The organism is Leptolyngbya sp. BC1307 (assembly GCF_002286735.1).
Classification (GTDB): Bacteria; Cyanobacteriota; Cyanobacteriia; order Phormidesmidales; family Phormidesmidaceae; genus Phormidesmis.
This window is the reverse complement of record NZ_NRTA01000011.1, coordinates 1-57,188: the sequence shown is the minus strand read 5'-3', so window position 1 is coordinate 57,188 and position 57,188 is coordinate 1. Positions and strand designations below refer to the sequence as shown.

At 52.1% G+C, this 57,188-nt stretch carries 52 protein-coding genes, 1 tRNA gene and 1 riboswitch (1 of these 54 running past the window's edge); of the genes, 27 read left to right on the top strand and 26 right to left on the bottom strand.

What is annotated here, in order from left to right; genetic code table 11:
• Nucleotides 1-202: the beginning of a signal peptidase II gene (gene lspA, locus CKL79_RS08700; protein ID WP_121969246.1), read on the bottom strand. Its footprint begins 338 nt before the window's first position; the window shows 202 of its 540 coding nt (coding positions 1-202); its start codon is at nt 200-202; its stop codon lies off the left edge, out of view.
• Between the two features lie 46 nt (nt 203-248).
• Complete coding sequence (locus CKL79_RS08695; RefSeq protein WP_170944009.1) at nt 249-854, bottom strand: biotin transporter BioY; 606 nt, start codon at nt 852-854, stop codon at nt 249-251.
• Nucleotides 855-1,153: 299 nt separating this feature from the next.
• On the opposite strand from CKL79_RS08695, the gene hemB reads away from it, so the two are divergent.
• Complete coding sequence (gene hemB / locus CKL79_RS08690) at nt 1,154-2,140, top strand: porphobilinogen synthase (RefSeq protein WP_121969192.1); 987 nt, start codon at nt 1,154-1,156, stop codon at nt 2,138-2,140.
• A gap of 29 nt (nt 2,141-2,169) precedes the next feature.
• On the opposite strand, the gene CKL79_RS08685 is transcribed toward hemB, so the two are convergent.
• Nucleotides 2,170-2,784, bottom strand: coding sequence for a sugar transferase (locus CKL79_RS08685; protein ID WP_121969191.1), 615 nt, complete (start codon nt 2,782-2,784; stop codon nt 2,170-2,172).
• A 472-nt stretch (nt 2,785-3,256) separates the two neighbouring features.
• On the opposite strand from CKL79_RS08685, the gene CKL79_RS08680 reads away from it, so the two are divergent.
• Entirely contained in the window at nt 3,257-4,483 is a 1,227-nt protein-coding gene (locus CKL79_RS08680) for a HetZ-related protein 2 (protein WP_170944008.1), read from the top strand.
• Between the two features lie 27 nt (nt 4,484-4,510).
• Here CKL79_RS08680 and CKL79_RS08675 read toward each other — a convergent pair whose 3' ends face one another.
• Nucleotides 4,511-5,068: a PAM68 family protein gene (locus tag CKL79_RS08675; RefSeq protein WP_121969190.1), complete on the bottom strand. Its 558-nt coding sequence runs from the start codon at nt 5,066-5,068 to the stop codon at nt 4,511-4,513.
• A gap of 57 nt (nt 5,069-5,125) precedes the next feature.
• On the bottom strand, nt 5,126-5,395 hold the full coding sequence (rpsO, locus tag CKL79_RS08670; protein ID WP_121969189.1) for a 30S ribosomal protein S15: 270 nt from the start codon (nt 5,393-5,395) through the stop codon (nt 5,126-5,128).
• 418 nt (nt 5,396-5,813) lie between these two features.
• On the opposite strand from rpsO, the gene CKL79_RS08665 reads away from it, so the two are divergent.
• Both CKL79_RS08665 and CKL79_RS08660 read left to right on the top strand, forming a co-directional pair.
• Nucleotides 5,814-7,832 carry a family 10 glycosylhydrolase gene (locus CKL79_RS08665; protein ID WP_121969188.1) on the top strand — a complete coding sequence of 673 codons (2,019 nt, stop codon included), beginning with the start codon at nt 5,814-5,816 and terminating at the stop codon, nt 7,830-7,832.
• 54 nt (nt 7,833-7,886) lie between these two features.
• Nucleotides 7,887-9,299, top strand: a complete 1,413-nt coding sequence (locus tag CKL79_RS08660) for a flippase (RefSeq protein ID WP_141242180.1) — start codon at nt 7,887-7,889, stop codon at nt 9,297-9,299.
• Between the two features lie 42 nt (nt 9,300-9,341).
• On the opposite strand, the gene CKL79_RS08655 is transcribed toward CKL79_RS08660, so the two are convergent.
• On the bottom strand, nt 9,342-10,169 hold the full coding sequence (locus tag CKL79_RS08655) for an FkbM family methyltransferase (RefSeq protein WP_240518752.1): 828 nt from the start codon (nt 10,167-10,169) through the stop codon (nt 9,342-9,344).
• A 120-nt stretch (nt 10,170-10,289) separates the two neighbouring features.
• Here CKL79_RS08655 and CKL79_RS08650 point away from each other — a divergent pair, with 120 nt between their 5' ends.
• The 10 genes from CKL79_RS08650 to CKL79_RS08605 all read left to right on the top strand — a co-directional run bounded on the left by CKL79_RS08650 (nt 10,290) and on the right by CKL79_RS08605 (nt 22,754).
• Entirely contained in the window at nt 10,290-11,234 is a 945-nt protein-coding gene (locus tag CKL79_RS08650; protein ID WP_240518751.1) for a glycosyltransferase family 2 protein, read from the top strand.
• Nucleotides 11,235-11,267: 33 nt separating this feature from the next.
• Nucleotides 11,268-12,143, top strand: a complete 876-nt coding sequence (locus tag CKL79_RS08645; RefSeq protein WP_240518750.1) for a methyltransferase domain-containing protein — start codon at nt 11,268-11,270, stop codon at nt 12,141-12,143.
• A 28-nt stretch (nt 12,144-12,171) separates the two neighbouring features.
• Complete coding sequence (locus CKL79_RS08640; protein ID WP_121969184.1) at nt 12,172-13,380, top strand: glycosyltransferase family 4 protein; 1,209 nt, start codon at nt 12,172-12,174, stop codon at nt 13,378-13,380.
• Between the two features lie 189 nt (nt 13,381-13,569).
• Entirely contained in the window at nt 13,570-14,358 is a 789-nt protein-coding gene (locus CKL79_RS08635) for a WecB/TagA/CpsF family glycosyltransferase (RefSeq protein WP_121969183.1), read from the top strand.
• A gap of 18 nt (nt 14,359-14,376) precedes the next feature.
• Entirely contained in the window at nt 14,377-15,822 is a 1,446-nt protein-coding gene (locus tag CKL79_RS08630) for a sugar transferase (protein WP_121969182.1), read from the top strand.
• Nucleotides 15,823-15,850: 28 nt separating this feature from the next.
• Nucleotides 15,851-18,454 (top strand): O-antigen ligase family protein, encoded by a 2,604-nt coding sequence (locus CKL79_RS08625; protein ID WP_121969181.1) that lies wholly within the window; start codon nt 15,851-15,853, stop codon nt 18,452-18,454.
• Nucleotides 18,455-18,590: 136 nt separating this feature from the next.
• Nucleotides 18,591-21,020, top strand: coding sequence for an O-antigen ligase family protein (locus tag CKL79_RS08620; protein WP_170944007.1), 2,430 nt, complete (start codon nt 18,591-18,593; stop codon nt 21,018-21,020).
• Nucleotides 21,021-21,033: 13 nt separating this feature from the next.
• The gene (locus CKL79_RS08615) at nt 21,034-21,381 is read left to right on the top strand and encodes a hypothetical protein (protein WP_121969179.1); all 348 of its coding nucleotides are present in this window, start codon (nt 21,034-21,036) and stop codon (nt 21,379-21,381) included.
• A complete protein-coding gene (locus CKL79_RS08610) occupies nt 21,378-21,893 on the top strand; it encodes a hypothetical protein (RefSeq protein WP_141242179.1) in 516 nt (171 codons plus the stop codon). Before CKL79_RS08615 ends, CKL79_RS08610 begins: the two co-directional genes overlap by 4 nt.
• Nucleotides 21,894-21,944: 51 nt before the next feature.
• Nucleotides 21,945-22,754 (top strand): hypothetical protein, encoded by an 810-nt coding sequence (locus tag CKL79_RS08605; protein WP_121969177.1) that lies wholly within the window; start codon nt 21,945-21,947, stop codon nt 22,752-22,754.
• 743 nt (nt 22,755-23,497) lie between these two features.
• Here CKL79_RS08605 and CKL79_RS08595 read toward each other — a convergent pair.
• From CKL79_RS08595 to CKL79_RS08565, 8 genes are all read right to left on the bottom strand, one after another.
• Nucleotides 23,498-24,397 carry a metallophosphoesterase gene (locus tag CKL79_RS08595; RefSeq protein WP_121969175.1) on the bottom strand — a complete coding sequence of 300 codons (900 nt, stop codon included), beginning with the start codon at nt 24,395-24,397 and terminating at the stop codon, nt 23,498-23,500.
• A 168-nt stretch (nt 24,398-24,565) separates the two neighbouring features.
• Nucleotides 24,566-24,712, bottom strand: coding sequence for a hypothetical protein (locus tag CKL79_RS23140; RefSeq protein ID WP_170944005.1), 147 nt, complete (start codon nt 24,710-24,712; stop codon nt 24,566-24,568).
• A 192-nt stretch (nt 24,713-24,904) separates the two neighbouring features.
• Nucleotides 24,905-25,138, bottom strand: coding sequence for a hypothetical protein (locus CKL79_RS08590; RefSeq protein ID WP_121969174.1), 234 nt, complete (start codon nt 25,136-25,138; stop codon nt 24,905-24,907).
• 28 nt (nt 25,139-25,166) lie between these two features.
• A complete protein-coding gene (locus tag CKL79_RS08585) occupies nt 25,167-25,505 on the bottom strand; it encodes a hypothetical protein (RefSeq protein WP_121969173.1) in 339 nt (112 codons plus the stop codon).
• The gene (locus CKL79_RS08580; RefSeq protein WP_121969172.1) at nt 25,505-27,124 is read right to left on the bottom strand and encodes a B12-binding domain-containing radical SAM protein; all 1,620 of its coding nucleotides are present in this window, start codon (nt 27,122-27,124) and stop codon (nt 25,505-25,507) included. Before CKL79_RS08580 ends, CKL79_RS08585 begins: the two co-directional genes overlap by 1 nt.
• Before the next feature lie 340 nt (nt 27,125-27,464).
• Complete coding sequence (locus CKL79_RS08575; protein ID WP_121969171.1) at nt 27,465-27,761, bottom strand: DUF3288 family protein; 297 nt, start codon at nt 27,759-27,761, stop codon at nt 27,465-27,467.
• A 73-nt stretch (nt 27,762-27,834) separates the two neighbouring features.
• Complete coding sequence (fghA, locus tag CKL79_RS08570) at nt 27,835-28,674, bottom strand: S-formylglutathione hydrolase (RefSeq protein ID WP_121969170.1); 840 nt, start codon at nt 28,672-28,674, stop codon at nt 27,835-27,837.
• A 12-nt stretch (nt 28,675-28,686) separates the two neighbouring features.
• Nucleotides 28,687-29,799: an S-(hydroxymethyl)glutathione dehydrogenase/class III alcohol dehydrogenase gene (locus CKL79_RS08565; RefSeq protein WP_121969169.1), complete on the bottom strand. Its 1,113-nt coding sequence runs from the start codon at nt 29,797-29,799 to the stop codon at nt 28,687-28,689.
• Nucleotides 29,800-30,014: 215 nt separating this feature from the next.
• On the opposite strand from CKL79_RS08565, the gene dacB reads away from it, so the two are divergent.
• Together dacB and CKL79_RS08555 are read left to right on the top strand one after the other, a co-directional pair.
• Nucleotides 30,015-31,493, top strand: a complete 1,479-nt coding sequence (dacB, locus tag CKL79_RS08560) for a D-alanyl-D-alanine carboxypeptidase/D-alanyl-D-alanine-endopeptidase (protein WP_121969168.1) — start codon at nt 30,015-30,017, stop codon at nt 31,491-31,493.
• Between the two features lie 66 nt (nt 31,494-31,559).
• Nucleotides 31,560-32,123, top strand: a complete 564-nt coding sequence (locus tag CKL79_RS08555; RefSeq protein ID WP_121969167.1) for a Uma2 family endonuclease — start codon at nt 31,560-31,562, stop codon at nt 32,121-32,123.
• A 53-nt stretch (nt 32,124-32,176) separates the two neighbouring features.
• Here the strand turns inward: CKL79_RS08555 and CKL79_RS08550 are convergent, their stop codons facing one another.
• The gene (locus CKL79_RS08550) at nt 32,177-32,908 is read right to left on the bottom strand and encodes a superoxide dismutase (RefSeq protein ID WP_121969166.1); all 732 of its coding nucleotides are present in this window, start codon (nt 32,906-32,908) and stop codon (nt 32,177-32,179) included.
• A gap of 100 nt (nt 32,909-33,008) precedes the next feature.
• Between CKL79_RS08550 and CKL79_RS08545 the strand changes: the two genes are divergently transcribed.
• Nucleotides 33,009-34,388: a HAMP domain-containing sensor histidine kinase gene (locus tag CKL79_RS08545; RefSeq protein WP_121969165.1), complete on the top strand. Its 1,380-nt coding sequence runs from the start codon at nt 33,009-33,011 to the stop codon at nt 34,386-34,388.
• 21 nt (nt 34,389-34,409) lie between these two features.
• Here CKL79_RS08545 and CKL79_RS08540 read toward each other — a convergent pair whose 3' ends face one another.
• The 5 genes from CKL79_RS08540 to recJ form a co-directional block, all read right to left on the bottom strand.
• Entirely contained in the window at nt 34,410-35,213 is an 804-nt protein-coding gene (locus CKL79_RS08540) for a RodZ domain-containing protein (protein WP_121969164.1), read from the bottom strand.
• A 74-nt stretch (nt 35,214-35,287) separates the two neighbouring features.
• Nucleotides 35,288-36,049, bottom strand: coding sequence for a pseudouridine synthase (locus CKL79_RS08535; protein WP_121969242.1), 762 nt, complete (start codon nt 36,047-36,049; stop codon nt 35,288-35,290).
• A 290-nt stretch (nt 36,050-36,339) separates the two neighbouring features.
• On the bottom strand, nt 36,340-37,665 hold the full coding sequence (locus tag CKL79_RS08530; RefSeq protein ID WP_240518749.1) for an ATP-binding protein: 1,326 nt from the start codon (nt 37,663-37,665) through the stop codon (nt 36,340-36,342).
• Between the two features lie 132 nt (nt 37,666-37,797).
• On the bottom strand, nt 37,798-37,974 hold the full coding sequence (locus CKL79_RS08525; protein WP_121969162.1) for a DUF4278 domain-containing protein: 177 nt from the start codon (nt 37,972-37,974) through the stop codon (nt 37,798-37,800).
• A gap of 35 nt (nt 37,975-38,009) precedes the next feature.
• Nucleotides 38,010-38,144, bottom strand: a riboswitch (Glutamine riboswitch).
• An 81-nt stretch (nt 38,145-38,225) separates the two neighbouring features.
• On the bottom strand, nt 38,226-40,646 hold the full coding sequence (recJ, locus tag CKL79_RS08520) for a single-stranded-DNA-specific exonuclease RecJ (RefSeq protein ID WP_121969161.1): 2,421 nt from the start codon (nt 40,644-40,646) through the stop codon (nt 38,226-38,228).
• A gap of 105 nt (nt 40,647-40,751) precedes the next feature.
• Between recJ and CKL79_RS08515 the strand changes: the two genes are divergently transcribed.
• The 4 genes from CKL79_RS08515 to CKL79_RS08500 all read left to right on the top strand — a co-directional run bounded on the left by CKL79_RS08515 (nt 40,752) and on the right by CKL79_RS08500 (nt 44,324).
• Nucleotides 40,752-41,918 carry an AI-2E family transporter gene (locus tag CKL79_RS08515; protein WP_121969160.1) on the top strand — a complete coding sequence of 389 codons (1,167 nt, stop codon included), beginning with the start codon at nt 40,752-40,754 and terminating at the stop codon, nt 41,916-41,918.
• Between the two features lie 109 nt (nt 41,919-42,027).
• Nucleotides 42,028-42,885 (top strand): EamA family transporter, encoded by an 858-nt coding sequence (locus CKL79_RS08510; protein WP_121969159.1) that lies wholly within the window; start codon nt 42,028-42,030, stop codon nt 42,883-42,885.
• Between the two features lie 146 nt (nt 42,886-43,031).
• Nucleotides 43,032-43,715 carry a Crp/Fnr family transcriptional regulator gene (locus CKL79_RS08505; RefSeq protein WP_121969241.1) on the top strand — a complete coding sequence of 228 codons (684 nt, stop codon included), beginning with the start codon at nt 43,032-43,034 and terminating at the stop codon, nt 43,713-43,715.
• Nucleotides 43,716-43,844: 129 nt separating this feature from the next.
• Nucleotides 43,845-44,324, top strand: coding sequence for a TerB family tellurite resistance protein (locus CKL79_RS08500; RefSeq protein ID WP_121969158.1), 480 nt, complete (start codon nt 43,845-43,847; stop codon nt 44,322-44,324).
• Nucleotides 44,325-44,357: 33 nt separating this feature from the next.
• Here the strand turns inward: CKL79_RS08500 and nadA are convergent, their stop codons facing one another.
• A complete protein-coding gene (gene nadA, locus CKL79_RS08495; protein ID WP_121969157.1) occupies nt 44,358-45,326 on the bottom strand; it encodes a quinolinate synthase NadA in 969 nt (322 codons plus the stop codon).
• 85 nt (nt 45,327-45,411) lie between these two features.
• Nucleotides 45,412-46,191, bottom strand: a complete 780-nt coding sequence (locus CKL79_RS08490) for a haloacid dehalogenase (protein ID WP_121969156.1) — start codon at nt 46,189-46,191, stop codon at nt 45,412-45,414.
• A gap of 133 nt (nt 46,192-46,324) precedes the next feature.
• On the opposite strand from CKL79_RS08490, the gene CKL79_RS08485 reads away from it, so the two are divergent.
• The 3 genes from CKL79_RS08485 (at nt 46,325) to CKL79_RS08475 (ending at nt 48,301) form a co-directional block, all read left to right on the top strand.
• On the top strand, nt 46,325-47,248 hold the full coding sequence (locus CKL79_RS08485) for a TIGR04168 family protein (RefSeq protein ID WP_205879040.1): 924 nt from the start codon (nt 46,325-46,327) through the stop codon (nt 47,246-47,248).
• 72 nt (nt 47,249-47,320) lie between these two features.
• Nucleotides 47,321-47,405, top strand: a tRNA-Ser gene (locus tag CKL79_RS08480).
• 161 nt (nt 47,406-47,566) lie between these two features.
• Nucleotides 47,567-48,301 (top strand): 2-phosphosulfolactate phosphatase family protein, encoded by a 735-nt coding sequence (locus tag CKL79_RS08475; RefSeq protein WP_121969155.1) that lies wholly within the window; start codon nt 47,567-47,569, stop codon nt 48,299-48,301.
• A gap of 19 nt (nt 48,302-48,320) precedes the next feature.
• On the opposite strand, the gene CKL79_RS08470 is transcribed toward CKL79_RS08475, so the two are convergent.
• Nucleotides 48,321-49,295, bottom strand: a complete 975-nt coding sequence (locus CKL79_RS08470) for a Gfo/Idh/MocA family oxidoreductase (RefSeq protein ID WP_170944004.1) — start codon at nt 49,293-49,295, stop codon at nt 48,321-48,323.
• Between the two features lie 537 nt (nt 49,296-49,832).
• On the opposite strand from CKL79_RS08470, the gene CKL79_RS08465 reads away from it, so the two are divergent.
• Nucleotides 49,833-50,132 (top strand): ferredoxin, encoded by a 300-nt coding sequence (locus CKL79_RS08465; RefSeq protein ID WP_121969153.1) that lies wholly within the window; start codon nt 49,833-49,835, stop codon nt 50,130-50,132.
• A gap of 405 nt (nt 50,133-50,537) precedes the next feature.
• Entirely contained in the window at nt 50,538-51,716 is a 1,179-nt protein-coding gene (locus CKL79_RS08460; RefSeq protein ID WP_121969152.1) for an NDP-sugar synthase, read from the top strand.
• An 89-nt stretch (nt 51,717-51,805) separates the two neighbouring features.
• Here CKL79_RS08460 and CKL79_RS08455 read toward each other — a convergent pair whose 3' ends face one another.
• From CKL79_RS08455 to CKL79_RS08445, 3 genes are all read right to left on the bottom strand, one after another.
• Nucleotides 51,806-52,156, bottom strand: a complete 351-nt coding sequence (locus CKL79_RS08455; protein WP_121969151.1) for a DUF1257 domain-containing protein — start codon at nt 52,154-52,156, stop codon at nt 51,806-51,808.
• Nucleotides 52,157-52,301: 145 nt separating this feature from the next.
• A complete protein-coding gene (locus tag CKL79_RS08450; RefSeq protein WP_121969150.1) occupies nt 52,302-53,813 on the bottom strand; it encodes an AAA family ATPase in 1,512 nt (503 codons plus the stop codon).
• Nucleotides 53,814-53,973: 160 nt separating this feature from the next.
• Nucleotides 53,974-54,345: a hypothetical protein gene (locus CKL79_RS08445; RefSeq protein ID WP_121969149.1), complete on the bottom strand. Its 372-nt coding sequence runs from the start codon at nt 54,343-54,345 to the stop codon at nt 53,974-53,976.
• A gap of 412 nt (nt 54,346-54,757) precedes the next feature.
• Here CKL79_RS08445 and recQ point away from each other — a divergent pair, with 412 nt between their 5' ends.
• Entirely contained in the window at nt 54,758-57,001 is a 2,244-nt protein-coding gene (gene recQ / locus CKL79_RS08440; RefSeq protein ID WP_121969148.1) for a DNA helicase RecQ, read from the top strand.
• Nucleotides 57,002-57,188 lie beyond the last annotated feature (187 nt).

The window sequence follows — 57,188 nt, the reverse complement described above, 5'->3', positions numbered from 1 at the left end:
GCCACCGCAGCCACTCGCCGTTTTCACTAAATAGGCTCCAGGCCGCTCCCGGATTGGTCACGTAGGTAAAGTTCAGCACCCCCGGAATAATCGTCACGCTCTCGCCGAGGTCAAAGGTTTGCACGACCCAATACTTCGTGAGCTGGTCGAGGATGACCCCGACGATCGCAATCAGCCAGAAGAGCGCATTCTTAGGTTTCATCTGAGGGTTCATCTGGGGGTTCACCTGTCATTGTCAAATCGCAGTACTAATAAAACAGCGCCCGGCGCATGGCATAGGCCAGCAGAGCGATCGCACAGGCCACCATCACCTGCCCCGGTATCTGCACCACCGAATAGTCCATCATCGCCGTTAGCAAAGAGGGCTCCGCCTTCACCCAACGAAATAAATGGCCCAAAGTCAGATAGGTCAGGCCGCACAGATGCACCACCGCCAACCCACTGAGCGCCGCAAACGCCAATCGCTCCAGCGTCGGCTTCGCCCGAAACGCCAGCGCCCCGCACAGCCACCCCGCCGGAATAAACCCCAGCAAATAGCCAAAGCTAGGCTCCCTCAGGTAGCCCACCCCTGCCCCCTGCGTAAAGACCTCAAAGCCGAACCGCTCAAATAGCGCAATTCCTAGCGTTACATAGGCAATTTGAGAAAGCGCCGCCGCATTTCTACCGCCCATGCAGCCCGTAAATAGCGCCGCTCCCACCTGAAAAGTTACGCCTAAAGAGTAAAACTCAATATCGCCGCCATAGCCTTTCCAAACGGACATCGGCACCGCAAACACAAACGCCTCTAGCCAGGTGCTGCCAATCGTCAACATCAGGCCAATCAGCGCCCACAGTAGCTCAGAGGGAGCAAACACAGTTACTCTTGCCTGCTTAAAAGTTATTCATCTCTTACGCATTTTAGGCCAATACCACGACAGAACCGAGCCAAAGCCGATTTGGAACAGACCGCGAAGCCCTCTGTCGCCCCTCTGTTGCCCCTCTGCCGCTACCGATAGACAAGCCCTTATTTTACAGAACGTAACCTTTTAGACGACTCTGCTCAATTCATCCAGGCCCAAGCTTTACACTTAATCTCTACTGGCTTAAGAACTGTCTTAAGACCGGCTTAAGTTTTACTGGCTTAGATACTTTTAGATACGCTGAGAAAGTCCCTATGTTTCCGACCCATCGCCCCCGTCGTTTGAGATCGCACGAAAATCTCCGCCGCATGGTGAGAGAAAACATCGTCACGACTAGCGATCTGATCTACCCGCTGTTTGCCGTCCCTGGTGACGCCTTCTCGCAGGAGGTCAAATCAATGCCAGGGGTCTATCAGCTCTCAGTCGATAAAATTGTCGAAGAAGCCAAAGAAGTCTACGGCTTGGGCATTCCGGCGGTCATTTTGTTCGGCATTCCCACCGAAAAAGACACCGAAGCAACCGGCGCATGGCACGACCACGGCATTGTGCAAAAAGCGACCGAAGCGATTAAAAAAGCCGTGCCAGACCTGCTGGTGATTGTCGATACTTGCCTGTGCGAATACACGAGCCACGGCCACTGCGGCTACTTAGAAGTCGGCGATCTCTCAGGCCGCGTGCTGAATGATCCCACCCTAGAGCTGCTGAAAAAAACCGCTGTTTCTCAGGCCAATGCCGGGGCCGATATCATTGCGCCTTCGGGGATGATGGATGGCTTTGTCAAGGCAATTCGCAGCGGGCTAGATGACGGTGGGTTTGAAGACATTCCGGTACTCTCTTACGCAGCTAAGTATTCATCGGCTTACTACGGACCGTTTCGCGATGCGGCTGACTCAGCGCCTCAGTTTGGCGATCGCCGCACCTACCAAATGGACCCAGCCAACGGCACCGAAGCCCTTAAAGAAATTGAGCTAGACATTGCCGAAGGCGCAGACATGCTGATGGTGAAGCCTGCCCTAGCCTATATGGATATCATCTGGCGAGTCAAAGCCGCCACGCATCTGCCGGTCGCTGCTTACAACGTCTCTGGCGAATATTCCATGGTCAAAGCCGCTGCCCTCAATGGCTGGATCGACGAAGAAAAAGTGGTGATGGAAACCATGATGGGCTTTAAGCGCTCAGGCGCAGATCTGATCTTGACCTACCACGCCAAAGATGTCGCTCGCTGGTTGGGTCACTCGTAGCGACGACATAACGAATGCTCAGCCCACGTTCAGTAAGCGCCCGACCGCTTAGAGAGCAGCGCGATGACGGTTAAGATCAGCAGCTTAACATCGTAAATTGGGCTCCAGTGCTGCTGATAGTGCAGATCTAGCGTGACGATTTCTTCAAAGTCTTTGATGGCAGAGCGACCGCTTACCTGCCATTGGCCGGTAAGACCAGGGCGCACCTCTAAGCGCTGCCAGTGACGTTCGCTGTAGTGCTGCACCTCATCGCCAGTGGGCGGGCGGGTGCCGACTAGGCTCATGTCTCCCTTCAGCACATTCCAAAACTGAGGAAATTCGTCCAGGCTGGTCTTTCGCAGAAACCGCCCAACGCGGGTGACTCGGGGATCTTCAGCATTTTTAAAGATCAGGCCCTCTGCTTCGTTAGCGACGCTGGCCTTCAGCTCATCGGCGTTGGTGACCATAGAGCGAAATTTCCAAATGCGAAAAGGGTGACCCTGCAGGCCAAATCGCTCTTGGGAGTAAAAGATAGGCCCTGCCGAATCGAGGCGAATGGCGATCGCCACTGGCACGAGTAAAACCCCTAAAATAGCCAGTCCAATCAGGGCTCCGAAAATATCGAGAGTACGCTTAAAAAGTGAGCGGGTAGATACATGGGGCATATGAGAAAAGTTAAAGCTGGTAAGGACTACCCTGAGCGGGTTTATATAAAGTTACAGTAGCCGCAGAAGACCCGGCGCGATGTGACATCGGTGCTCTCAAACACTGAAATACTCTGAAAATATTCGCAACCTATTTGGAAAAGGGCAAATCTAGTTAGGAACATACACTTATCTAGACTGTGTAGAACTACGGTAGGTGCCCCAGTTTTCTATGCATATAGACATAACTCTACGAGATATTTTTGTTTGGGCAGTCCCTGTAGTGCCGTATTCGTACCGTATCCATCCCGTGTTTATGAAGGGATGATGAAGTACGACTAAGGCGAGCCGCCCATAGCTAGCCCTCATAGCTAGCCCTCATAGCTAGCCCTCATAGCTAGCCCTCATAGCTAGCCCTTGCAGGAGAGGGTCTTCGGAGGCTCCACCGATGGGTTAAAGTAGGCGTGATCTTGGCGCTAAATTTGCAGCGACTATGAGCGATTCTTTAGAACGCCTCTCAATCGTAGAGGACATCGCCGACCCTCCCCTTGAAGAGACTTCAGCAGCGCCAGGGCAAACATCGGCGATATCAACAGACGACATAGTGGCCATGTGGCAAAAGCAGCTACAGAAGGCTCTGCCCCATCAGCCACAGGCGACCCATACGGCGATCATTCGCTGGCTGGTGGGCGACCAGTGCTTTGCCGCCATGAGTGCTGCTGAGGTTAAGCTAGCTCAGCAGGCGATGGACTATCGCTACCGCATTTTTATTTCGCGCTACTGGGGGCTCTCGCCGGAGCGGGCCTACAAAAAGCTGCTGCAAAAGCTGGGGGGCCTGTTTCTCATTCGCAGTAAAGTTCGCACCTGGATTGCGCTCAGCCGCGATCGCCAGCGGGCCGTTAAGGATGTGCTGCAAGAAGTCATTCAAGAAATGCTGCAGAGTGATCGCTACATGCAGCAGCAAACGCAGTGGATTGGGCAATGCACCTCGCGTACCAGCCTGCGCAATCTGCTGATTCTTGCCACTATTGAAGAATACTGCCTGCGGCCCATTCGCAATCAGCCGCTGCTGGTTTACCGGTTTGTCAACTATCTGCGGCGCTCCCAACGCGGGGGGATGACCCAGGTACCCAGCGCCGAGCTGATTCAGCTAATTTCAGAAGAAATCGGCACCGACGAGGCCGACGGCACCTTTAGCCTGCTAGATTTTGAAGCGCTGGATCGCTACCAGGTACAAAAGGACTTTGAAGAGCAGCAGACCGCTCGGCAGCGGGTTAAGCAGCAGTTTGCCGACTATCTCAACGAGACACTGGGCGAGACAGCGGCGCAATGGCTCGATCTGCATCTGCGCGGCTACGCCCAAGACAGCATTTCTCAGCAGCTCGGCCTGAATGTGCGCGAAGCCTACCGGCTGCGGGAAAAAGTCAGCTACCACGCCATTCGCATTTTTACGCTCAAAGAACAGCCCGATCTGGTATTTGGCTGGCTCAAGACATCTTTGAAGCAGCATAACTTTGGCCTTACGCCTACTGAATGGAGCCGCTTTTGGAGCGATCTCACAGACGAGCAGCAGCAGTTACTGACTGACTTTAAGGCAGGTCTTAGTGTGGAGGCGATCGCCCAATCTTGCAATCTCACCCAAAAGCAGGTCACCGGCAAATGGGCAGACCTCTACCTGCGAGCGCAGGAGATGCGAGTCACTCAAGCCGGTTCAAAATAACGGTTCGACCTGTAATGCTTAAAAGCTTTACGTTTTAGAGGCTTTAGAGGCTCGCCAGGTCTCAATCGCACGGCCCAAATTGAGCTTAAATTCGCTCAGGCCGATCAGACTGCCCGGCGCTTCGTCCCAGGAGGCAGACAGCATGCCGTAGGTGAGGCCCACTACGCCCAGGCCAAAGCAGCCCATCGTCACCAGCAGCACCGCCACCGTCGGCAGCTCTACCATCTGATGGCTCAGCAAGTAATATGCCAGGAAGAAAATGCCGACGCCTAGCGCAATCGGCAATCCTGAAAAGAAGGCCATGCGGCGTACCATCCGGCGACTGACCTCCGGTGGGATGGCGGTGTCATCGGCCCGGTTGGAACGATTGGCTGAGGTGGCTTTTTCGGAGCGTTTTTGGGGCGATCGCTGCCGCCTGCTCGCCCGAATCTCATCGGCTTTGGCCTGAGCCTTGGCTGACGCTGCACTGCGCCCAGGAGACTTAGCAGTCGCTTTTGCTTTGGGTTCAAAGGGCAATCCCGACCGGTCAGACTGCTCATCAGAGGGCCGGTCAGCATTGGAGCCTTGCTTAGACTTAGAAGCCATTTTCACCTCTACAAAAAACTGCCACAGACGTAAGGGCTTTGACCATTAGCGATGGCTTTAGCGGCGGATGCCCAGCTTTTGAATCAAGGCTTTGTAGCGCTCAGGGTCTTGCTTGATCAAATAGGCGAGCAGCCGTTTACGCTGACCGATCATTTTCAGCAGACCGCGCCGGGAAGAATAGTCTTTTTTGTTAGTCCGCAGGTGCTGGCTGAGGCTATTGATCCGGTCAGTCAGCATCGCAATCTGCACGTCTACCGATCCGGTGTCGGTTTCGTGAACCTGATGCTCAGAGATAATCTCCTGTTTACGTTCTTGTAGCAGAGCCATACGCCTAGAAATTGAGTAAGGGTTGTGAACATAGTATTGGTCACTTTGCTGGGATGCACTTTATCGGCTACAAGCCTGATAGTACAACGGGCAAAGTGACTCGCAAAGTACGAATGCATACGCACTTTGCTAGATAGAGGTCTTCTATGGTATCACATCAAGCTTAAGCCAATAGCAAGGTGGCAATCTCACTGGTCATCGCTGCCCTTTTCAGCCAGAACGCTCACGCCAGAATGCTTTCAGCACATTGACCTGATAGGGGACACGTGCCTTTAGGTAAACCTACTGTGCGCAACTACACCAGGTTTACTTGATAGATTTGCGGCTGCTTAGGGAACTAAAGAATGGGCACTCAAGCGTAGAAATCGCCCGCCGCGATTTGCCCAAACGTCCTGCTCACACCTTTTGTTCATTGCTGATGATTCAGGTTTTTTGCTCGCGTATAGCTGCTCACGCCGCTGAAGTGGATACTCGCTGCCCTACTCAGCGACGTTTTCACTCTATATATAGCGGTTTGGCAAGCGGATTAATCAGTCTTGCTTTCGGCGCTGCTGTGGCTCATCCGGCGATCGCCCTTAGCCCAGAGACCGTCAGCCCTAACCAACTCGCTTATCAGCGGTTACCTGGCCAGCGGCCTCAAACCCTCAGTCAATCGCCCACGACTGATCCCTCGAATCCTTTAAATGCTCAGGCAATGTACCGTGAGCTAGAAAACCTTACCGGACGCTTTGAGAGCGCCTACCTCTCTAGCCGCGCCCAGAATCAGCCGACGCAGCTGCATGCAGCCGATCTGACGCTGACCGCCAGCGCCAGCATAACTGTGACAACGCCCACGCCTTTACCCTCAGAGCTACAGGCAGCGCAGCAGTTGCTGACCGACTGGCAGGGCCTGATCAATCAGGGCGATTACGAGATGGCCAATCGCCGCTGGCAAACCGTAAGCCAGGCACTCAGGAGCAGCGCCCGGGCGGGAGAGGCGATCGCTCAGCCAGAAATTCGCGCCATGTGGCTAGACCGCAAGACCATTGTCACAGCGGGCTCTCAAGCGGGGTTAGCCAAAGTCTTTGAGCGCTTCAAAGCCGCCGGGATCAATACGGTGTTTGTCGAAACCGTTAACGCGGGCTACCCCATTTACCCCAGCTCTGTGGCCCCGGCGCAAAATCCTCTGATTCGAGGCTGGGATCCGCTGCAAGCGGCGGTGGAGCTAGGCCAAACCTATGGCATTGAAGTCCACGCTTGGGTCTGGCTGTTTGCAGCGGGCAACCAGGCACACAACCAGGTCATCGGGCAGCCTGCCAGCTATCCTGGCCCCATCATCAGCGCGCATCCTGACTGGGCCGGTTATGACAATCAGGGCAATTTGATCCTGCCCGGACAGGCCAAGCCCTTTCTCGATCCGGCTAATCCTGAAGTTCGTCAGTACCTGTTCGACTTGCTCAGCGAAATTGCCAGTCGGTACGATGTAGACGGCATCCAGTTTGACTACATTCGCTACCCTTTTCAAGATCCGGCTAATAACCGGCTGTTTGGCTATGGCACTGCTGGCAGGCAGCAGTTTCATCAGCTCACGGGCGTCGATCCGATCATTCTTTCTCCCCATGCCAGCGGCGGCGATGCCCAGCTACAGCAGTATTATTGGAACCAGTGGACGGCCTTTCGCACTGAGCAGATTAGCTCTTTTGTCGCTGAAGCCTCTCATCGCCTGCGCCGCCAGCGGCCTAATCTGATCCTGTCGGCGGCAGTTTTTGCTGACGACACGTACAAGCGTCAGCAAACGATTCAGCAAGACTGGGAGACTTGGGCCGATCAGGAGCTGATCGATTGGATTGTGCTGATGAGCTATGCCAGTACGACTCAGCGATTTGAGGAGCTGATCCGTCCCTGGATAATGGAGTCTAGCTATCGGTCTACGCTGGTGATTCCGGGGATTCGGCTGCTGAATTTGCCAGCGGCGATCGCTTCCGAGCAACTGCAACTGCTGCGTGATTTGCCGACCAGCGGCTATGCTCTCTTTGCTGCTGATAATCTCAATAGCGATGTTCAGGCGATGCTGGCCCGTACCCAGCAAGACCCCGATCAGGCTTTTTCTGCGCAGACGCCTTTTGTCACAGCGGCTGCTCGCTACGAGTCGCTACAGCGCGAATGGAGCTGGCTGCTGACCAATCAACAGATTCACGGCGATTCGCGGCGGCTACAGCAGTGGGCGAACGAGGTCAATCAGCTAGGGACGGCGTTAGCGGCGCTGGCGGAAAATCCTTCGGATCGCGGGCTAATGGGAGTGCGATCGCGTCTTAATACGCTAGAAAGGTCGCTGGCTAGCAGTCTCACCGTAGAAGCGGCTAGCCCTGCCTATCGGCTGCGGGCCTGGCAAAACCGGCTCACCGCGATTGATCGTCTGCTCACTCACGATGGAGCCGGATCGAATTCATCAAGTTAACTATCTTTTGGGTTTCAACCCTGCGATTGACTGCCTGTTGATCTACTAAAGAGCTTGACTGACAAACTCTTTCAGTCAGAACCCGGCCTCAACAGAGTAGGTTACATCATTTATCACAATGTCTATATGGATAGATACCTCATCTCGCATCAAGGGCTTGTAAAATCCTGTAAAACGTTTTTTAGGGAAGCTAAGAACAATAAAGAATCTAGAGAGATTCTTGTGAACACCGGATGGCAACTCTTTGAGAAAGTTGTTCGACTGTGCTTAGCCTTAATCTCTGGAATTTTGATAGCTCGATACCTTCAACCCGAGCAATACGGCGTCTATAACTATGCTCTAGCTTTCATAAGTTTCTTTGCGGCTGTTTCTAACCTGGGCTCCAACCAAATTGTCGTTAAAGATCTTGTACAAGAACCTGAGCATCGTCAGGAAATTGTCAGCACGGCTATAGCACTCAGACTTTTCTCAGGCATTTCTCTATCGATTTCAGCCAGCGGCATATCTCTCGTCTTTATCGAAGATAAGACTGTACAGATATTAGTCATCATATTTTCTTTGCAGATGATCTTCAGAGCTTCTGAAGCCATTGAGTTCTTTTTTCAATCAAGGATGGAATTTAAGTGGATTGCCTGCGCTAGGAATCTGGCCGCTGGCGTTGCCACTGTTTTGTTAGTACTTGCCATCATAAAAGACCAGTCAATTTTTGTATTGGCCGTAATCTCTAGTGTTGAATTTTTGGCATCTTTGCTTTTTCTATCTGCGATTTACATAAAACAAAATCATTTCTTCAGCCTTGCTCATATCTCGCTTAGCAGGCTAAAAAGTATTCTCAGAGCTAGCTGGCCACTCATTTTTTCAGGGATTGCTATTACAGTCTACATGAGAGTAGATCAGCTCATGATCAGCAGTATGTCAGGTAATGCTGAGTTGGGTTTGTACTCTGCCGTAGTTCGGTTAACCGAAGCTTTTTGCCTTATCCCTCTCGCATTCATTCAGTCTACATTTCCTAAGCTTATTCGGCTAAAAGAGCAAAACGAGCAGGCATTTTACAGCGCTCTCCAAAATTTGTATAACAAGGTTAGCCTAATGGGATACGCTTCTGTGTTGTTTGTATCCCTATTTTCGAAAGAACTTCTAGGCATTTTATATGGAGATACTTACATCGAAGCAGCGCCCCTTTTCTCCTTGCTTATTTGGAGCGTTATGTTTATGACATTAGGAGTCGCTCGTGGTTCATTTATGGTGACGATGAATTTGACTGGGCTTTATTTTAAGACTGTGGCGATCGCTAGCATCATCAATATCATTCTCAACTACATTCTAATACCAGAGTATGGTGCCTTTGGAGCCGCCGCCGCTACAGTTGTCTCGTACTGGTTTGCTGTGCATGGAGCCTGTTTTTTCTTTCGCCCTCTCCACAGAACTGGCAACATGCTGACGAAATCTCTTATTTTTGTTAGATGAATTTGATCTGACCATATAAGTAGCTTTGCCTGCCGGGGCTATCTACGAAACAACAGCCAATCTATAGAAAGATGTGTTGCAGGTTTTCGCAAGTAGTTCATAGCCTTGTTCCTGTAAAAACTGAAAAGTCTTAGATTGGCCGGGCAAAGCCCCTAAAGACGTGGCTAATTCTTCAACGAGGAGAACTGTAGGCTTGTATCTAAGCCAGTCATTAGATAGCAAAACTTGGTAGTCTAAGCCTTCTACATCGATACTTAGAAAGTCAATTGTTTGGTCTTCAGGCAAATGTGCTTCTAGAAGATCAGATAGCTTTTGCGTTTTGATCGTCTTGCGATCTACAATTTTATAGCCACGAATCGTATCTCTATCAGTAGAAATAGGCTTTGAGAATCCATTCAGGGCAGGATCATTGAACATATAGTAGGTCAATTCTTCTGAGACATTGGAGATAGCTGCCTCGATGTTCATGTCCTTTGGTCTAATTTCTTCAAACAATTTCATACTTCCTGGCATTGCATCGATATTGATACCTCGCCAGCCCTTTAAGTAAAAGAAGTATGTATTTGAAAAACGCTGTGGGTGATGTGCCCCAACATCGATATAAAATCCTTCCTTCTGTTTTTCGAATATGCGATTTAGAACTAAGTCTTCGCCTTCTTGAGCAAAAGATAGATTGTAAGGGCAGGATATATACTTGGAATATATCGAATAGCGGCGTTTAAGTAGAAAAGTTCCTAAAGCACTGCTAAGTCGTTGATATATTTTCGTCAAAGGATGCCTACCTGAATCATTGTCTGCCAACACTATTCTCGCTTGATAGAATTTATAAAGTTTGATGTCGTGATGCCTAAACGTAATAGGATCGATCACCGTCTGCGCTTATTAAAACGCGCCTTGCCCTATATACCAACCGTGTAGAACTCAGTACCGTAAGTCTTTTTTCCTACATGTGCCTCAGTCGGGCACTCTATCAGCGGCTAGTTTCAAAAAATGCTTATTTCTCCCTCTACAGGGCTTTGTATGCACCAACATTCAACCAGCGTCCCGATTGTACTGATAGTTTTTAATAGACCTAGCCCGACAAAGAGTTTATTGAGCGTAGTCACCCGCATTCAACCATCTAAAGTATTCATCATTGCAGATGGCCCACGTCCTAACCACCCAACTGATAGAGAAAACTGCCAGGCCACTCGCGATCTCATCGATAAAGCCCAGTGGAAAGGAGAAGTGCTCACTAACTATGCTGATGTTAATTTAGGCTGCAAAGCCCGTATATCTACTGGTCTTAGTTGGGTGTTTGATCAGGTTGATCAGGCTATCATTCTCGAAGATGATTGCCTGCCGCATCCTTCATTCTTTCGCTTCTGCCATGAGTTGCTGGAGTATTACCGTGAAGATGAGCGCGTTATGGCTATCTCAGGAGATAACTTTCAGTTTGGACGAAGACGGACGCAGAACAGCTATTACTTCTCTCGATATCCTCACTGTTGGGGCTGGGCAACTTGGAAACGAGCCTGGCAACACTATGACGCTGACATGACTCTATGGCCACAGGCTAAGAGCAGCCATTGGCTAGATGGCATCCTGCACGATGCTGCTGCTGTTAAGTACTGGCACCATAAGTTTGAACAAACCTATACTAAAAAAATCGACACATGGGACTATGCTTGGACGTTAGCCTGTTGGCTGCAGAGCGGCCTGTGTATTTTACCCAACACTAATCTGGTGTCTAACATCGGTTTTGACGCTGGGGGCACTCACCACACTCATAGTCATTCGCCCTTTTTCAATATGCCGACTGTGGAAATGCCTTTCCCCTTGAACCATCCTCCTACAGTTCTAAGAAACGCTCAGGCTGACAGGTTTACGCAAGCTCATCAGTTTGGTTTACTTTCCCGCAGCCGTAGAAAAGTGCGGGCTGTACTGAACCTGTAAAATCAAATCAAAAAATGTTAGTTCAACACAGTTTTGGGCAATATCTATTTGTCTAGGATAGGGCGATTGCTTGTGAATGTTCTGACTTGTCCGATATGTAACCACAGCAAACATGACTCTCTTCATCGACTTCAGCAGGGAGATTTGATGAGCTGCGGTAAGTGTCAAGTTGTTTTCTTCACGCCTATGCCTACAGCTGAAGAGCTGGAGTTTTTTTATAACAACGGATATCACGATAATTTTAGCAAGAGCACGATGGTTGGCTGTTCTTTTGCTGAAAATCGCTATGCAGCATTAGAGGCGTTACTCAAGACCCATTTGCCTTCACTAATCGATGCTCCGAACAAATCGCTATTAGATGTTGGCTGCGGCACTGGCGACTTTTTGAAGATTGCCCAGCAGGCAGGATGGCGCATTTCAGGAACAGAGCTGGGTCGAGATGCGGTTGAGCAGGCGACACAAAAGCTGGGTGACTGCGTTTTACAGGGCGATATTTTCACTCTTGACCTACCGGCTAACGCTTACAGCCTGATTACGAGCTATCACGTCATTGAGCACTTACTTGACCCGGTGAAGATGCTTAAGCAATGCTACCAGCTGTTGTCTCCTGAGGGAGCTTTGTTCGTCGAGACCCCCAACATCAATAGTATAGGCGCTCGGATCAGAGGTTCCAAGTGGTCTCATATCATTCCACCGGAGCATATCATTTACTTCTCACCTCATTCACTAAAATACGCTTTGCACAAGGCTGGATTTAACCGGGTTCTGATACTCACTAGCGTACCTCAGACTATTGAGAGCATTCAGGATTGGCCAGTTTTCTTTAAAGGCATCGCGAGTTCTCTTTACCACCTTGCGCCAAAGCTGGGTATGGGCGCGGCTCTCCAGGCGATCGCATTCAAAGACTAACGCTGGCTAATACCCTCTAGCACCCCCTATGCAACTGCTATACACGCTTACCGGTTATCCTCCCGCTATTGGAGGTGCCCAAATTCATCAGCATCTCTTAGCCCAACAGATAAACAAAAACAGTGCCGTACAGGTGGTGAGCCATTGGCAGCACAATCGCTCTGATTGGCTTTTAGGAACAACTCTCCGGGCACCTCAACAGCCCAACAGCTACGTTGTAGATGGTGTACCGGTGCATCGCATGGGTATATCACTTCTAGAAAAGCTGAAGATGGCCCCTTTTTTGCCCACTTACTATCCACTGATGAAGCTGTCTCTACCGGTTATCGCCAGCACATTAGAGAGTCACCTCACCCCCTTCGCCAAGGCAGCCAGCCTGATTCACAATGTTAGGATCGGACGAGAGGGTCTAACGGCGGCTTCGCTGCAAGCAGCCCGCCGTCGGGATATCCCTTTTGTCCTGACGCCAGTACATCATCCGCGATGGGTGGGTTGGCGATACCAATGCTATACCAGTCTTTATCGCCAAGCTGATGGAATTTTTGCATTAACTGAGTCTGAAAGGCAGATTTTAATCGGCTTGCAAGTCAAACCAGAGCGTATTCATGTCATCGGTCATGGCCCTGTTATTTCGGAAGCTTATGATGCTCAAGCCTTTCGACTGAAATATGGCATAGAAACCGAAGCCCCGATCATTCTATTTTTGGGACAGCACTACGAATATAAGGGCTATCGTCAGCTTTTGAAGGCAACAAAGCCTGTCTGGGAGAAATATCCCAATGCCCATTTTGTATTTGTCGGGCCTGCTGTTAAAGACTCAGAAAAAGTATTTTCGCTCAATGTTGACCCCCGCATTCATCGTTTAGGCAGCGTTAGCTTGCAAGAAAAAACTAGCGCTTTAGCTGCGTGTAGTCTGCTTTGCTTACCCTCTAGTCAAGAGAGCTTCGGCGGTGTTTACACAGAAGCCTGGATGTTTAAAAAGCCTGTCATTGGCTGTCATATTCCAGCGGTAGCAGAAGTCATTGAAGAGGGTGTCAATGGTTTCCTAATACAGCAAGAAACCAGCCAAATCACTCAGCGCATATTAGATCTTTTAGACAATCCTGATTTGGCAAAATCTATGGGATCTGAAGGGCACGCAAAAGTTCAACAGCTTTATACATGGCCAATTATTGCGCAGAGAGCAATGAACGCCTACACCAAGATCTTGACTGGGGCAGCAAGTTTGAACAAATGACGCCTAAGCAGCGGCAGCAGATAGGAAATGCCTATGCGGCCAATCACATACAGACATGTTGACAGTAACAAAATAGCTGAAGTTGCATTGCTGTCTCGGCGGGCATACTAAAGCTTAGAAAAGATTTTCAGTAGATGCACAAATTTACAGGTCTATGTGCAGTCTCACATTGACACATTCTGAAAGTTCATGGCGCAGCGCATTTTACGGACAGACATCAGTCAGACGACTTACGAGCAAGCCTGCGATCGCATCCAAACCCTCATTCAAACCCGGCAGTCTAGCTACATTGTCGCTGCCAACGTCCACGTCGTAATGATGGCCTACTGGCATCGAGAATACCGGCATATTCTGGGCAAAGCCGCCCTGGTCACACCCGATGGCATGCCGCTGGTGATGGGAATGCGCTGGCTCGGTGCGCGCCATCAGCCGCGTGTGTATGGGCCTGATCTGATGCTAGCCTGGTGCGATCGCGCTGCTAAAGCCAACCTCCCTATCTATCTGTATGGCAGCACCCCCGAAACGCTTCAGCGCCTGTCTGAAAAACTACATTACACCTTCCCTCATCTGCGCATTGCCGGGACGCACTCACCGCCCTTTAGAGCCCTCACCGCTGAGGAAGAAGCTGCCGACATTGCCCGCATTCAGCGCTCAGGTGCGGCAGTCGTCTTCGTTGGCCTTGGCTGCCCAAAACAAGAAGAGTGGATGTATCGCCAACTGGGTAAGCTAGATGCAGTCATGATCGGTGTCGGCGCAGCCTTCCAGTTCCACAGCGGTGAAATTACCCAAGCCCCTCGCTGGATGATGCGGCTCAGCCTCGAATGGTGCTTTCGCCTGGCCAAAGAGCCCAGACGGCTGTGGTCTCGGTATCTGCTGACCAACACTGCTTTTGTCTGTCTATTTTCGCAGCAGATAATTAAGCACCATTTGAGAACAATTGCCCAACGCTTTAGATACTCAAAGTCGTTGGCTAAGTAAGTTGGCAACCTCTGAAGTATGAAAACTCGGCCCGCCAAGCCCAAATCCACGCCTCAGTCAGACATTCGTGCTTCACGCCTCTCTCTGCGATCATGGCTGCCTGCGCGTAGAAAACTAAGAGGACTAGGGCTGGTTTTGAGCGATGCGATCGCCATGGCCACTGCCTGGAAAATTGCTCAGTTTCTCAACCAGTTTTACTCTCCCTTGCCGAGTTCTTTTGTCTGGTGGGTCTGGTTGGGGTTGCCTAGCTTATTTTGGCTATTTGCGCTCTCGACGCTCGCCCTATTTGCTCACCACCGGCTCTATAGCCATACTCACGCCGCTAGAGACTATGCCAAAGCTGCTCAGCTTATCAGCTATGTGTATCTGGCTTCTCTCCTGCTGAGCTATTTTTACGATCCGCATCTCAACCCGCCCCGGTCGCTCTTCTTTTCGGCGTGGTTCAGTAGTATTGCGATTGTGGTCTTTGCTAGAGTACTCACAAACCTGTTGCTATGCCGCTTTGAAGCTTGGCAAAAGCCAACGGCTGTTTTTCTGATTGCCCCGGCCAATCGACTACAGATTCTGTCTGAAATTGTTACGAAACAGCCGCACTATCGAATTGTCGGCGCAGCGATCTCGTCTACTGCCCATTCGCCCGCCATTTTTCAATCTATCGTCAGACTTCAGCCTGAAGAAGTCTTGGCAGAAAATATCCCCAATGCTGAACTTGCCTCTCGCCTGTTTTGGCGGCTGCGGAGCGCTGGCATTGTCCTCAGGCTATTACCCTCTAGCCGGGAGATGATTTACCGGCGAGGCATACCCGAAATTTTTGCGAGCTTACCCACGCTCAAAATCGAATCTTCCTTTTTTCGCGGGTTTGACTACTGTATTAAGCGCTGGCTTGATGTTTTGCTGGCGGCGGTGACTGTTTTGCTAGGCTTGCCGCTCTTTTTGGTGATTGCGATCGCCATCAAAGCCTCTTCTCCCGGCCCCATCTTTTTCCGCCAGGAGCGCACAGGGCTACACAGCAAAGTTTTCCAGGTTTGGAAATTTCGCACGATGGTCGTCAATGCCTCTCACCTGCAAAGCAGCCTGGAGCAGCAAAACGAAAACCCAGACGGCGTCATGTTTAAGATCGCCTGTGACCCTCGGATTACGCCTATTGGCAACTTTCTTCGCCGTACCAGCCTAGATGAGCTGCCGCAGCTTTTTAACGTACTGCTAGGCCAAATGAGCTTGGTCGGGCCAAGGCCGCTGCCGCTGCGAGATACTTCACTGTTTGAGCCCTGGCATCATATTCGCCATCAGGTGCTGCCGGGTATCACCGGTCTCTGGCAAATCTCAGGGCGATCAGATATCAAAAGCTTTGACGACGCTGTCCGGCTCGATCTTCACTACATCGATAACTGGTCGCTCAATCTGGATCTGGAGATATTACTCGAAACCATCAAAATAGTTTGTTTGGGAAAAGGGGCATATTAAGCCCGACAATCCTATTTTTTCAATCGCTATGGAACTGACAGAGGGTGCGCCGTCTCTACCCAAGCTAAATATTTCGTCAACTGTCTGGAAAGGTCAGTGGATGGGCGTTCTGGGATTGGCCTGTATACTGGCTTTTAGCTGGATTCCCAACAGCTATTACATGATGGTGGGTTGGCCGTGGATTTTGCTGTGGCAAGCGGCTTTTTTACTGTTGGGCGCTTGGAATATATGGGCTATTCGCCAGTTTTCGGTACCTTATCGGCTGTTAGGGTATGGGCTAGATTGGGCGATTGGCGTGGCGGTGGCTGCCACTGTCATCTCGGCACTCGCAGCCGAGTTTAAGGCGGTAGCGCTTTGGAACGGACTGCTGTTTGGCAACTATGTCATTGCCCTCTATCTGTTGGTCAACTGGCTACGTCAGGGGCTCTCTAGAAGGGCTCTCTGGTTTTCCCTGTCGTTGGCTGGCGTTGTTACTAGCCTCATCAGCCTGTCATTTTGGCGACCCACGCCCGATATGTGGCTGTCAGATGATTTCTACGCGGCGCTGCGCAACCCGCTACCCCTGGGCCATCACAACTTTGTTGGAGGGTATGAACTGCTGCTGCTGCCAATGACTGCTAGCTTATGCCTGTCACAGCGAGGGTGGAAAAGGGGAATAGGGTTCGGCGCGACCCTGATTGTCGCCGCCGCCCTTTATGTCAGCGGTTCACGCGGGGCTATGGTAGGCGCTCTGGCAGTTGTTCTATTAGGCGGGCCGATTTTTCTCTGGCTGCATCGCGCTCAGGCCAACCGGCGCTGGCTGATGGGTAGCGCCGTTGTGTTAGCGGTGGTTCTGGCGATCGCTGCCAGTAATCCTCGGATGCGAGGGCTGTTTACGGTGTCGGCTTCGTCGCAGCTAAGTCAGACCTCTTCGGTCGTGATAGCAGATGGCCCGGCACGCGATCGCCTGTTCATGCTGCAAGCGGGACAAAATATCTTTTCTACTCACCCGCTGACTGGCATCGGCCCTGGCAATCTATCTCGCGTTTATAATCTCTACCGGCCTATTGAAGTCGGCAACGGGCTAGAACTGGTGCAACAGCTGCACAACACACCCGCGCAGATTCTGGTAGAGCTGGGAATTCTCGGCATAATTGCCTACGGCAGCTGGCTAATTGGGCTCTTTGCACTTAGCATCCGGCTGCATCGCCACCTCTCTCAGCCCGCTGATCGCTATCTCTTTTACGGTATTTTCGCTAGCTATCTGGGCTATGGCGTTTCTAGCCTGACCGACTATCAGCTAGAAAATATTGGTATCAGCAGCACTTTATTGATTGCGACTGCACTACTGATCAATCTTGGTGACACCTATATAGACGGAATGGACATAGACGGAATAGACGGATCTGCCCTATTATCAAAACCAACCGCGCTTTCTCGGCAGGGCCGCCGCTGGCTGAGCTTGGGCATATTAGCTTTTCTATGCATGAGCTTTCAGCTGTGGATCAGAGCTGACGCAGGGCTATACCTCAGTGGCGCTGCCATTAAAGATATAGAGGCTCGCGATTTGGTTGAGGCCGATGCCAAATGGTTTAAGGCAGGCGCTTTGGCCAGTTGGGACCCTACTTATCCGGCTCTCGCTGCCGAACAGCTCATTCTGCTTGGGGCGGGCGCAGCCAACCAGGCAGATCAGACAGCCCTAACCCAATCGGCCATTGAATATATAGAGTCAGCACTGGAAGCCGCGCCTAACGATACCTGGCTCAACCAGAATTTGGCGGTCCTGTATCTCGAAAGTAACAAGCCTGAAAAAGCGGAGTTCTACGCTCGGCGAGCTGCGCAGCTCTCTCCACGCAACTTTAACTACACCTATTACACGCTGGCCTCAGCTTATTTACAGCAAAACAAAGTTGATCAGGCGATCACAGCCCTTTCGCTAGAAGGAATGGCCAATCCTGATTTTCTGATTGCCAACATCTGGACGGAGGAGCCCTTTGCTCAGCTATTGCCGAGCGTCTTAGACAAAACGCTGAATCGCGATCGCCAGACGCTCTCCCAGACAAACCCCGCATCTGCCGAGTACAAATGGTTGAACGAACAGCTAGCTATGCTCAGCTGGTGGCATCAGCGATCGCTAGATGGCGTCGATAGGTCAAAGCTGCGCCCTTTAGCACAGGCAATACTAGAAGCTGAAGAGCAGCCTAAAAAGGCTCTGAATACGGTAGAACAGCAGCTAAAGCTAGATGAAAATGACCCTACCTTGCGGCTCTTGCAGGTATGGCTAGCACCTGACCAGTATTTAGACAGCTATCTACAAGACTTTGAGGGCACTCAGCAAGAAAAGGATCTCCTGATCAAACATATCAGACAAAATCGAGACATTCGTACTTGGATGAACTCGGTTCTGAGCCCGTCATCGCCGCGCCTGAGATATGGCCTTGGCTTTGCCTATCGCAACTTGTCAGCTAACAATGTGAAACAAATTCTATATCCCGGAAGGCTGAACATGAGCTTCTTTGCAGAATTACTGGGTCTGTTCGAAGAATCGCCAGTTGTCTTTCCGCAGCTCGACCAAACAATATCAGCAGTCAAGACAGAAGACTTGTCTCTACCGCCGCTCAGCGAGACTCGCTTTCAGCTTCCCAAGGCATAAACAGTTCACATTGCCAACTCATTCAACTTATAGCCAATCAATCATGCTGTTGAGCAATCGTTCTTTAGATCGTGGGCGTGTCCTTACTGGGATAGGGGGTGTCAGCCTATTCATTTTCTACGGCTTGTTCACACTGATGCCCAATAGCAACAGCCTGATGGTGAAGTGGCCCTGGGTGCTGGGGTGGCAGCTTGGTCTAGCGTTGGGGCCAATAGCGCTGATAGTTCAGCTATGGCAGCAAAAGTCTTTAACTAGACTTGGCAACAAACTGGATTGGCTAGCGGGCGGCTGGCTGCTGTGCCTGGCTCTGAATGTGGGCTTTGCTAGCTTTGTTCATCAGGCCGGTTGGTATGCTTGGGCGGTGGTATGTGCGATCGCCATCCTATACGCTCTCACCCAATGGCTCACCTCTTCTATTCGTGTCAGCCGGTTACTGCACTTTCAAGGAGCGCTAGCGATCGCGTTTGCAGTCCTCAGCCTGACGCTGTGGACTGCGCAAACCGCGTTACCTTACCTGGATACGCTCGCCAGCCTCAAAAGCTACGGCATCTCCAGAAGTTTCGACTGGCAGATTGTCAGCTTGCGCAACTGGTATCCGATTGGCCATCAAAACTATGTGGCGGGCTATCTTATTTTGTCTTTGCCACTACTGTTGGGCCTGAGCATTTTGCACAAAGGCCAGCAGCGCGTTTTGTGGGGGGCAGGCTTTTTGGTTGGCCTGGTTTGTTTATACACAACTGCTTCTCGTGGCAGTTGGTTTGGCCTGCTTACCAGCGTGGCGACTTTTTGCATCGTCTTTGCCTGGCGCTATCCGCAGCGTAGAAAACTACTCAGCATAGCCACTCTCATGGGTACAGGCGGACTCCTGTTCTGGATCTTTGGTAATGATCGGCTGCGGACTTTGTTACTCTCTGCGTTTACAGGCAGCGACAACAATGAGATTGCTTACCGAGTCGTCACCAACACCACAGGCTGGCTGATAGGAAGAGATCACTGGCTCTTTGGCGCAGGGCTAGGCAACGTAGCGCTGCTCTATCAAAAATATTTGCCTGATTGGGCGGGTCAGTCAGCGGAGCTTACTTATCAGCTACACAGCACACCCGCGCAAATCTGGGCTGAGTTTGGGCTAACCGGCAGTCTTTTGGCCTTGGGCAGTTTCTGTTTGCTAGCCTATCTCAGCTTGCGCTGGTTTCGTAGAGGTCAGTATTCGCCTGACACCTTTGTGCTGGTTGCGAGTCTCTGGAGCGGTCTGCTGGGATACGGCGTGTTTAGCCTGAGCGATTATCAGCTAGACAATCTCTGTATCAGCGGTACCCTGGTCATTTTTATTGCAGTACTGGCGTTTTATTTGAGAGCAGGACTTGAGACGCAACCGAGCTATACGGTCAGACGGCTTCCGGTTGCAGTTTTGGGCATCAGTCTTTTAGTTGTTGTCTCTGTTTGGCTATACCCTATTCATCGGGCCTGGATGCTCTCTAGCCAGGGCTTTACAAGGCTAGCGCAAGCAGACATGGCGGGCTTTGTTGACAAATTAGAAGACGCTCATCGATTGGCCCCCTGGGAACCTTACTACCCTTATCAGCTGGGCTGGAATCTGGGAGAGCAGGCCTATCTCACGTCAGATGTGCGGCAAAGAGAGATGCTACAAGCGCTCAGTACTGAATGGCTGGAGAAGGCGATCGCCATTTCGCCCTATCAGGAGTTTGGCTATTCTAATCTGGGTTGGCTGCTGGTCAATACCCAACCGGAGCGGGCCGTCGCTGCTTTCTCTCAGGCTGCTCAGCTGGTTCCCAGTAAAAAAGGGAGCTTCTTTGCTTTAGGCTATGCGCTGTTGCAGAGCAACCGATTAGACTTGGCCATCGAAGCGATAACGCTAGAGCTGCTCCGCAATCCACTGCTGCTGACTAGCCCGATCTGGCGATCGCCCGAGCTAGAACCTGTCTTTCCCCAAGTTCTCTCAGCCTTTGAACAAACCTGCACGCGCTTTATAAATGAGTCCTCTGCCGAACTGAAACCCTACTTTTATCAGATCCGAGGCGGATTGCACTGGTGGAGAGGCAACTTTGACCAGGCCAGAGCAGACTTTAGCCATACGTCTAACCCGCTCAATTCTATAATGCTCTCTCTCGGAACAGAGACGCCCGTCAGTCTCCTAGCACCTTCATCGCCCGCCGAAGCCGCTGCTATGGGCTGGCTAGACGCAGACAAAAAAGAATCAGCGTTCTACAAGGCGCTGTTGCTGTCAAATCCTTCGGAGTATGCCTACCCGGAAAGCTATCTGGCGCAGATGAGTCAGGAAATTGCGCAAAGTGCTGAGAGGTCAGCTAGTTTCCATCAGTGGCTGACGGAGATGGCCCCGGTGCGATCGCAGCGAAACCAGCGGCTAGGGTTTGGTGTGCTCAGCCGTCATATCGATGGCCCGCTGCCCAGCGACTTTGCCCCCCGACTGGAGAATGTGCTGATGACGCAGTTTTTTGGCGATCTTTTTCCGGCAGAGATCTACAATCCTGGCTTGGACCAGTTGCTAGCTCCGCTAAGGGAGCAATTGATAAATCAGACCGAGTAAATCAGGCCGAGCCGTGGACGAGTTCAAAAACCGCGTACAGTCTCTGGTAGATCAAGGCTGGGAGAAGTATCTGGCTAGAGCCTATCGCTTAGTCAAAGCGTCTGGACAGCTAGATCATAAGATTACGCAGAGCAAGCTTGCTGAGGTCGGTCAAAATATAGCGCTATACCAGGAAACAGATCAGCTATTTGGTCGGCTGCAGCAGAAGATTCACAAGATAGACGATGGCATCGAACTTGAGTTCTACCTAATTTCTGGGGGATTTGTGGAGATTCCCCGTAATACTCCCCTCGCAAAAGACTTCAGGCGGATGTGGGCTGCGAGTTTCACTATGGCGAGTCTGGTGAGATTGAATTTTTGAAAAAACAGATGACCCATGCGGAGAAAACGCGCTATTTGTACTACATCTCTCAGGGCATCGAAGGCGCTGAGAATGAGAAAGACCTGGTCTACAACTTTCAAAGCTCAAATGCAGAAGATCTGCACGTTCCTTTAGACCAGGTGATTTACGTGGGGGACGGGGCTTCAGATGTTCCTTGTTTTGATGTGATGGGTCAGTATGGCGGTATGTCTATTGGTATTTATGGTGAAGGTCATAGTGCCAAAGACTGGGAAAATTTAGAAAGTATCACTAAGACTCAAAAGCTCTCTAATCTGGTGCCTGCCGGGTATAAGGAGGATTCGGAGCTGGTGCGATCGCTCTACCTTTGCGTCGAGTGTATTGCGAAAAGAATTGCGCTGCGCAAACTCCGCGAAGAAGGGATACAACAAAGTGATAGAAAAGTGCTTTGTTGTATCCCTATGAACTCATTCAATAGACATAGGGTAAACCTCTCTATATCAACGATGTTCCGCCTGCTGAGGGAGAGGTAAGTACATCATTATTTAATACCATAAAGATGTAGATGCAAAATAAAGACTGAAATGGTGAATCCCCTAACAATTATTACCCGCTATCGCAAGCCCTTTGCGGGCCTACTGATGGCAGCTTCTCTCACTGTGGTAGCGGCCTGTGCGGAGACGCCGTCAGAGACCACTACCTCAGAGGAAGCGTCCGAGAACGTGACGACTGAGGAGTTGTCGGGTGGGGCAGAAGGTCTAATTGGTCAGACGGTATCGCTTCGCGCAGAGGTTGAGGAAACCATTGACGATACTTCATTCTTACTTGAAGACGACCAGCTGTTTGGGGGCGAAGATGTCTTGGTGATCAACGCTTCTGGCGAGCCTTTTGTGCTAGTTGAAGGCGACGATACTGAGGTGCAGGTAACCGGCGAAGTGCAGCAGCTCGTAATCGCTGACTTCGAGACAGAGTATGGCCTAGACCTGGATCCGACTCTATATGCTGACTATGAAGATCGACCGGTTGTTGTGGCTCAGTCCATTGCCCTTTCTCCTGACCCTGGTGATCTAACGAGTAATCCAGAAAAGTACTACAACCAAAGAATCGCAGTCGCTGGCGAAGTAGAAGACAAGCTTTCACCGACTACGTTTACCTTGGAGGAAGAGCGACTGTTTGGCAGTGAGGATCTATTGGTTCTTACACAGGGTGTTACTCCTGAGACCCAGGATGGAGAAGAGGTCACGGTTACAGGCGTTCTGCGTCCATATGTGAAAGCTGAATTTGACACTGAATACGATTTGGACTGGGATCTTTCTGTCCAAGAGCAAATCGAGGCAGAGTACACCGAGAAGCCTGTATTTGTTGCAGATGGTGTCTACCCTTCCGCGATGTAGTCCACTCACATAGGTAGTCTACTCACATAGGTAGAGTATCTTTTCGAAACGCTACTCTACCTAGTTTCTCGTTTACAGACTGTGATTAAGAAGCGCCCGCGTGAACTTCATATGGGTGCTTTTAATCGAGAAAAACTGTATCGTGAAGGTATTGCATTCCTGTCGTCGTATGCCTTCTCCTCCGAGGAAGATTCGTTTAGACTCGTTACCTGCTGATGAGCGTCCTACATCTCCTCATGCTGCCATTAGTCCTGACGCGATGGAGCATGTTGCTGAGCTCAGCGAGATCAATACTTCGTACGCTATTTTAATGGTTACCTCTGGGGTACTCGCAGCGATCGCGATGCTGACGAATTCGATTCCTGTATTAATTGGGTCTATGATCATCGCACTAGCAAAATATCAACAGCCAGCAATAGCAGCAGGGATACTCCCGCCTTCCACTTCCAGTCGCCTAAGTTCATAGAAAATAGACCTACCGCGCAGGCCGCGCAGGATGCTGCAAAGAGATTTAAACCTGTGTCTTGAATCCAGGCCTTTTCGGTAATTGCCAGAGCACTGATCGTTTGAGCAATTGGATTATAGCCGTCTACAGCTACAATTCCAATAAAATCAGTCAGTAGCCCACTGATGCATCCAACCATGCCGACTAGGCCGCAGATAAGGTACAGCCTCGAATTCTGTCGTCTTTTATGCATCAGACAAACCAATCTGTTATATCGGGATTTAAATACGATGAGGCTTTAGGTCTCCAGTGTGAAAAGTGTCAGCTCTGGCGGACAGAACAGGCGAATTGGAATAATGCTCATGCCAATACCTACGTTGACATAGAGATTGTTGCCCGGTTTGCCGTAGCTGTCTTCTACCCAGCCGTCAGCATAGACTTTGTCATCCTGAGTAAATCGTAGCCAGGACCATTGAGGAGAGTTGGGCAGGCGGATTTGCCCGCCGTGAGTATGGCCAGCCAGGGCTAGCGGAGCCATATTTTCAGGAAAGAATTCGAAGTCGTCTGGATTGTGCATCAGGGCAACCCTGGGACTCCCTTCTGGAATGTCAGCGAGAGCAGCTTCAACATTGTCTTGGTTGGCCCAAAGTGAATCAACAGCAGCTAAGTACAGCGGCTCACCGCCATCGGGTAGCTGCATAGCGACGGATTCATTTTCGAGAATAACAATACCGGCAGCTTCTAGCTCTGACTCTAAGCTGCTGGCGAGCTGAGTACCGGGCTCGGCTTTTTTGCTGCTCATGCCGTAGTCGTGATTGCCCAGCACTGCGTAGGTTGGGATGCCTGCATCGACTAAGGGCTTCACGATGCTGACTGCTTTCTCAATCTCGGCGCTGGGTTCAGGCTCGGCATGATAGATAAAGTCGCCGCTGATCAGGACGGCGGCAGGCTTCGCATCAATCATTTGCTCAACGCTGCGGCGAGCGGTGCCGGGGTTGCCTGCCCACATGCCCACTTGAAAATCTGAGAGCTGACCTATTTGCTTGCCTTCCCAGGCGGCAGGCAGGTTGGGAATTTTAGCAACTTCCTGCTCTGTGTTGAGCAGGCGCGGTTCGATAAGTCCCCAAATTACCAGCAGAGCAACTAACCCCCCAATGCTGGCAAAAATATATTTTATCTTCTGTGTGATGCCTTTCATGCCTATTATCTACTGCTCCTAACTCTCTGTGCATAAACAACAGCGTATGCCTTGAGGAGGACCGAATCTCTCTACACAATAGGAGATTTTTTCTGTATTCGGTAGGTTTGTTTGCAGCAGATAGATCTAGAATTGGTGCCTACGATTTTCCAGGTTGTAGGAGTCTGTCTAAACAACGGTAGAGAGATTGAGCGCTTCCATCCAAGGCAAGCCATGCAACTGAGCGCCAAAGAATTGGGCTAACGACTGGCCTGCTTTCTTCGCATCCGGCAGAAAGGCTCTGAGGTTGTTGACGATAGCCCAGGCATTGAGCATCGGGTCAATGCTGTCAGGCTTGCGAACAATACCTCGCTTTGAGCGGCGGCTTCAATCGTCCCTAAGGCATTGACAATCACCGCGTTGAAAGCGGCTTCATCGGTGTGCGCCATCCACTCGGTATACCAAATCAATTCTTCCTGGGAGAGCAGAAATAGGTAAATCTGCTCTCCATTTAACGTGGCAAACTTCTCATCGGTGAGAATATGGGCGGGGGGTAAGCCCCAGTCGCATGAGCAACAGTGACACCGGGATTAAATTGCCTAGCCATTGAACCAGATGCCACACCCAGCCCGGATGCCATCCTTCATCGGGATGAGACCATTCATAAATCTTCGCCGTCTCTCGCTGGCTTAAGCCCAGCCCCAAACTCATCTCTAGCAGCTTTCCCAGGCAGTCGGTATCTTGTCGCCGATAGCGGGCCATGAAGCTCGGCAAGACCGTGAATACGGCTTTACAGCACCGGCACTTCGCCCGACGCCATCGGCAACACCGCAATCTCGCCACCCCAGCCGCGCCAACGCCATCGGCGGTGGCTATGAACCGTATAGCAGGTCATGTCTGTGCAGTCTCGCTGATGCTGCTCGCGGCTGATTTGCGCCCTCAGCGGCGCTTGGATGTAGGCGATGTACGCTTGATGATGATCGCCTGCGTTAATCAGATCTAGATACGCCTGTTGGGTCGCCCCAAAGTAGACAATCGCAGTTCCGGTTTTGATTTTGACGCTTTGGAGGCATAGCTTTCTCTTTGTCAGGAATCTCTGAAGTCTATGCCCTCGCTGCGCTTTTGTCACTAGGCACCAATTCTAGATCTAGCTGTCAAGGCAGGCTGCTCTGTCTCAGGGCCGCGAGATGCAACAACCTCGGCAATCTGCGATTCGATTTCGTCTTTAACAATCTGGCGATATTCCAAAAAGTGTTCTATCTGCGCACAGACCGTCAGGTAGCTGGCAACACCGCCGCGATTGTGCTTAAACATTTGAATCAGATAGATCCAAAAGGTAGAGCGGGTCTCTCTTTCAATGCCTTGTTTCCAGCAGACAATGAACAGCGCTTTAAGCAAGTGCCAGTTGAAGGGTTCTTTGGCAGACTTGGGCTTTGGCCCCCGACTCTTGTCGTTGTAACAGGGCGCTTCACCTAAAATACGGTAGTGACGGTATGTTCTGTCTAGGTACTTCTGGGGGTCGTACAGATTCCAAAAGGCATCGACATACTCTTGAGCGACTTCTTCTACCGGGCGGGTCGGGACGAAGTTCATCAACGTCGTCTGGTGAATGTTGGCCGTTTCTTTACCAGCCAGTAATCGATTCTCTTTTTCTAATCGATGCCAGAGCGCCGTGTCGGGCAGCGCCTGCAACATGCTGAAGAGGGCCGTGGGAATGGAGCATTTCTCGACGAACTGGACGATGCGATCGCCCGCCCCCTTTTTCTCTCCATCAAAACCAATAATAAAGCCCGCCATCACCCGAATGCCCGTGCTGGCAATCTTATGAATCGACTCGCTGAGCGGATCGCGCACGTTCTGAAACTTTTGCGTCACCTTAAGACTGTCCGAATCAGGCGTTTCGACCCCCAGGAAGACCGCCCCGAAGTTACAGGCCGTCATCAGATCCATCATTTCCTGGTCATTGGCTAAGTCTACCGACGCCTCCGTTGAGAAGGTAAAGGGATAGCCTTTTTCCTTCATCCAGGGCACCAGCGCCTTGAGCATGAGCTTCACATTGCGCTTGTTGCCAATGAAGTTGTCATCGACCATGAAGATGCTGCGCCGCCATCCCAGCTCGTACAGGCATTCCAACTCGGCAATTAGTTGCTCAGGCGACTTGGTACGCGGCTTGCGGCCATACAGCACAATAATGTCGCAAAATTCGCACTGAAACGGGCAGCCGCGCGAAAACTGAATCGCCATCTCGGAGTAAGCGTTGAGATCGAGCAAATCAAAGCGAGGCACCGGGCTAGTGCCGACATCAGGCCGCTCTAGGGCACGGAAAGTTCCTGAGGTTTCGCCTTTTTCAATCGCTTCCACCAGCATCGGCAGCGTGATTTCGCCTTCATCAAGTACGCGAAAATCAGCGCCCGCTTCGATCACTTCGTGCGACAAGGCAGTGGCATAAGGCCCGCCGACTGCAACCGACTTTCCTCGGCGCTTAGCCTCGCGAATTTGCGCCAGCATGTCGGGCTTTTGTACAATCATGCCCGAAAAAATCACCAGCTCTGCCCAATCCCAGTCGGCCTCAGTGAGCGCTTCAACGTTGCGATCTACTAGCCGTAGATCCCACGTCTGGGGCAGCAGGGCCGCTACAGTCACCAGTCCTAATGGCGGCAAAATCGCCTTGCGTCCGGCTAACTCAATGGCTTTATCGAATGACCAAAAGCTTTTGGGAAACAGAGGATAAATCAGCAAAGCTTTCATAAGAAATGCCTATCTTATAGGGGGCTGTAAAACTGAATTGAGAACCGTCTAGCTATCTGTCAAAATGGCAGGCACTGTAGGTAAAGCGTCTAAAATATCGGCAGAAGATTAGTCAATTATCAGGCTAATAAATCAAGGATAAGGTATGCTGCAGTTTACAGACTATGGCATGCATACTGGTTGATGTCACCCTAGCACGTCAAAGAGAAAGCGATCGCTCCAGATAGAGCAGTTCTCCGCTATGGTGCCTGCAGATAAAAATCTGTGTGCGAGCGATCGCTCCTCAAGGTGGCCCGCCAGCATCAAAGCAACTCCGAGCAGGGTAGAAACCGGCCCTACATCAGCTCCAATCCTCCCCTTTTTTGATCCAGGTAGGCGTAAACACAGTTTCTGTTTTATGAATCTCTCGGGTTTTGGCGAACAGCTCAGCTTCTGTGAGGTTCCATTTTTTTAGCGTTCCGTCCAGGTCACGTTGAATGTCGCGCGCCCCTTGAAAGCCATCGTAGCGGATGCGTAATCGGGCCAATTCTGCCATGTTCAAGTGGTCGGCATTGCCTGCCATGACCGTATTCAGCGTCTCTCTATCTTTTCTGTACTGAGGGTGAAGATAATCTTTTTCACGTTGAACTTCTGTCATAGGAATTTACCAATAATTGTTCGTTGTTTAACTCAGTTGTTCTAGTGAAGGGACATTGTAAGGGTGATTGTCATCAGCTAGTGAGAGCCGCCGCATGGTGCCGAATATGATCGCCCATAAAGGTGGCAATAAAGTAGTAGCTGTGATCATAACCAGGCTGGCGGCGCAGCGTCAGTGGCTGCTTGGCCTGAGTGCAGGCGGCTGCAAACACTTCTGGCAGTAGCTGCCCCTGGGCCAAAAACGAGTCGTCCTCGCCCTGATCGATCAAAATTGAGTGCTGACTGCCCTGAGCGGCAACTAATTCGGTTGCGTCGTAAGCCTCCCACGCAGCCTTATCTGTTCCTAAGTAGCCAGTAAACGCTTTTTGTCCCCAGGCGCATTGAGAAGGGGCAGCAATCGGCGCAAAGGCAGAGATAGAAGCGTACTTGTCCGGATTTTTTAGCCCGCAAATCAGTGCACCGTGACCGCCCATAGAGTGACCAAAGATGCCAGCGCGATCGCCCTTCACCGAAAACTGCTGAGCAATCAGCCCCGGTAGCTCCTCAGTCACATAGTCATACATCTGGTAGTGCTTTGCCCAAGGCGATTCGGTCGCATTCACATAAAAGCCCGCCCCCGTGCCAAAGTCCCAATCATCCCCTTCGCCCGGAATATTCACCCCGCGCGGACTGGTATCAGGTGCCACTAGCATTAGCCCGTGCTCTGCTGCATAGCGCTGTGCGCCTGCCTTCTCGATAAAGTTTTTCTCATTGCAGGTCAGCCCCGATAGATAGTACAGCACTGGCACCGGGCCATTTTCTGCCTGAGGCGGCACATACACCGCAAAGCTCATCTCACAGTCGCACGCTTCAGAGCGATGGCTGTAAACCCTTGTAGTGCCGCCAAAGCTCTTTGCTCGTGATTTCTCTTCCAAACCTACGGCCTCCTAATCGTATAGAACGACGCTGCGAATCGACTCGCCGCGATGCATCAAGTCAAATGCATCGTTGATTTGCGCTAAAGGCATCGTATGCGTAATCAAGTCATCAATGTTGATCTTGCCGTCCATGTACCAGTCCACAATCTTTGGCACATCTGTACGGCCTCTCGCGCCGCCAAAGGCACTGCCCTTCCACACCCGCCCGGTCACAAGCTGAAAAGGCCGCGTACTGATTTCTTTACCGGCTTCTGCCACACCAATAATGGTGCAGACGCCCCAGCCCTTATGGCAGCACTCCAGCGCCTGCCGCATCACATTCACATTGCCAATACATTCAAACGAGTAGTCCGCCCCGCCGCCCGTCAGCTCTACCAGGTGGCCGACCAGATCGCCCTCAATCTCTTGCGGATTGACAAAATCCGTCATGCCAAACTTTTCTGCCATCTCGCGCTTAGCCGGATTCAGATCTACGCCGACAATCTGATCCGCACCGACCATCCGCGCTCCCTGGATCACATTCAAACCAATACCGCCCAAGCCAAATACGACGACAGTCGATCCCGGCTCCACCTTGGCCGTAAACAGCACCGCGCCAATGCCCGTCGTCACGCCGCAGCCGATATAGCAAACCTTGTCAAAAGGTGCATCTGAGCGAATTTTCGCCAGCGAAATTTCGGGCAGCACCGTGTAGTTAGCAAACGTGGAGGTACCCATGTAGTGATACAGCGGCTTCCCTTCAAAGGAAAAGCGACTGGTGCCATCGGGCATGACGCCTTTGCCCTGCGTGCTACGAACCGCCTGGCACAGGTTAGTTTTTTGGCTGAGGCAGTAGGCACATTCCCTGCACTCTGCCGTATACAGCGGAATAACATGGTCACCGGGCTTCAGGCTCTTGACCCCAGCGCCCACTTCTACGACGATGCCCGCCCCTTCATGGCCAAGAATGGAAGGAAATATGCCTTCTGAATCTTTACCTGAAAGCGTGTAAGCATCGGTGTGGCAAATTCCGGTCGCTTTGATTTCTACCAGCACTTCGCCCGCTTTTGGCCCTTCGAGCTGGACGGTCTCAATGCTCAGAGGCTTGCCGGCCTCAAAGGCCACTGCGGCTTTTACATCCATAGGGGTTACTAGGTTTTGACTCGGGAGCATTATCTATAAAAACTGCCACAGCGCTGCCCTGCTAAAGAGATAAATCAAAGTAGCAGGCCCAAGGTTTTATACGATTTTGCTCTTTCTTGTGGTCAGTTGCAGCAGTTGTCCTCATGGGCGACCACCTGGCATCAAACGTGAGTAGAGTGAGCAAACCTGTAAAACCCCACTCAATCGCCTGAGCTATGACAACACTGCGCCCGCTATCGTCGAGCAGAAAGCTTTCTCAACTATGGAAAACTGCTTTCAGTGTGGTCGGCGGACTGGCCGTGCTCACTCAGGCAGACATGGCATTGGCCGGAATGTGTCGGGCGGAGCTACCGGGGAAAATTGAAGCGATCGCCCAAAACCCAGCCCTTACCCGCGCCAATGTCGGCATCTTGATAGAAGACGCGACGCCCAACGCCCGTACACTTTACGCCCGTCGTGCTCAAGACAAGTTCGTCCCCGCTTCCAACGTCAAACTGCTGACGACTGCCGCCGCTCTGCAAAGCCTTGGCCCCGACTTCAGTATTCGCACCTCCGTATTCGGCCAGCCCAACGCTCCCGACTCTGCCCTTTACGTAGTCGGTCGAGGCGATCCCACCTTCACCAGCTATCAAATCAATCTGCTAGCCAATCAACTCAAGCAAAAAGGCATTCGCCGCGCCAGCAGTCTCACCGCCATTGATAACTATTTCACCGGCCCTGCTGCCAGCCCCTACTGGGATGACGAAGACTACCGGGCAGGCTATGGCGCACCGGCTAACAGCCTGATTCTCAACCGCAACGAGCTCAGCTTCACCGTATTTCCTACCCGAGTTGGTCAGCCCCTGCGAGTGGTCTGGGACCGGCCCGAATTTGCGCGCGGCTGGCGCATAGAAAACAACACTCGCACCGTCGGCGCGGGCGGCAATGAATTTATTGATGCAGGGCAAAAACCAGGGCAAAAGGTGATGACGGTGAGAGGTCAGCTTGTTGCCGGGTCGGGCTCTGACAATAACTCGATTGCCCTGGGCGACCCTGCCAGCTATTTTGTCGAACAGTTTCAGCAAAGCCTGACCAGCTACGGTATTTTCTCAGCTAGCGGCCAGGTCAGCATGACCAATCCGCCTGCTGGCCTGGTAGAGCTTGCCGCCATTCAGTCCCCGCCGCTGAGAGCTTTTATCGATCCGACCAACCTCTACAGTGTCAACATTTACGCCGAAGCGATGCTCAAGTCTCTGGGCCGCAGCGTCGATCCCACCACGCCAGACGCTTACCAAACCGGTGCAGTCGCGGTTAGTCAAATCCTCACCAATCTGGGCGTCGCTCCGGGCAGCCTATCTGTTGTCGATGGCTCCGGCCTCTCACGGCGCAACCTGGCCACCCCCGAAGCCTTCGTCGATACGCTGCAAATCATGGCCCAAACGCCAAACGCCACTATCTACCGCAACTCCTTAGCCGTTGCGGGCCGCAGCGGCACCCTACGCAACCGCCTGAAAGGCACCCCAGCAGAAGGTCGCTTTCAGGGCAAAACCGGCACCCTCAGCGGCACTTACACGCTCAGCGGCTATCTCAATCCGCCCAACCATCCCCCCTTAGCCCTCAGCATTTTAGTCAATGACGCTAACGCTGGTGGGCGAACCATTCGCAGCCTGATTGACCAAATCATTATTCAGGCTGCTAATTTGGACGACTGCTAGCGCCCCAAACCTTCACTTCTTCAAAATGGGCTGCGATAATGAGCTATAGATAGCAGGTTTTGAGCCATGGTACAGACGCCCAGCAAGCCCCTCACCCTGGAAGATTTTTTGCAACAGCCGGACACCAAGCCTGCCAGCGAATACATCGATGGCCAAATCATTCAAAAACCCATGCCTAAAGCAGACCACGGTATCGTACAAACGGATCTGGCCACAGCCATCAATACTGTGCTGAAGCAGAACAAACAGGGGCGAGCAATTGCAGAGTTGCGCTGCACGTTTGGCGATCGCTCAATTGTCCCTGATATTACCGTGCTGCCATGGTCTGCCATTCCTAGAAATGAAAACGGCAAAGCCTCAGGCGAGCTTTTTGCGGCTCCTGAGTGGATGATCGAAATCTTGTCGCAAGGACAAAGTCAAACAAAGGTTGTCAAAAAAATTCTGCACGCGCTAGAACACGGGACTCAGATCGGATGGCTGATCGACCCGGCTGAAGACTGCGTATTTAGCTATACACCTGATTTACGAACGGTTCTTCACGAAGAGGCAACTACAAAATTGCCCGTACCTGCGTTTGCGGAAGGGTTTGAACTGACGGTTGGGGAGTTAATAGCTTGGCTATACGAATAGTGCTTCTAGTCTTATCGCTTGAGCTGCCCCGATTACGATAGAGCGTTCTGCCGCTAGGCCATGGCTATTTCATAGCGGCGGTTAACTTCTAGCCAGTTAACGACGTTCCACCAGGCCTCTAAATACTCAGCCCGACGATTGCGATAGTTGAGATAGTAGGCATGTTCCCAGACATCGTTACCCATAATTGGGGTCAGCCCATTCATCAGCGGGCTATCTTGATTGCCCGTGTTAGTAACTTGCAAAGTTTTGTCGCTATCGAGCACTAGCCAGGCCCAGCCGCTGCCAAAGCGCTTTTTACCTTCGCCATTAAAAGCCGATTTAAACTCGTCAAAGCTGCCAAAGGTCGTCTCCAGAGCAGCAGCGATCGCCCCCGTCGGCGCGCCACCTCCTGCCGGGCTCATAATCTCCCAAAACATTGAGTGGTTCAAATGCCCACCGCCATTGTTTCGCACCGCCGTCTGAACCTCCTCAGGCAGACTGTCTAGCTGCTCAATCAGGTCTTCAGGGCTCAGCGTCTGCAGATCTGGGTAATCACTCACCGCCGCATTCAGCTTTCTGACATAGCCCGCATGGTGTAGGTCGTGATGCAGCTGCATGGTCTCCGCATCAATCGTCGGGGCCAGCGCACTGTATTCGTAAGGCAGCGGTGGCAGTGTAAAAGGTCCGTCGGCTTGTTTACCTAGCAGCGGCAGGGCAATTGCTGAGGGCGATCGCCACACGTCCAATGCAGCCGATCCAGCCGTAGCCCCGAGCAAAAACAGCAAACGACGGCGATCAATCATAGTGAAACCAACGGTACCGACATGCAGATTATATGATCAAATTATCAGCCTCTTCCTCCTCCCAAAGCTCCCTCTCTCCCGTGCTCCCCTGCTCCGGCCCATGTTCCAAACCACTCGCCGCCGCCTGGCCCTCTGGTACACCATTGTCACTGCCGTCCTGCTGCTACTCTTTGCCAGCGGCGTCTACATCTACGTCCGCAGCACGCTGGTAGAGCGAGTAGACGATACGCTTAACCATGTCGTGGAAATTGTGCAGCGATCGCTCGTCATCGAGCCCGATCCTGATCTCAACGGCACTGAGCAACGACTGCTAACCGCTGTCGGCGTTGTCGATCCGCCCCTGCGAGTCAATATTGAAGACAGCTTCCGCAATAGCGAAGAGGCCAGCGAAGACGACCACATTGACCTTGAATGGTTCAACCCAGCAGGCGAACTGGTCTGGACCACCTTTTCCCGGCCACACGCGGTTTCTCTTCACGTCAACCCCAACGGTGAAACCGTCACCCCTCCCGACGGCATTGTGCTCCGGCAGATCACCCAGCGGGTGCAGTCAGGATCGCAGCTGCTGGGCTATCTGCGCGTCAGTCATCCCTGGTTTGAAGTTTCTAAGTCTAGCCGTCAGCTGATTGTCGATCTGGCCTTGGGCAGCAGCGCCATGCTAGTTGCAGTCGCGGCTATTGGCTGGCTGCTCTCAGGGCTGGCGATCGCCCCTGTCAAAGACTCGTACCAGCAGCTCAAGCAGTTTACTGCCGATGCCTCACACGAGCTGCGCAACCCCATTGCCGTCATCCAGACCAATGTTCAAGTAGCACTAGCTGACCCCGACGAACAGTTTCAGCGCAGTCAGCTAGAGGTCGTCGAACGCCTGACCCGGCGGCTCGGCAGGCTGGTGGATGATCTGTTGTTTTTGGCCCGGCAAGAAAGCGGACTGGTGCCTATGCAGCGCGATCGCATCGATCTCACCGCCCTGCTTCAAGATGTAATCGAAGAGCAGCAGGCGATCGCCCGAGAAAAATCACTCCAGCTCAGCTACACCGCCACCGACCCAGCCATCCTCATACGAGGCGACGCCGACCAGCTCACCCGCCTATTCACCAACCTGATTGCCAACGCCATCCAGTACACAACCCGTGGCGAAATTACGGCGAAGCTCACTGCTACCGCCTATCAGATTACGCTCACCGTCACCGATACCGGCATCGGTATTCCGGCTAAAGACCTCAGCCGTATTTTTGACCGCTTTTACCGAGTAGATCCGGCCCGGCCCCGCAGCACTCACGGAGCAGCGGGCGGATCAGGATTGGGACTGGCGATCGCCAAAGTCATTGCCAATAATCACGAGGGCCAACTCACGCTAACGAGTCAAACTGGTCAGGGCACTACCGCTACCGTAACGCTAGCCACCAAGCCGCTAGCCGCTCAACCGGCCTTTGCCTCTGAGAGCAACCAGCCCTTCAACCCAAGCCCTTTCGCTGACTAACCCTCGATCCGTACAGTTCGTCTACTGCGATGACATCAGGCTGACCGCTGGGCCAAAGGTGCGCTCTTCAGGCATTCCCAACTCGCCCATTGGTTCAGCTTCAGACTGGTTGTAAGAGTAAAGCACACCGCCCGCGTTCCCGACCCGCACCGTAATTGACTGATCCGCCACCCAGGTGCGCGTTTCTCCCTGCTCCAAAATCGCCTCAAACTCAGTAGAGCCATCGGCCACTACCCGTACCCAAGACTGTTCGGTCAGCACCAGGTCAACTTCAACCGGGCGGGCTTGAGCCTTGGGTTTGTCCTCAACAGGAGCCTCAGGCTCCGACTTAACCTGCTGAGTCTCTTTCGGCATCAGTTGCTCAATCGCTTCAGGATCTAAAATAGGCTGGGCCGTCATATCAGGCGCAGTCCGCTGCAACAGGGCAGAGAGAGCGCCAATCGCTCCCATAATCAGCAGTACGTAGGCCCCGTAAAGATGGAGCGGACGTAGCTGCGCCGCCGGCGAATCCTTCCAAGAGGCTCTGGGCGCTTGCACCACCGGACGGGTAAAAAACTGACTTGCCAGCGCCTCACCATCTAGCCCTAGCGCATTGCCATATCGACATAGTAGAGCCTGCACATAAATGGGCTCAGGCAGCTCGGCCAAATCACCTTCCTCTAGGGCAGACAGCAGCATCTGACGAATCAGGGTGCGCTCTTCAATGACCCCTAGCGACAGCCCCCCCTGTAGACGGGCCTGCTTGAGCAAGCTGCCCAGCGAGTAAAGCTGCTCTTGCTGTAGCTGCTGAGCAGTGGGTTTTTTAGTACGAGCTTTCTGCTTCATGATAGGAGGCGAGATATTAAGGCCGGAGAAATGGGTTCTTTGAGTGATATCCAGGGGTGACAAGCTTCGCGGACCTAAAGATTGACAGCCGGAACAGGTGGGCCGGTTTTTAAAGCGGTCTGTTTGAGGTGAGCGACCTCACTATCCTCTAGCGAACGATAGCGACCATTAAGCAAGTTTCCTAGCTTCAGGGAGCCAATTTGGGTTCTGTGTAGAGCAGTAACCGGGTAGCCCAGGGCTTCAGCTACTCGGCGAATTTGCCGGTTGCGTCCTTCTGTCAACGTTACTCTCAAGAGGGTTTGACTGTCTGCTAAGCGTTTGACAATTTGCACATCAGCTGGCAGCGTACGGCGGCCTGATAGCATTACTCCAGTGCGCCACCGCTGAAGGGCAGCAGCAGAGGGTATCCCCTGCACTCGCACCTGATAGTTTTTGGGCAGCTGATGTCGGGGGTGCGTAAGTCCATACGTTAGCTGACCGTCGTTCGTAAGTAAGAGCGCTCCCGTCGAGTCGGCATCCAGGCGGCCTACCGGATGAATACCTGATCTAGTCTGTAACGATTCGTCCAACAGGTCTAGAACGGTTTTCCGTCCCTGCGGATCTTTGCAGGTAGAAACGACTCCTTTAGGCTTGTGCAGCAAAAAGTAAACGCCTTGAGGCGGCCTGCCAATTTCTACGCCATCCACACAGACCCGATCAGTACTCACATCTGCCTGCTGCCCGATCTCAGCCGTCTTGCCGTTGACGGTCACCCGACCGCCTAAAATTAGCTTTTCGGCCTGGCGACGGGAAGCGATGCCTCGCTGAGATAGCAGCTTTTGCAGCCTTTCGGTCATAGGGACAGAAGCTTTCGCTACGCTGTAAGAGGTCACGCGGTCAAGGGAGGGCTGATAGAACGGCTGTCCGAACAGCCACCTTCAGCAACGGGGCAATCTACAAATCTTTACTTATTCAACCAGGTATCTCCGGACATACACAAGGGATAGCCCTGCAGAATGAACAATATTTTAATAGATTATAGTTAAGCGTGCGGCTGTACTTATACGCTTGTGCGCCGCTCCATCCGCCATATACGGCGGTTCTAGCGATCGCTGGCGTAGTCAGCAAAGTGGCCAACGCCATATCATTATATTAGACGCTTACCGGGTAGCCATAGCTGCAGCCAGGCACCGCCGGTCTCGGGGTCATTTTTAGCCTCCACCCAACCCTGATGAGACTCTACAATCTGACGCACAATGGCTAGCCCTAGCCCGGTACCGCTGCTAGAGAGTTTAGCTATCTCGGGGCTATCTGTGGCGGTGGCGGCCCCCTCAAAGCTTTCTTTGCGGCTGCGCGCCGGATCTGCCCGGTAGAATCTGTCAAAGACATGGGGCAGATCTTTCTCAGCTAGCCCTTCGCCTGCGTCAATCACTTCGATCAAGATATAAGCATCGTCAGGGTCCATGGGTTGAGGAACCGCCGGCACGCTCAAGCGTACCTGAATCGGATGGTTGGGCGGACTGTACTTCACAGCGTTGCTCAGCAGATTGTAAAACACCCGGTGCATCAGGCTGGCGTTGACGTTGGCCATGAGTTCTGGCGGGCCTTGATAGTCAAGATCAAGCTGTTTGAGTTTAGCGAGGGGCTCTATGCCCTGCCAGGCGGCATGAATCGACGCGACCAAATCGATAGCGGCTTCATCTTCTAAGCGAGCCTGATGCTGCTCTAAGTTGCTCATATTAAGCACATCATCTACCAACCGGCTCAGGCGGATCACTTCTTTGAGCAGGCGCTCTACCCAGCTGAGCAGTTCTGGGCTGACTCGCGATTCCAGGGTTTCAGCGACTAGCCGAATGGAAGTCAGCGGCGTTTTTAGCTCATGGGCAACGTCGGAAATCCAGCGATCGCGCTGCTGCGCCAGACTCACTGCTTCTTGTTTATTCTCTAAAAAGACACCGACGTGACCGTTGCTGAGGGGTAATCCGTAGCCTTGCAGCGGATAGGCAGGCCGTTCTAAATAGTTGAAGGGATCGGTAGAAATCGAGTTAAATGTCCAGCTGGCTTCACAGACTGCTTGAGTCTGACGAGTGCGCTCGACTAGCTGATCGAGTTCATAAGAGCGCACAATGGCCAGCAGCAGCCGAGGCTGAGCATAGTCGCTCTGCTCAATATCTAAAAACTCCTGAGCCCGCTGGTTGCACCAGAGCAAGCGATTCTCTTCATCAACTTGCAAATAGCCCACCGGGGCCTGTTTGATCAGCTGACGGAATTCTTGCAGCTGTTCGGTCAGGGTTTTAATTTGGGCTTGCTGTTCGGCGATCGCACTGGCAAGCTGAGCGCCATACCCCAAGGTTGACAGCGGCTGGCGGTCTTCCAGCCGGTACAATAGTCTTCTGAGCTTGGCATCATAGCGCCGCCGATGGATGCCGAGTATTACTAACCCAATCACCAGCCCTGCGATGAATCCTAGCATCAGCTCTGCGCTTCCCTATGGTGGCTACCGCTATGATACAGCAACAAAAAAGGACGCATCCTGCCAGGAGAACGCGCCCCCATCAGGGCTATTGAATTAAAGCCATTAAACTAGCCGTCAGCACTTAAAGCTCTAGTGAACAATTGCGCCGCGATACTTCAAAACGTCGCTGGACTGCCGAGCAGGGGCATTAACCGCACGGTGCATGTGATAGGTAGCGCCGCGATAGTGGCCAACTTCCTGAATTTCAGTGACTTCAACGGCGGGCTTTGAAGTGTTGTATTTAACGCCGCGATATGAGAGTTGCATGGATTCGCCTCCAAAAAGGGTTTGTAGAGTGAAGAGGCGCGTTCCTTCAGAGTGGGTAGACCTAATACTAGCTGTTAGCCGGGCTATGCACCCTTACTTCCGTCTTTTGCAGAGGTTGCAGCGGTCAGTGAATGTCAATACGGCTGCTTCTCCTAATAAAGATGAACGCTTTTGTTTCTGTATCTAATGATACCGTTATTTTTCCCAAATTGTCAATCTGTTCAGATAATCTATTTCGAAAGGATGAGCGTCTAACGCGGTTGGGCAGATGAGTGCAGAGCTTCAGCGCTAATAGCCGCTTGCAGCGTAGAAACAGGCACCTGATAAAAGTACTGGCGGCGGAAATGCTCTTCTTGTACAGCGGACAGAAAGTGGCTGAGCGCTTCGGCTCTGATGAGATCGTCGGTCTGATTGATTGCGGGCTCGTAGCGCAGGCGAATGTCTATTGCCGACGTTTCTACGGTGAATCCGGCTTTTGCTAGCGCGGTTAGTCCTAGCTGAAGGGTGCGATCGCTCACCTCTAATTTTTCTGCTAGTCGCTCTGCGGTCACGACAATCTGCGCCCGGCTGATGTACTTCGCTAGCCCGAGCAAGGTTTTCCACTTATGGATAGGATCAACCGCTGCGGGCGGGGCAAAAGCGAGGACCAAGGGCTGATTGCGCTGGCTCGCCTGATGCTGCCATAGCTGTAGCGCTTGCCATTGAGTCGGGCATTTTTTCAGTACCAGATCGGTTTCTGAAGTATCTTCTCTAACAGCCGGTTTGATATCTTCTGGGACAGAATTAGTCAGGCGGCGATCCAGCAGCCAGTTGTCTACTGTTGGGGTTAGCGGCGTGTCAATGGCTACTGCCGGGCGAATGTCGATTAGCCGCACTAGCAGACGGGTCTCAGCGTCCTGACCTTTGGCATATTTGTCTTTTGAGTACTTGCTATAGTCCAGCTCAGCTATCACATCCCAGCGACCCGGCGGCAGGTCTTCTTTATAGTGACCCCACCAGATGCCGGGGAATTGTCTTGTGCGATCGCTGCTAATACTCTGGTCACAAAGCCGAAAGCTGGTCTGAATATATTTGATCTTGCGGTCATTGCGGTCGGTTAAGTTTTTGTGCCGCGCCCCTTCAAACCAGCAGTCTTTGATCAGCAGCTTGGGTGCCGGATTGCCCATACCACAAGGCTCTAGCAAATTAAGCTGATTGAAGAGGTCTCGGCCCAAGTCAGCGACCGTTACAACCAAGTCAGCCGTTATTCTGGGTTGATTGGGCTGCCCGCCCAGCTTTTGGCGATACTGCTGATTAATTGCCGCTGTAAACATGGGCAAATCTGCGGCAGGCAAGCTCAGCCCAGCAGCAAACGGATGCCCGCCAAAGCCAGTGAGCAAATGCGATTGAGAGTTGACCAGGTCGTACAGGTCAATCTGGTTGACCGAGCGGGCCGACCCCCGAGCCAGTGTCCCTTCAGTCCCCGGCGCATCTAGCGTCAGCAAAATAGTGGGCCTGCCATACTGCTGCGCCACCTGCCCGGCAACTAGCCCTAATACGCCGACTGGCCACTGCGGATCGCACAGCACAATTACGCCCGTCGTGGAGAGATCCCGGTTCTCTAGCTGATCTATCGCCTGCTGAAAAACGGTATTTTGCAGAGCCTTACGCCGGGCGTTGGCATCTTCTGCTTTTTCGGCTAGCACTCGGCAGCGCTCAGAATCATCGCTAGTCAATAGCTCTACGCAAAAGCTGGCCTCGCCATAGATGCGGCTGACGGCATTAATCCGAGGGCCGATGCCAAAAGAGATGTCGGTAGGGCGATCGCCTGCCCGCCGACACAATTCCAACAATTTTGCCACGCCTGGCCGGGTCGGGCGATCGCTCTTGAGCTGCTTTTGCAACTGTTCGATGCCAATTTGCGCCAGATAGCGACAGTCCCCCGTCAGCTCTACTAGATCAGCAATCAAACCAATTGCCACCAGGTCAACCAGTTCGCTCAGCGGTCGGGTCGGCACGTCTGGCAGTCGTTCATAGAGCGCCTCGATTAATTTATAAGCAACCGCCACCCCCGACAGATGTGCCATCGGGTGGCCGGCTGGCAAAGCCCGAGGATTCACAATCGCGACGACCGCCGGGCGCTGAGTAGGCAGCGTATGGTGATCTGTCACAATCACCTCCATGCCTAACCGCTGGGCATGGTCAATCTCTTGCGGATTGGTACTGCCCGTATCGCAAGTGACAATTAGCTGCACGCCCTGGTCAGCTAGCTGCTCAAGGCCGGTCATCGCAAGACCATGCGACTCTTTTAGGCGGTTGGGAATGAAGTAAGTGAGCTGGTCTGGGCCGCTGAAGAACTGTCGCAGTCCGTCCCACAGCACCGCTGTAGAGGTGATTCCATCGGCGTCGAAGTCTCCCCAAATGGCGACCTTTTCAGTGCGATCGCGTGCCGCCATCAGCCGCTCTACCGCCCATACCATCTCCTCACCGAAATCAAACGGACTAGCTGGTTCATAATCTGCCGCATGAATAAATCCCCGCAGCGCCTCAGCCGATCTCAGCCCCCGATCCCACAGCAGCTGCGCCCCCCACTGAGGACGGGACAGTCCTGTAATCTGCTCGACAGCGTTCACCCATTCATCAGGCGGAGAGGACGCAGGCGCGATTTGCCAGTCTGCTTCGACAGCAGCCATAGGTAACCCTCATTGGCTCAGAGATTTCTAAGCTAGCACTTCGCATTAGCCTATTGACTGACTGACCTCAGATACAATAGGCTCAACTCGAAAGGGAAAGGTCTCATGAAGCTAGGCGATTGGGTTAGCCTACTGTGCTTAGTAGCTGCTGGCTATATTCTTTGGTCAATTCGGCCGCTGCTGGTGCTGGCTTTTGCAGCAGTGGTCATTGCCGTAGCGCTCAATAGCCTCACCCGCCAGATCCGCCGGTTCAATGTGCCCCGCCGATTTGCCATTCCAATGGCGATTCTGCTCTCGGTGGCAGTGGCAGCCCTATTCGTTTTGGGCATCGTTCCCCCATTCATCGATCAGTTCAAGCTGCTGATTGACCTGCTGATTCGCTTCTCTCAGACCTTGCCTGATCGCCTTACGCAGTTGCAGGCAAACCTACCTGAGCGCACTCGTCTGCCCGAAGTGAGCGAGTTCGTTGCTTGGCTCACTTCTCCAGACTCCGCCGTTCTCGATGTCTTTGGCAACTTCTTCTCTTTCTTTAATTCTTCCCTACAGGTCGTTATTCAAACCCTGTTTGTCACTGTGCTAGCCATCATGATGCTGGCTAACCCTGCAGCTTATATAGACGGGGTGCTGCTGCTGTTCCCCTCATTTTATCGGCAGCGCGCTCGGGAGATCTTTAGCAAATGCGAAGTCGCTTTAGGCAACTGGCTAGGCGGCATCATTATCAGCTCAATCTTTATCTTCTTTGTCAGCTTTATAGGGCTGCTGATACTGGGGATCGATCTGGCCTTCGCGCATGCGCTGCTGGCTGGCATTCTCAACTTTATTCCTAACTTAGGGCCAACGCTGAGCATGGTCTTCCCGGTAGTTGTTGCCCTGCTGTCAGAGGATCCCTGGAAGGCGATCGCCGTCATCGTCCTCTACATCATCATTCAACAGATCGAAGCTTACTGGCTCACCCCCGCGATCATGGCCCATCAGGTATCCCTACTTCCCGCTTTCACGCTGATTGCCCAAATCTTCTTTGCGGGCATCTTCGGCTTTTTGGGCCTACTGCTAGCACTGCCCCTCACCGTCGTTGCCAAAACCTGGCTTCAAGAGCTGCTGATTAAAGATGTTCTCAACACCTGGCAACGCCCTGCTAACAGTCACCGCCAGCCAGCCAGTTTAGCGTTAGACGCGGCGGCGGCTGTCCCCCCTCCTGCTGCCGTCACGCCTACCGAATCGCCAGCGCCACCGACTGCGCCGTCTGTGCCACCCACGAGAATTGAGGACTAGCCCGCTGCTTCGATGCCGTCTCACTTGCAGGCGATCGCTCACTCCCGATCCATCAGCGTGAGCTAGCAGCAGCAGTTGCTATACTGCACAGTTAACCTGCCTTCATTTTATGAATATCTCGATTAAGAAACCCTCCCCGGTGGGGTTGGTGCTGCTCGCGATTGTCTCTGTGCAGTTTGGCTCCGCCCTGGCCAAATCTCTCTTTGGCGAACTCGGTATGTGGGGCGTGGTCTCTCTCAGGGTCAGTTTCTCTACTGTCGTTCTCTTTGCGCTATGGCGGCTAAAGTGGCACAGCCAAATTCGCCAAAACTTCGGGATGATTGTCGTCTTCGGCGTCGTCTTTGCCGCGATGAACTCCTTCTTTTACGCAGCGATTGATCGCATTCCGCTAGGGATTGCTATCTCATTGGAGTTTTCCGGGCCGCTAGGGCTAGCCATTCTTAAGTCTCAGCGCTGGCTAGACGGGCTATGGGTGCTCCTAGCGGGCGCTGGCATCTTGCTGCTAACGCCCCTGAGCGGCTCTACGGTAGACGGCTGGGGCATTATTTTAGCGCTAGCGGCTGGCTTCTTTTGGGCGCTGTATATCTTACTGTCAGCCCAAGTCGGCCAACGGTTGCCCGGTATTGAAGGGTTGGCTTGGGCACTGGCTGTCAGCTCTGTTTTACTGCTGCCGATTGGCATCGCTACGGCTGGCAGCGCCTTGCTCGATCCTAAACTGCTGGCGATGGGGGCTGGCGTAGCACTGCTATCAACAACGGTACCCTATTCGTTTGAGATGATGGCGCTGCGATCGCTGCCTGTGAAAGTCTTTGGCATCATGCTCAGCCTGGAACCAATGGCCGGGGTGCTGGCGGGCTTTTTGGTACTCGGTGAAATGCTGTCGGTGCGATCGCTCAGCGCTTGCCTACTGGTCTCCATCGCCGCTGCTGGAGCCGCCAGGTTTAGAAGTGACCTGCCCGCAGCGTGAAACGCCCCCTCGACTACAGCTCTTTTAAGCCGACTGGGTAACCTAAAGGGCAATTCAACCCCTTTTCGCGCCGCGTTTTTCCCAGCCTTCTACCCACCCGCTTCTCAGCAGTTTGTGCTATGACCTTGACTGCCCTGTCACTCCCGATGCCCGCTGAGGCATTTAGCGAGCTTTTCCCACTCTTTAAAGCCGCTAACCTAGAAACGCTGAACAGTTTGCACCAGGGGTCTACCTTTAACGAGTGTCCGGCGGGGCGCACGGTCTTGATGGAAGACTCTTGGGGCAACGCAATCTACTTCATTGCCTCAGGCTGGGTCAAAGTGCGCTGTCAGTCTGGCGATGGCTACGCCACCCTCGCGATTTTGGGCAAAGGCGAATACTTTGGTGAAATGGCCGTACTTAACGAAGCGCCGCGCTCTACCGATGTGGCCGCCCTTTCGCGAGTAGAGCTAGTGAGCATTCCTGCTCAGCTCTTTATTCAGACGCTATTTAAAGACCCGCAGCTACATCACCGCATGTTACAGCTGATGGTGCAGCGGCTCAGGCAAACCCAAACTCGCTTTCAGCTACGCCACAAAGCGCCTGGGATCAAAATGGTTTACACCCTGGTCAATCTGGCCGACGCTTACGGAGAGCAGCGGGGCAGCGTCATTGAAATCTTCAATATTCCAGAAAGCGATCTGGCGGCGATCGCTGACATCAAAATTACCGAAGTGCCTAAAATCCTAGACAAGTTAATCACCCGCCGCTGGATACAAATCAATACGACCAGAGACACCATCAGCCTATTAGACATCAAAAGCCTGCGTCACCTGTTGAAATTAGGTTGATATATCTTAATGGCGCATCTTTAACTTTTGTAGGGCAGTTTACCGATTTCTCCAAACGGCTCCTTAAAGTATAGAGAAGCCTTTACCTGGCCCCACATTGAGGCCCCACATTGAGGGGAGAGATCGTAAATGAACATCCAGCCACCGCCCATATCACCCCGGCAAATGAATCTGCTGCGGGTTGTGCTCTCTATGGCCTGGGCCGATGCTACCTTAGAGCACAAAGAGGTAGCGACTATGCTCAGCCGCTTCAGCCAGCTCTTTGCCACCGATCCCCAGCAGCAGCAGCAACTTCAGCAACAGCTACAAGAATATTTTGTGCAAGATGTGCCGCTTGAAGAGGCCGTTAAAAAGCTCACGACCGACGCTGAAAAAGAGGTAGTTCTACGGCTCTCTTACGAGGTGATCAACGCCAGCGCTCGCACTCCCGACGAAGCGCTCGTCAACCAGGCCGAAAGCGAAGCCTACCAAAATCTCGTTAGCCTGCTAAATCTACCCCCGTCTGTGGTCAGCCGCGCCGAAGAAGAAGCCACAGCCTCTTTTAATCCAGGCAATCAGAACGTCATCGACCTGCTCGCCTACAAGCTCCGTGAGCATCTCACCTCGTAAGAAAGGCTCAGCAGTATGAGGGCTCATAGCAGTCTACCGGGCGCTCATCTCCAGCATTCGCTGAATAGGCGCTAGCGCATCTGCCTGAATTTCTTGAGGAATAGTGATCTCAGGTGTTTTATGCTTCATGGCCAGGTATAGCTTTTCCAGCGTGTTTAGTCGCATGTAGGGGCATTCGTTGCAGTTGCAGTTAGCTTCTGGCGGGGCTGGAATGAAGTGCTTCTTAGGTACCTGCTTCTCCATTTGGTGAATGATGCCGGGCTCTGTAGCCACGATGAAGCGATCGCCCTCACTCACCTCTACATGCTTCAACAGCGCCGTGGTTGATCCAATAAAGTCAGCATGGCGCAGCACCGCCGCCTCACATTCCGGATGCGCGATAATTTCCGCATCAGGGTGCTCCATTTTTAGCTGCAGTATTTTCTTTTCAGAAAAGGTCTCATGCACGATGCAGCTGCCCTGCCACAGCACCATCTCTCGCCCGGTTTGCTCCATCACATAGCGGCCTAGGTTGCGGTCTGGCGCAAAGATAATTTTTTGGTCACTGGGCAACTGGTTGACCAGCTTGACCGCATTTGAGCTGGTGCAAATGATATCGCTCATCGCCTTAATTTCGGCGGTGCAGTTGATGTAAGACATCACTAAGTGATCAGGGTGAGCTGCCTTAAAGCGGGCAAATTCATCTGGCGGACAGCTATCAGCCAGCGAACAGCCTGCTTCTAAATCAGGCAGGAGCACTAGCTTATCTGGATTCAGAATTTTGGCGGTTTCTGCCATAAAGTGAACCCCAGCAAACACAATGACGTCGGCTTCTGTACTGGCAGCCTGTTGCGACAGCCCTAGAGAATCACCAATATAGTCAGCGATATCTTGAATGTCTGGCTCCTGGTAGTAATGAGCTAGGACGACTGCATTCAGGTCTTTTTTGAGCTGTTCAATGGCCGCAAAAAGATCTCCAGGTAACGCCGTCTTTGAGGTAGGAGCGCTAACAGTAGCAAACAAGGGCTTTCCTCTCTAAATGTTTTGAATTACCAATTGCTGAGCTTTAATTATAGTCATTTCTACCAAAAATGCCATCTCAGATGCGCTATTGCAGCAGCGGTTGCACCGCCGAGATCCAACCGCTGGGTGAAGGATCGCTGACTACCGTACCGGTCCAGACCATCGAATCGTGACACTCAGCCAGCGCTGTTAACGCTTCAGCCTGATTGCTGATACCCAATACCTTCAAAGTTTTGCCTGGTGGCAACTGGCTCTGATAAGCCGCTATCACCTGAGCTGCCGCTGAACCCAGTCCCGCTCCGGCACCCAGCAGCTCAGAAAAACGACTTTCTTCGGGCGATCGCACAATCACTCTAAACCCGATTTCTTGCGCGGATTGAAGAATGACATCTGCCGCTACTGCCTGCGGGGTCATAAACGGCTCGCTAAATTCTCGGGCCTTGGCTTGGTGAGCAGCCTCCTTGGAAAGTCCCGCCGCTCGCTGCAATTGCTCTACGGTAAAGTCACCAAACCCTTTGAGCGGATGAGCAATCATATTCGCCATCACCCGCAGCCCTGCCCGCGCCTGCACATACGGGCAGCCCAACGCCTGCACGTAGTAATCTCCCTCTCGCTCCCCCGGTGCCAGCTCAAAAGGGTTATGGTTCACAGGGGTAAAAATGCCGCTGCCGCTTTCGGTAATAAAAGGATCTACCCAGTCTAGCTGCTGGCGAATTGGCTCTAGCTCAGCGCGATCGCGCTCTGTAAACGCAATTACAGGCACACCTTTAGTCCGCAGTTGAGCCAGCACGGGCCGCAGCTGCGCGCAATCCACCACCGAAAGCGACATCCCCTCTAAAGCAGTCAAAATAATTTGCTCGGTCATAGTCTCCAGTCCGAATTCATAACAGTGACTTCTTAAACATTAAAACGCTTTGCCCAGCAGAGACTGCCGGCTCCCGCCTATGCATACCCCCGCATGAGCACGGTGATCTATTACGATCTAGAAAGTGCCAACCATGGTCTCTAGTCCTCCAGAGGTATCGCAGCCTGTGCATCAGTCAAGGGTCAAAATAGCCGTCATTGGAGATGTCCACGACCTATGGGAGCTTGAAGATAATGCTGCGCTTGAGCGGCTGGGCGTCGATCTGGCCCTGTTTGTGGGTGACTATGGGAACGAAGCCGTTGAGGTTGTCAGGCGAATCGCAGCGGTAGATTTGCCCAAAGCCGCCATGATGGGTAACCACGACGCCTACTACTCAGCTAGCAATAAAGGCATCAAAAATTGCCCCTACGACCGCGAAAAAGAAGACTGGGTGCAGCTGCAAATGGATCTTTTGGGCGAAGCTCATATCGGCTTTAGCAAACGCGAATTCCCTCAGTTTGGGCTAACGGTAGTCGGCGGCAGACCGTTTAGCTGGGGCGGCTCTAAATGGCGCTATCGTAAGTTTTATCGCGATCGCTTCGATGTCAGAAATTTCGGCGAATCGCTCGATCTCATCCTGGCTGCTGCCGACGAGGCCGAACAAGGCACGCTGATTTTCTTAGGTCACGTTGGCCCCTATGGCTTAGGCGCACAGCCTGCCGACCCCTGCGGCAAAGATTGGGGCGGTAGCGGCGGCGACTATGGCGATCCTGATTTTGCTGAGGCGATCGCCCTGACTCAGCAGTCAGGCAAATGCGTACCCCTAGTGACCTTCGGCCACATGCACCACCAGCTTAAAAACGATCCCCATCAGCTGCGCAAACGGGTGGCCATCGATCAAGGGGGCACTATCTACTTCAACGCAGCCAACGTTCCTCGCATCGAAAAAACAGCCGCTGGCAGTCAGCGCAGCTTCTCAGTGGTCACGCTCAACCAGGGCAATGTCGAATCGATTGCGCTGGTCTGGATCAACGCCGCCTTTGAGCAGATCTCTGAAGAAATTCTTTACGCTAGCTAGACGCTGCCTGACGAATCAAGCTACTATAGCCAAGCCTATTGAGTATGAGTTAGCGCTGCTCAGTATTTGCCTGGAGAGGTGGCAGAGTGGTCGAATGCGCTCGACTTGAAATCGAGTGTACCGAAAGGTACCGTGGGTTCGAATCCCACCCTCTCCGTTGAAAAGTCTAGCCATACAGGCAGTGCCGCATCACCGCCTATCAGTTTCTCAGTGGCTACTTCTCAATGGCTACAATTGTTGAGACAGGCTCACAGTCTGCAGCCTTGACTCCGTAGAATGAGAAACTGAATACGCAATCAAACACGGGCAAGAACTCCAGTGAAAATATCTGTCTATCACACGCCTGAGGAAGTCCCGACAGGTAGCTTGCCCGACTGTGCGATCGCCATTGATGTACTGCGAGCCACCACCACCATGGCAGCAGCTTTCAACGCTGGGGCCGAAGCTATCCAGGTATTTAGTGACCTCGACGAGCTGATCAGCGTCAGCACTCAATGGCCCGACCACAGCCGAATTCGGGCGGGCGAGCGCGGCGGGCAACAGGTAAACGGGTTTGATTTGGGCAATTCACCTCTAGACCATTCTCCGGCGCGCACTCAGGGAAAGCGCCTGTTCATGAGTACGACTAACGGCACTCGCTGTTTGCAGCGGATTCAGGCAGCGCCGCTCGTCCTGACCGCAGCGCTTACGACCCGGCAGGCCATTGTGAACTATTTGCTAGCTCATCAGCCTAAGAGCGTCTGGCTCGTCGGCTCAGGCTGGGAAGGCGAATATTCGCTAGAAGATACGGTCTGTGCTGGCGCGATTATCCAAGGAGCGATCGCCAAAACCCACCTCAGCTACCTGGAGATCGCCGGCAACGACGCGGCCATTGCCGCTGGCAGTCTCTACCTACAGTGGCAGGCACAGCTCCCCGAGCTGCTGCATCACGCTAGCCACGGTCAGCGCCTGCTGCGCAAAGACAATACCGCTGACATTGACTACTGCGCCCAAATAGACATTCTAGATATCGTCCCCATTCAGCAGAGTCCAGGCGTTTTAGTTTGGAAATAACAGTTCACTGCCGATTTTTCTAGCCTAAAGTAACGGTCTTCCCATTCGCAGAAGCTCGCCTGAGCGCATCCCCTACCGATAGCGCGTATACACTCTCAGCCGCACTCACGTATAGCGGTTTGCCCTCGCTCAGATAGTCCAGCACCCCTTCTGTATCTTTGACAAACAGACCTCGACGCGGCGTCACCGCAATCGGCGCTGTGCCCTCGGCTGTCGTCAACTTTCCTTCATCCCGGTTAAAGACTAAAGCGCCTGAGCTACCCTGCACCTCTATCTCGCGGCGATAGACCCACAGGTTTTCACCCTTGCCATAAGTCAATTCCGCGACAACGCCACTTTGAAACTGCAGGCGAGCCGAGCTTAAAATGCTCTCAAAGTAAGTCGGATCAGCCTGACTATCTGTCGTTTGCGTACAGCAAGTCACAGCCTCTACAGGGCCGAATAAGTTAGTTAACCGGTGCACCCTCGAAAGCGCCCCACAGAAAGGAAAGCCAAAGAGATCAGAGCGGTAAGTCCACTTCATTGGGGCAGGATGCTGCGGATTCAGCGTGCGATAGCTGACGTAGCTAAGCGTACCGACTTTGGGCAGGTGTGCTTGCACAGCCCTGTGCAGCCCGCCCAGCAGTTCAATATGCTCGACGTGCAATAGCAAGTTCCGCTCAGCTGCTAACTTGACCAGTCGCTCAGCCTGCGCCAAGTCTAAAGACAGCGGATACTCGACGACGACGTGCTTACCGGCAGTCAAGGCCGCTTCTACGACCTCACCATGCAGACTGCTGACAGTCGCCACCACTACCAGATCTAGACTGTCATCAGCCACTAGCTGCTGCCAGCCCTCAACGACTTTCAAGTCGTGGCTTTCTGCAAAGGTGGCTGCGCTCTCAAAATGATGTCCGGCAACGCTTAAGAGCTGCGATCGCGGGTCGGCTCTGAAGGCTTTAGCCCTCGCACCAGCAGCATATCCCGTTCCGACTAATCCAACTCGAATCGTCATAAATTCAGCAGAGTTACTGTTCGAGCAGGGGGGTTTCCGAGCGATCGCCAGAAGCGATTCACTTCCTAATTGTTGCACAAACCTATTGACAAAAGCAGCCCATTGAGCCATTTTGAGATTGTATTGAAAACCACTATCTTTAGTTAGAAAGTATTTTCAATAAGGGCAGATTTCTATCACTATCTCCACCTTTATAGACTCATAAACTCTGCTTATAAGAAAGAGAATTACTGATAAAATAAAGGCCGTTTAGTTTCATTCGACCTGCAGAGCGATAAGCCTGTATTCCTTGTTTTTAGATGGTTCTGGGCTGTTCAGACGATTTTTTAGTGTCCTTAATCATAAGTAAATCAGGGAATACCTGCAACTTTAGATTACGAATACCATTCAACAATCTCACAAAGCGCAGTCACAGCTCAGTGGTTTTCTCGTAGTATCAAAATAATGCTTCTGTCAAAGTTTATCTGGCTAGCAACGCTGGCAAGATATCTGACCATCGGCAGCAGCAATTCTTGATCCAACCAAGAGGATATACGCATGGCTAGCTACAAGGTGACGTTGGTTAACGAAACCGAAAATTTAAACACCACTATCGAAGTGGCTGACGACGAGTACATTTTGGACGCGGCCGAAGAGCAGGGCATTGACCTGCCCTATTCCTGTCGCGCGGGGGCCTGCTCTACTTGTGCGGGTAAACTCACAAGCGGTACAGTCGACCAGTCCGATCAGTCTTTTCTAGATGACGATCAAATTGAAGCAGGATATGTGCTTACCTGCGTGGCTTACCCCACTTCTGATTGCAGCGTTACAACTCATCAAGAAGAAGAGCTTTACTAAGCAATTTCTTCATCCCTATCGAGTTTGAGCCCCAGGTTTTTGAAAAGCCTGGGGCTTTTTCTGAATGCAGCCAACCTGACGCCAGCGAAGATTCGAGAGACGACCGCCTAAAAAGCCGTCAAACTAACTGTGAAATAAACCTATAAGGGAGTCATGAAGTCTCGAATCCAACCAGGGCATATTGATATCAACCTTGCTAGCATGAGCACTAGCCCGCTGTGACGGCATCCTGCAATGCGTCGGGCTGTCAGTTCTGCCTCATAGCTACGCTATCGAGAGCATTGCGTCTTAAGATGTTGCGAAAAGCAAGGGAGGAGCCTCATTCCAAACAGCCTTCGGTCTGTGAGGCACTCCCGCTCAGTCACACTGTCATTTCTACAAGTCTATGCGTGAGGAATCTCTAAAATGAAAGCCATGATTTTGGCCGCCGGGAAAGGCACTCGGGTGCGCCCCATCACCTACACCATTCCCAAGCCGATGATCCCTATTATGCAAAAGCCCGTTATGGAGTTTTTGCTAGAACTACTGCGTCAGCACGGGTTCACCCAGATCATGGCTAATGTCAGTCACCTCGCCAACGAAATTGAAGGCTATTTTCGAGACGGACAGCGCTTTGGCGTAGAGCTTGGCTACTCCTTTGAGGGGCGTATTACCGATGGCCAGCTAGTAGGTGAGGCAATCGGCTCAGCCGGTGGCATGCGTAAAATTCAAGACTTCTCACCTTTCTTTGATGACACTTTCATCGTGCTGTGCGGCGATGCCCTGATCGATCTAGATCTCACTGAAGCCGTTCGCCAGCATCGCGAGAAAAAATCAATCGCCACCGTCGTGATGAAACAGGTACCCCTAAAGCAGGTGCCTAGCTATGGCGTCGTTGTCACCGACGACACTGGGCGGATTAAGTCTTTTCAGGAAAAGCCAACGGTCGAAGAAGCGCTCAGTACCGATATCAACACCGGCATCTATATCTTTGAGCCGGAGATATTTAACTATATTCCCTCCGGGCAGGAGTTTGATATTGGCGGCGACCTTTTTCCTAAGCTAGTCGCTGCCAATGCGCCTTTCTACGGCATCCGCATGGATTTTGAGTGGGTTGATATTGGTAAGGTGCCTGACTATTGGCAGGCTATTCAAGATGTTCTCACTGGGCAGGTGAAGGGTGTCAATGTTCCTGGCAATGAGGTTAGACCAGGGGTATTTGCTGGGCTTAATGTCAAAGCCAACTGGGACAAAATTGAGATTGAGGGCCCTGTTTACGTCGGTGGCATGACCCATATCGAAGATGGTGCCAAAATCGTCGGCCCCAGTATGATCGGCCCTAACTGCCTTATCTCTAGCGGGACTATCATTGACAAAAGCGTTATTTTTGAATACTCTCGCATCGGTCAGGGCGTTCGCCTTGTCGACAAGCTCGTATTCGGTCGTTACTGCGTCGATAAAACGGGCGCTTCTATCGATGTGCGAGCTGCTGCCTTAGACTGGCTCATCACCGATACTCGTCAGTCGATTATTGCAGAGCCACCCATTGAGCACCGGGCGATCGCCGAGCTACTCAACCAAACTATCGCTAACTCACCTAGCTAAGCGATAACGCTGTCACAAAAAAATGGGCTGACCACAGTGGTCAGCCCATCGCAGTTATGGGAACGGCGTTACAAAAACAACTCGCCAGATTACTGAAGAACGAGCCTTACGTTTGCGTTCTGCAAACCAGGGCGCTTCACCTCAGCGAGGGTTTTGTTAACCGCATACTTCTGGTTAATGGAGTTGATTAGCTCAGTCTGGTTGTGCTTCTTGGCAACACCCCAGAGATCGGCAATCAAATCAAAAGAACCGTCAGCATTGCGAGACCAGCCGATATCGTAATCGCCTTCTAGCACGGCTACAATGTCAGCGCGAACGCTCTGACCGTTGTAACCACGGATGCTAGCCTCAGTCTTCACGCTCGCTCCTAGGTCACGTAGCGAAGACTTTAGAATTTCAGCATCGGTGATCTTAGTGCGCAGAGTACTAAAGTGAGACATGTTGAGTTTCCTCCTGCAGAGAAATTGAGAGACAACGAGGTTAGAAATCGAAACCAGTCAGCTATCAAATGGGATAGAACCTGACCTTTTTTGAGTAGCTAGCTGCGTGCAGCTAGCCCTTCTTCCTGTGGGAGCAGAAAGACTGTTAGAACTCCATCCGTTGGTATTCCGCAACCGATGAAGCCGCTGGACGGGCGCGCTGACGAGCCCAATCACGCAGAGCCGTTACTTGTTCACTCATAGTCTTCGACAGCGGCATCGTAGCGCGAATCGCCGCAATGATATCGAGTTGAGTAAACTCTCGGCCCTGGGCAAATGCCTCGTACATGGCTGAGATTAATCCTTGCTCAATCTCAGCACCCGAAAACCCTTCACAAACTTTACTGAGCTGGTCAAAGTCAAACCGCTCTATGTCTGAACGACGCTTGCCCAAGTGAATTTTGAAGATCTCTTTCCTCTCCTCTTCATTAGGCAAATCTACAAAAAAGATTTCGTCGAAACGTCCCTTTCGCAAAAACTCACTTGGCAGACGCTCAACCCGGTTTGCCGTAGCAATCACGAACACAGGAGAGGTTTTTTCCTGCATCCAGGTCAGAAAGCTGCCAAAAATTCGGCTAGAAGTACCGCCGTCTGAATCTGCCGAACCAGCGCTACCGGCAAAGGCTTTGTCAATCTCATCGATAAACAACACAGCCGGTGAGATGGATTCTGCCGTTCTCAGCGCATTGCGCAGATTAGCCTCAGAACGACCCACCATAGAGCCATCGTAGACGCGGCCCATGTCTAAACGCAGTAGCGGCAGACCCCACAGACGAGCAGTCGTCTTAGCAATCAGAGATTTACCGCAGCCGGGCACTCCCAAAATCAGCATTCCCTTTGGCTGTGGCAACCCATACTCTCTAGCTCTCTCAGTGAAAGCGTTAGAGCGCTGCTTTAGCCAGTGTTTTAGCTCCTCTAAGCCACCGACTGAGTCGATGGTTTCATCCTCTTCAATATAATCTAAAATTCCGTTGCGGCGAATTAGCTGCTTCTTCTCAGAAAGAACAATGTCAACTTCGCCCTCTGTTAGCTGACCAGCCATTACCCGAGACTTGCGAAAGACTTTTTCAGCCTCGTCACGGGTCAGTCCCAAGGCGGCTTTGAGTAGCTTCTCCCGACCTTCCGTAGTAATGCTTGTAGTGCGAGATTTTTCCAACTCAGCTGAGAGTACCTGGTTGAGTTCAGACATATTAGGCAACCTAAAGTCTAAAACAACAACTTCCTTCTCTAGCTCAATCGGGATTTCCTGTACCGGAGACATGAGAACAATGGTCTTTTGAGTACCGCGAAAGCCTTCTATGGCATCTCGTAAGCTTCGAGTCACCTCGGGGCTATCTTTGAAAGGATGCAAATCCTTGAACACAAAGATGCTGGGCTCTTTCTGTCGCATGGTCCAGTTAATTGCCGCTTGAGGAGAGACCGTATTATTTTGCTGACCTGCCCCTCCCTCCTGGCCATACTCGACCATGCCGTGAGTCATTGTCCAGGTATACATCCGCCGCTGTGGCCGCTGCTGCGCAAGGGCAGCAATTGTCCGCTCTGCTCTTTCCTCTTCAAAGGTGACCAGATAGATCAGCGGATATTGAGCTTGAATTAATACGCTTAGCTCTTCTCTCATAGCGATCGCCCCCAAATAAGACGACTTGACATCTATCTAAAACAGAAATAACAGATTAAAACAAAAACAACAACTATTCCGTAGCGGGGCTAACAATATAAACGCTATATGTTTAGGTGAGCTACAGATAGAAATCATCCATCGCTAGCAAAGCTAAGACTTAGCAGGTTATCAGCTCCCCTTCATCGAGGCTACGCTCCCCCTCGTCAGCGTTCCGAGAATCCGGATTTAGCTCGGCCATACGCTCTAGCCCGAGCAGATTCTCGACCTGCCGCTCAGCATGATTACCGATCAGGGCTAAGCCATCCTCTCTCACTGTCACAGCAGCGGAGCATTCCGGACAGGTATGGATGCGATGCGTCTGACCATGAGCCTTGTCAGAATTCTCAATCAACTCTGCATGTCCCAAGTAAAACTCCATCGCTCGCTGAGCCATAGATGACATGGTTTCGCCATCAACTGCTGAGCGAATCTTGAACTGCCGGTGCAGGTCATCTGAAATATATAGCGTAACCTTTTGCTTAGCTGGCATATCGGATTTGAATAATGTGACCCAGATATGTTTGTTAGCTTAACGAGCCCGCCCAAGGCTGTCAAGACTCTATGCCAGCTTGACGTCATTATGTTTACATAAGTTAATAATTCATCTCCCAGCCCTTCAGGTGTAGGAACTGAGTTGAAACCAGATTTATCGAGGCTAACGACAAAACTAGAAAACTTCAAGGATTCACACGACTTATTTTTAAGGCAAGTGAATAGGGCTGTCATCAGACCTGATCCTTAACTATGCTGTACTCAGGTTACATATAGCGTTACCCGGATGCATTCGGGTAACGTGAGTCACTTGGCCTGTTGTGATGCAAAGGTTTTGCCTGCATTGCTGTATTTAAGCCAAGTGACCAACGCTATAGCCTAATCGTCTCTCTGCCTCCCATCTGCACTGCATGAGTATTCCAGCCCAATCCCTTCATTCAGCTTCACTCGAAAGCGCTCTCAAACACTTCTTTGGTCATGAGTGCTTTCGCTTCGAACAGCGCCCGATCATTGAGCGAGTGCTGAAAAATAAAGATGTCCTGGTAGTGATGCCAACGGGCGGCGGGAAATCGCTTTGCTATCAGCTGCCTGCCTTACTGAGAGCCGGTGTGACTATCGTGGTTTCACCGCTGATTGCGCTCATGCAAGATCAGGTCACCGCCCTCAAAGACAACGGCGTTAATGCCACCTTCTTGAATAGTACTCTGGCAATAGATGAAGCGCGATCGCGTCAGAGCGCTCTACTGGCGGGCGATATCAAGCTCCTCTACGTCGCGCCCGAAAGGCTCTTCACCCCATCTTTTCTAGATTTCTTAGGGCAGCTGGGTCAAAAAGTCGGCATCAGCACCTTCGCTATCGACGAAGCCCACTGCGTCTCAGAGTGGGGACACGATTTCCGCCCTGATTATCGCCAGCTTTTTCAGCTAAAGCAACGTTATCCGCAAATACCGATCATCGCGCTCACCGCGACGGCGACTCAGAGAGTTCGTACAGACATCGTGCAGCAGCTTCGCCTTGCTGACCCCGAAGTCTATGTCTCCAGCTTCAACCGCCAAAATCTCTACTACGAAGTCAGCCAAAAGTCTAAACAGCCTTACGCTCAGCTACTTCAAACTATCAAACAGCATCAGGACACAGAAGGATCAGGGATCATCTATTGTCTCAGCCGCAAGCGAGTTAACGAAGTTGCCGCCCAGCTGCAGCAAGACGGTATTGTCGCCTTGCCCTACCACGCCGGACTTAGCGCTGAAGAGCGAGAAGCCAATCAAACCAAGTTCATTCGCGACGACATTCAGATTATCGTTGCCACCATTGCTTTTGGCATGGGCATCAACAAGCCCGACGTTCGCTTTGTCATCCACTACGATTTGCCTCGCAACCTTGAAAGCTACTACCAAGAAGCAGGCCGTGCCGGGCGCGACGGTGAGGCAGCCAGATGCACTATCTTTTTTAGCTGGGGAGATGTTCACACCGTTAAATACCTGATCAGTCAAAAAACCGATCCCGATGAGCAACGAATTGCCCAGCAGCAGCTCAGCCAAATCATTAACTACAGCGAGAGCTCAGTCTGCCGTCGCAAAATCCAGCTGGGCTACTTTGGTGAACCGTTTGAAGCCCCCTGCGATAACTGCGATAACTGCCTGAACCCAGCCCCCATTGAAAATTGGACGGTTGAGGCTCAAAAGTTCCTCTCCTGCATCTACCGCTGCGGCCAGCGCTTCGGAATGAACCATGTGATCGATGTCCTAAGAGGATCTCGCAAAAAGCGCATCCTTGAGCTGAGCCATGACCAACTTTCTACATACGGTATTGGAGCAGATCGCAGCGCTGATGAATGGCGGCTACTCTGCCGCGCGTTAATTCACCAGGGCTACTTAGACGAAACGACTGATGGCTATTCCGTTCTCAAACTCAACGCAGATAGCAATCGCGTTTTAAAGAAACAGGTATCTGTCGAAATACCAGTGTCGCAGCGAGTGACAGCGCTAGATATAGCGGAGCCGACTGCTTCGACCCGAAAAGCAGCTAGCGTAGAACTTACTCCAACAGACAGCTCACTCATGAGTCAGCTGAGATCTCTACGCAAAAAACTCGCTGACGAGCAGTCTGTACCGCCCTATATTGTCTTCTCTGATGCCAGCCTGCGGCAAATGGCCCAAAACAAACCACAGACACTGGCCGCATTCTCAAAGATTTCTGGCGTTGGCAACCGCAAACTGACCCAGTACGGGGAAGAGTTTACCCAAACCATCCATCAGTTCTGTCAAGCCAATGGCTTAGAGGTAGAGGCTGCTGAAGAAGCGATCGCACCTATACCTAAACCCACCATAGAGACAGAAATCACCGCCACTCAGCTAACCACTTACGAACTCTATCAAAGTGGCCTCTCTCTTCCAGAGATCGCGCTTAAGCGCAACGTCCGGCTCAGCACCATCAACGGACATATGGCTAAGCTGATCGAGACAGGATATCAGGTGGCTCTCGATAAATTAGTTTCTGTAGAGAGGCAGTCTGTGATCAATCGGGCGATCGCAGAAGTAGGCCCCCACTCGCTGCGCAACATCCGTGAAGCGGTAGGAGAAACTTACGATTACCAGGAAATTACTTTAGTGCGGGCTGCTTGGGAGGCAAAGCACAGTGAGCCGCCAAAATAATAGGTATCAACCAATCTCACAGGCTCTCACCTTTAAAAAACAAAGACCCCTCTGCTGTTCAGCAGAGGGGTCTTTGCCTTAAGAAATAGAACCTGGCATCGAGCTATTTTGACGAGGGGCAACCCCCTCACTATCTTCGCCGCTGCAATGTTTCACAATCGAGTTCGGGATGGAGTCGAAGTGGGTC

What these genes read in the sequence shown, in the direction of transcription:
- CKL79_RS08680 (WP_170944008.1), top strand. Translation starts at nt 3,257, where the DNA reads ATGAGCGATTCTTTAGAACGCCTCTCAATCGTAGAGGACATCGCCGAC.
- CKL79_RS08540 (WP_121969164.1), bottom strand. Translation starts at nt 35,213, where the DNA reads ATGAAGCAGAAAGCTCGTACTAAAAAACCCACTGCTCAGCAGCTACAG.
- CKL79_RS08535 (WP_121969242.1), bottom strand. Translation starts at nt 36,049, where the DNA reads ATGACCGAAAGGCTGCAAAAGCTGCTATCTCAGCGAGGCATCGCTTCC.
- CKL79_RS08515 (WP_121969160.1), top strand. Translation starts at nt 40,752, where the DNA reads ATGAAGCTAGGCGATTGGGTTAGCCTACTGTGCTTAGTAGCTGCTGGC.
- CKL79_RS08445 (WP_121969149.1), bottom strand. Translation starts at nt 54,345, where the DNA reads ATGCCAGCTAAGCAAAAGGTTACGCTATATATTTCAGATGACCTGCAC.
- CKL79_RS08595 (WP_121969175.1), bottom strand. Translation starts at nt 24,397, where the DNA reads ATGAAAGGCATCACACAGAAGATAAAATATATTTTTGCCAGCATTGGG.
- CKL79_RS08510 (WP_121969159.1), top strand. Translation starts at nt 42,028, where the DNA reads ATGAATATCTCGATTAAGAAACCCTCCCCGGTGGGGTTGGTGCTGCTC.
- CKL79_RS08620 (WP_170944007.1), top strand. Translation starts at nt 18,591, where the DNA reads ATGCCCAATAGCAACAGCCTGATGGTGAAGTGGCCCTGGGTGCTGGGG.
- CKL79_RS08650 (WP_240518751.1), top strand. Translation starts at nt 10,290, where the DNA reads ATGCTTATTTCTCCCTCTACAGGGCTTTGTATGCACCAACATTCAACC.
- CKL79_RS08500 (WP_121969158.1), top strand. Translation starts at nt 43,845, where the DNA reads ATGAACATCCAGCCACCGCCCATATCACCCCGGCAAATGAATCTGCTG.
- CKL79_RS08465 (WP_121969153.1), top strand. Translation starts at nt 49,833, where the DNA reads ATGGCTAGCTACAAGGTGACGTTGGTTAACGAAACCGAAAATTTAAAC.
- CKL79_RS08530 (WP_240518749.1), bottom strand. Translation starts at nt 37,665, where the DNA reads ATGCTAGGATTCATCGCAGGGCTGGTGATTGGGTTAGTAATACTCGGC.
- hemB (WP_121969192.1), top strand. Translation starts at nt 1,154, where the DNA reads ATGTTTCCGACCCATCGCCCCCGTCGTTTGAGATCGCACGAAAATCTC.
- recJ (WP_121969161.1), bottom strand. Translation starts at nt 40,646, where the DNA reads ATGGCTGCTGTCGAAGCAGACTGGCAAATCGCGCCTGCGTCCTCTCCG.
- CKL79_RS08490 (WP_121969156.1), bottom strand. Translation starts at nt 46,191, where the DNA reads ATGACCGAGCAAATTATTTTGACTGCTTTAGAGGGGATGTCGCTTTCG.
- dacB (WP_121969168.1), top strand. Translation starts at nt 30,015, where the DNA reads ATGACAACACTGCGCCCGCTATCGTCGAGCAGAAAGCTTTCTCAACTA.
- CKL79_RS08505 (WP_121969241.1), top strand. Translation starts at nt 43,032, where the DNA reads ATGCCCGCTGAGGCATTTAGCGAGCTTTTCCCACTCTTTAAAGCCGCT.
- CKL79_RS08460 (WP_121969152.1), top strand. Translation starts at nt 50,538, where the DNA reads ATGAAAGCCATGATTTTGGCCGCCGGGAAAGGCACTCGGGTGCGCCCC.
- CKL79_RS08630 (WP_121969182.1), top strand. Translation starts at nt 14,377, where the DNA reads ATGAAAACTCGGCCCGCCAAGCCCAAATCCACGCCTCAGTCAGACATT.
- CKL79_RS08525 (WP_121969162.1), bottom strand. Translation starts at nt 37,974, where the DNA reads ATGCAACTCTCATATCGCGGCGTTAAATACAACACTTCAAAGCCCGCC.
- rpsO (WP_121969189.1), bottom strand. Translation starts at nt 5,395, where the DNA reads ATGGCTCTGCTACAAGAACGTAAACAGGAGATTATCTCTGAGCATCAG.
- CKL79_RS08555 (WP_121969167.1), top strand. Translation starts at nt 31,560, where the DNA reads ATGGTACAGACGCCCAGCAAGCCCCTCACCCTGGAAGATTTTTTGCAA.
- recQ (WP_121969148.1), top strand. Translation starts at nt 54,758, where the DNA reads ATGAGTATTCCAGCCCAATCCCTTCATTCAGCTTCACTCGAAAGCGCT.
- CKL79_RS08665 (WP_121969188.1), top strand. Translation starts at nt 5,814, where the DNA reads ATGATTCAGGTTTTTTGCTCGCGTATAGCTGCTCACGCCGCTGAAGTG.
- CKL79_RS08575 (WP_121969171.1), bottom strand. Translation starts at nt 27,761, where the DNA reads ATGACAGAAGTTCAACGTGAAAAAGATTATCTTCACCCTCAGTACAGA.
- CKL79_RS08605 (WP_121969177.1), top strand. Translation starts at nt 21,945, where the DNA reads ATGGTGAATCCCCTAACAATTATTACCCGCTATCGCAAGCCCTTTGCG.
- CKL79_RS23140 (WP_170944005.1), bottom strand. Translation starts at nt 24,712, where the DNA reads ATGCTCAATGCCTGGGCTATCGTCAACAACCTCAGAGCCTTTCTGCCG.
- CKL79_RS08455 (WP_121969151.1), bottom strand. Translation starts at nt 52,156, where the DNA reads ATGTCTCACTTTAGTACTCTGCGCACTAAGATCACCGATGCTGAAATT.
- CKL79_RS08685 (WP_121969191.1), bottom strand. Translation starts at nt 2,784, where the DNA reads ATGCCCCATGTATCTACCCGCTCACTTTTTAAGCGTACTCTCGATATT.
- CKL79_RS08550 (WP_121969166.1), bottom strand. Translation starts at nt 32,908, where the DNA reads ATGATTGATCGCCGTCGTTTGCTGTTTTTGCTCGGGGCTACGGCTGGA.
- CKL79_RS08675 (WP_121969190.1), bottom strand. Translation starts at nt 5,068, where the DNA reads ATGGCTTCTAAGTCTAAGCAAGGCTCCAATGCTGACCGGCCCTCTGAT.
- CKL79_RS08470 (WP_170944004.1), bottom strand. Translation starts at nt 49,295, where the DNA reads ATGACGATTCGAGTTGGATTAGTCGGAACGGGATATGCTGCTGGTGCG.
- CKL79_RS08485 (WP_205879040.1), top strand. Translation starts at nt 46,325, where the DNA reads ATGGTCTCTAGTCCTCCAGAGGTATCGCAGCCTGTGCATCAGTCAAGG.
- CKL79_RS08545 (WP_121969165.1), top strand. Translation starts at nt 33,009, where the DNA reads ATGTTCCAAACCACTCGCCGCCGCCTGGCCCTCTGGTACACCATTGTC.
- CKL79_RS08565 (WP_121969169.1), bottom strand. Translation starts at nt 29,799, where the DNA reads ATGGATGTAAAAGCCGCAGTGGCCTTTGAGGCCGGCAAGCCTCTGAGC.
- CKL79_RS08625 (WP_121969181.1), top strand. Translation starts at nt 15,851, where the DNA reads ATGGAACTGACAGAGGGTGCGCCGTCTCTACCCAAGCTAAATATTTCG.
- CKL79_RS08450 (WP_121969150.1), bottom strand. Translation starts at nt 53,813, where the DNA reads ATGAGAGAAGAGCTAAGCGTATTAATTCAAGCTCAATATCCGCTGATC.
- CKL79_RS08635 (WP_121969183.1), top strand. Translation starts at nt 13,570, where the DNA reads ATGGCGCAGCGCATTTTACGGACAGACATCAGTCAGACGACTTACGAG.
- CKL79_RS08590 (WP_121969174.1), bottom strand. Translation starts at nt 25,138, where the DNA reads ATGGCCCGCTATCGGCGACAAGATACCGACTGCCTGGGAAAGCTGCTA.
- CKL79_RS08640 (WP_121969184.1), top strand. Translation starts at nt 12,172, where the DNA reads ATGCAACTGCTATACACGCTTACCGGTTATCCTCCCGCTATTGGAGGT.
- CKL79_RS08580 (WP_121969172.1), bottom strand. Translation starts at nt 27,124, where the DNA reads ATGAAAGCTTTGCTGATTTATCCTCTGTTTCCCAAAAGCTTTTGGTCA.